The sequence below is a fragment of the Kitasatospora sp. NPDC036934 genome, assembly GCF_055608425.1.
Genome location: NZ_JBVJQR010000001.1, coordinates 224,670 through 281,475, shown reverse-complemented (window position 1 = coordinate 281,475; position 56,806 = coordinate 224,670). Strand labels below are relative to the sequence as shown.

Annotated in this window: 45 protein-coding genes and 2 pseudogenes (2 of these 47 only partly in view); 14 read left to right on the top strand and 33 right to left on the bottom strand. The window is 73.6% G+C overall.

Going from position 1 to position 56,806, the window contains the following annotated elements:
- From ACZ7BZ_RS01275 to ACZ7BZ_RS01260, 4 genes are all read left to right on the top strand, one after another.
- Positions 1-448, top strand: partial view of a Y4yA family PLP-dependent enzyme gene (locus tag ACZ7BZ_RS01275; RefSeq protein WP_470356532.1) — the final stretch only. It extends 1,049 nt beyond the left edge of the window; only the last 448 of its 1,497 coding nucleotides appear in the window; its start codon lies beyond the left edge, outside the window; its stop codon occupies positions 446-448.
- Positions 445-1,773, top strand: a complete 1,329-nt coding sequence (locus tag ACZ7BZ_RS01270) for a pyridoxal-phosphate dependent enzyme (protein WP_470356531.1) — start codon at positions 445-447, stop codon at positions 1,771-1,773. The genes ACZ7BZ_RS01275 and ACZ7BZ_RS01270 overlap by 4 nt, the downstream gene beginning before the upstream one ends.
- A gap of 14 nt (positions 1,774-1,787) precedes the next feature.
- Positions 1,788-2,975, top strand: coding sequence for an aminotransferase class V-fold PLP-dependent enzyme (locus ACZ7BZ_RS01265; RefSeq protein WP_470356530.1), 1,188 nt, complete (start codon positions 1,788-1,790; stop codon positions 2,973-2,975).
- A gap of 92 nt (positions 2,976-3,067) precedes the next feature.
- Positions 3,068-3,244 carry a hypothetical protein gene (locus tag ACZ7BZ_RS01260; RefSeq protein WP_470356529.1) on the top strand — a complete coding sequence of 59 codons (177 nt, stop codon included), beginning with the start codon at positions 3,068-3,070 and terminating at the stop codon, positions 3,242-3,244.
- Positions 3,245-3,301: 57 nt separating this feature from the next.
- Here the strand turns inward: ACZ7BZ_RS01260 and ACZ7BZ_RS01255 are convergent, their stop codons facing one another.
- The 4 genes from ACZ7BZ_RS01255 to ACZ7BZ_RS01240 form a co-directional block, all read right to left on the bottom strand.
- Positions 3,302-6,052: an alkaline phosphatase family protein gene (locus tag ACZ7BZ_RS01255; protein ID WP_470356528.1), complete on the bottom strand. Its 2,751-nt coding sequence runs from the start codon at positions 6,050-6,052 to the stop codon at positions 3,302-3,304.
- Between the two features lie 95 nt (positions 6,053-6,147).
- A complete protein-coding gene (locus ACZ7BZ_RS01250; protein WP_470356800.1) occupies positions 6,148-7,506 on the bottom strand; it encodes an ABC transporter permease in 1,359 nt (452 codons plus the stop codon).
- Between the two features lie 8 nt (positions 7,507-7,514).
- Positions 7,515-8,462, bottom strand: coding sequence for an ABC transporter ATP-binding protein (locus ACZ7BZ_RS01245; RefSeq protein ID WP_470356527.1), 948 nt, complete (start codon positions 8,460-8,462; stop codon positions 7,515-7,517).
- Between the two features lie 252 nt (positions 8,463-8,714).
- Positions 8,715-10,157 carry an aldehyde dehydrogenase gene (locus tag ACZ7BZ_RS01240; protein WP_470356526.1) on the bottom strand — a complete coding sequence of 481 codons (1,443 nt, stop codon included), beginning with the start codon at positions 10,155-10,157 and terminating at the stop codon, positions 8,715-8,717.
- Between the two features lie 250 nt (positions 10,158-10,407).
- Here ACZ7BZ_RS01240 and ACZ7BZ_RS01235 point away from each other — a divergent pair, with 250 nt between their 5' ends.
- Positions 10,408-10,839 (top strand): Ohr family peroxiredoxin, encoded by a 432-nt coding sequence (locus ACZ7BZ_RS01235; RefSeq protein WP_380455605.1) that lies wholly within the window; start codon positions 10,408-10,410, stop codon positions 10,837-10,839.
- Between the two features lie 115 nt (positions 10,840-10,954).
- Here ACZ7BZ_RS01235 and ACZ7BZ_RS01230 read toward each other — a convergent pair whose 3' ends face one another.
- Positions 10,955-11,506 (bottom strand): CGNR zinc finger domain-containing protein, encoded by a 552-nt coding sequence (locus ACZ7BZ_RS01230; protein WP_465743511.1) that lies wholly within the window; start codon positions 11,504-11,506, stop codon positions 10,955-10,957.
- A 162-nt stretch (positions 11,507-11,668) separates the two neighbouring features.
- On the opposite strand from ACZ7BZ_RS01230, the gene ACZ7BZ_RS01225 reads away from it, so the two are divergent.
- The gene (locus ACZ7BZ_RS01225) at positions 11,669-12,733 is read left to right on the top strand and encodes an alpha/beta fold hydrolase (protein WP_470356525.1); all 1,065 of its coding nucleotides are present in this window, start codon (positions 11,669-11,671) and stop codon (positions 12,731-12,733) included.
- A gap of 280 nt (positions 12,734-13,013) precedes the next feature.
- A complete protein-coding gene (locus tag ACZ7BZ_RS01220; protein ID WP_470356524.1) occupies positions 13,014-14,657 on the top strand; it encodes an ABC-F family ATP-binding cassette domain-containing protein in 1,644 nt (547 codons plus the stop codon).
- A 47-nt stretch (positions 14,658-14,704) separates the two neighbouring features.
- Here the strand turns inward: ACZ7BZ_RS01220 and ACZ7BZ_RS01215 are convergent, their stop codons facing one another.
- The 4 genes from ACZ7BZ_RS01215 to ACZ7BZ_RS01200 all read right to left on the bottom strand — a co-directional run bounded on the left by ACZ7BZ_RS01215 (position 14,705) and on the right by ACZ7BZ_RS01200 (position 19,370).
- On the bottom strand, positions 14,705-15,490 hold the full coding sequence (locus tag ACZ7BZ_RS01215; protein ID WP_470356523.1) for a MerR family transcriptional regulator: 786 nt from the start codon (positions 15,488-15,490) through the stop codon (positions 14,705-14,707).
- Between the two features lie 120 nt (positions 15,491-15,610).
- On the bottom strand, positions 15,611-16,711 hold the full coding sequence (locus ACZ7BZ_RS01210; RefSeq protein WP_470356522.1) for a serine hydrolase domain-containing protein: 1,101 nt from the start codon (positions 16,709-16,711) through the stop codon (positions 15,611-15,613).
- 154 nt (positions 16,712-16,865) lie between these two features.
- Positions 16,866-17,327: a hypothetical protein gene (locus ACZ7BZ_RS01205; protein WP_470356521.1), complete on the bottom strand. Its 462-nt coding sequence runs from the start codon at positions 17,325-17,327 to the stop codon at positions 16,866-16,868.
- Positions 17,328-17,465: 138 nt separating this feature from the next.
- A complete protein-coding gene (locus ACZ7BZ_RS01200) occupies positions 17,466-19,370 on the bottom strand; it encodes an Ig domain-containing protein (protein WP_470356520.1) in 1,905 nt (634 codons plus the stop codon).
- Positions 19,371-19,899: 529 nt separating this feature from the next.
- Between ACZ7BZ_RS01200 and ACZ7BZ_RS01195 the strand changes: the two genes are divergently transcribed.
- Entirely contained in the window at positions 19,900-20,712 is an 813-nt protein-coding gene (locus ACZ7BZ_RS01195; protein ID WP_470356519.1) for an SAM-dependent methyltransferase, read from the top strand.
- 151 nt (positions 20,713-20,863) lie between these two features.
- On the opposite strand, the gene ACZ7BZ_RS01190 is transcribed toward ACZ7BZ_RS01195, so the two are convergent.
- Both ACZ7BZ_RS01190 and ACZ7BZ_RS01185 read right to left on the bottom strand, forming a co-directional pair.
- On the bottom strand, positions 20,864-22,588 hold the full coding sequence (locus ACZ7BZ_RS01190) for a carbohydrate binding domain-containing protein (protein ID WP_470356518.1): 1,725 nt from the start codon (positions 22,586-22,588) through the stop codon (positions 20,864-20,866).
- Positions 22,589-22,793: 205 nt separating this feature from the next.
- Complete coding sequence (locus tag ACZ7BZ_RS01185) at positions 22,794-23,687, bottom strand: helix-turn-helix transcriptional regulator (RefSeq protein WP_470356517.1); 894 nt, start codon at positions 23,685-23,687, stop codon at positions 22,794-22,796.
- 193 nt (positions 23,688-23,880) lie between these two features.
- Here ACZ7BZ_RS01185 and ACZ7BZ_RS01180 point away from each other — a divergent pair, with 193 nt between their 5' ends.
- Positions 23,881-24,801 carry an alpha/beta hydrolase gene (locus tag ACZ7BZ_RS01180; RefSeq protein ID WP_470356516.1) on the top strand — a complete coding sequence of 307 codons (921 nt, stop codon included), beginning with the start codon at positions 23,881-23,883 and terminating at the stop codon, positions 24,799-24,801.
- Positions 24,802-24,829: 28 nt separating this feature from the next.
- Here the strand turns inward: ACZ7BZ_RS01180 and ACZ7BZ_RS01175 are convergent, their stop codons facing one another.
- A complete protein-coding gene (locus tag ACZ7BZ_RS01175) occupies positions 24,830-25,711 on the bottom strand; it encodes an SDR family oxidoreductase (RefSeq protein ID WP_470356515.1) in 882 nt (293 codons plus the stop codon).
- A gap of 83 nt (positions 25,712-25,794) precedes the next feature.
- On the opposite strand from ACZ7BZ_RS01175, the gene ACZ7BZ_RS01170 reads away from it, so the two are divergent.
- Both ACZ7BZ_RS01170 and ACZ7BZ_RS01165 read left to right on the top strand, forming a co-directional pair.
- The gene (locus tag ACZ7BZ_RS01170) at positions 25,795-26,376 is read left to right on the top strand and encodes a TetR/AcrR family transcriptional regulator (protein ID WP_470356514.1); all 582 of its coding nucleotides are present in this window, start codon (positions 25,795-25,797) and stop codon (positions 26,374-26,376) included.
- 21 nt (positions 26,377-26,397) lie between these two features.
- A pseudogene (locus tag ACZ7BZ_RS01165) lies at positions 26,398-26,688 on the top strand (hypothetical protein); the annotation flags it as partial.
- Between the two features lie 137 nt (positions 26,689-26,825).
- Here the strand turns inward: ACZ7BZ_RS01165 and ACZ7BZ_RS01160 are convergent.
- Positions 26,826-28,781, bottom strand: coding sequence for a LamG-like jellyroll fold domain-containing protein (locus ACZ7BZ_RS01160; RefSeq protein ID WP_470356513.1), 1,956 nt, complete (start codon positions 28,779-28,781; stop codon positions 26,826-26,828).
- A gap of 186 nt (positions 28,782-28,967) precedes the next feature.
- The gene (locus tag ACZ7BZ_RS01155; RefSeq protein WP_470356512.1) at positions 28,968-30,314 is read right to left on the bottom strand and encodes a family 43 glycosylhydrolase; all 1,347 of its coding nucleotides are present in this window, start codon (positions 30,312-30,314) and stop codon (positions 28,968-28,970) included.
- Positions 30,315-30,583: 269 nt separating this feature from the next.
- On the opposite strand from ACZ7BZ_RS01155, the pseudogene ACZ7BZ_RS01150 reads away from it, so the two are divergent.
- Positions 30,584-30,760: pseudogene (locus ACZ7BZ_RS01150) on the top strand (amidohydrolase family protein); the annotation flags it as partial.
- 199 nt (positions 30,761-30,959) lie between these two features.
- On the opposite strand, the gene ACZ7BZ_RS01145 reads toward ACZ7BZ_RS01150, so the two are convergent.
- Positions 30,960-31,169, bottom strand: a complete 210-nt coding sequence (locus ACZ7BZ_RS01145; RefSeq protein ID WP_470356511.1) for a hypothetical protein — start codon at positions 31,167-31,169, stop codon at positions 30,960-30,962.
- Positions 31,170-31,271: 102 nt separating this feature from the next.
- Here ACZ7BZ_RS01145 and ACZ7BZ_RS01140 point away from each other — a divergent pair, with 102 nt between their 5' ends.
- Positions 31,272-32,777, top strand: a complete 1,506-nt coding sequence (locus ACZ7BZ_RS01140; RefSeq protein ID WP_470356510.1) for a helix-turn-helix transcriptional regulator — start codon at positions 31,272-31,274, stop codon at positions 32,775-32,777.
- 321 nt (positions 32,778-33,098) lie between these two features.
- A complete protein-coding gene (locus ACZ7BZ_RS01135) occupies positions 33,099-33,812 on the top strand; it encodes a phosphatase PAP2 family protein (protein WP_470356509.1) in 714 nt (237 codons plus the stop codon).
- A gap of 16 nt (positions 33,813-33,828) precedes the next feature.
- Here ACZ7BZ_RS01135 and ACZ7BZ_RS01130 read toward each other — a convergent pair whose 3' ends face one another.
- The 18 genes in view from ACZ7BZ_RS01130 to ACZ7BZ_RS01045 are tightly spaced (at most 59 nt apart) and all read right to left on the bottom strand, a layout consistent with a single transcriptional unit that may run on beyond the window.
- Positions 33,829-35,163 (bottom strand): glutamate-1-semialdehyde 2,1-aminomutase, encoded by a 1,335-nt coding sequence (locus ACZ7BZ_RS01130; protein ID WP_470356508.1) that lies wholly within the window; start codon positions 35,161-35,163, stop codon positions 33,829-33,831.
- Between the two features lie 7 nt (positions 35,164-35,170).
- Complete coding sequence (locus ACZ7BZ_RS01125; RefSeq protein ID WP_470356507.1) at positions 35,171-35,722, bottom strand: dTDP-4-dehydrorhamnose 3,5-epimerase family protein; 552 nt, start codon at positions 35,720-35,722, stop codon at positions 35,171-35,173.
- Positions 35,719-36,957, bottom strand: coding sequence for a polysaccharide pyruvyl transferase family protein (locus ACZ7BZ_RS01120; RefSeq protein WP_470356506.1), 1,239 nt, complete (start codon positions 36,955-36,957; stop codon positions 35,719-35,721). The genes ACZ7BZ_RS01125 and ACZ7BZ_RS01120 overlap by 4 nt, the downstream gene beginning before the upstream one ends.
- The gene (locus ACZ7BZ_RS01115; protein ID WP_470356505.1) at positions 36,954-37,901 is read right to left on the bottom strand and encodes a glycosyltransferase family 2 protein; all 948 of its coding nucleotides are present in this window, start codon (positions 37,899-37,901) and stop codon (positions 36,954-36,956) included. Before ACZ7BZ_RS01115 ends, ACZ7BZ_RS01120 begins: the two co-directional genes overlap by 4 nt.
- Entirely contained in the window at positions 37,898-39,220 is a 1,323-nt protein-coding gene (locus ACZ7BZ_RS01110; protein ID WP_470356504.1) for a hypothetical protein, read from the bottom strand. Before ACZ7BZ_RS01110 ends, ACZ7BZ_RS01115 begins: the two co-directional genes overlap by 4 nt.
- A 5-nt stretch (positions 39,221-39,225) precedes the next feature.
- A complete protein-coding gene (locus ACZ7BZ_RS01105; protein WP_470356503.1) occupies positions 39,226-40,509 on the bottom strand; it encodes a DUF4910 domain-containing protein in 1,284 nt (427 codons plus the stop codon).
- Entirely contained in the window at positions 40,497-41,522 is a 1,026-nt protein-coding gene (locus ACZ7BZ_RS01100) for an NAD-dependent epimerase/dehydratase family protein (RefSeq protein WP_380455549.1), read from the bottom strand. The genes ACZ7BZ_RS01105 and ACZ7BZ_RS01100 overlap by 13 nt, the downstream gene beginning before the upstream one ends.
- Before the next feature lie 3 nt (positions 41,523-41,525).
- Positions 41,526-42,173, bottom strand: coding sequence for a PIG-L deacetylase family protein (locus ACZ7BZ_RS01095; RefSeq protein ID WP_470356502.1), 648 nt, complete (start codon positions 42,171-42,173; stop codon positions 41,526-41,528).
- Entirely contained in the window at positions 42,170-42,967 is a 798-nt protein-coding gene (locus ACZ7BZ_RS01090; protein WP_470356501.1) for a glycosyltransferase family protein, read from the bottom strand. The genes ACZ7BZ_RS01095 and ACZ7BZ_RS01090 overlap by 4 nt, the downstream gene beginning before the upstream one ends.
- Positions 42,964-44,199, bottom strand: coding sequence for a methyltransferase domain-containing protein (locus ACZ7BZ_RS01085; protein ID WP_470356500.1), 1,236 nt, complete (start codon positions 44,197-44,199; stop codon positions 42,964-42,966). Before ACZ7BZ_RS01085 ends, ACZ7BZ_RS01090 begins: the two co-directional genes overlap by 4 nt.
- Positions 44,196-45,470, bottom strand: a complete 1,275-nt coding sequence (locus ACZ7BZ_RS01080; protein WP_470356499.1) for a glycosyltransferase — start codon at positions 45,468-45,470, stop codon at positions 44,196-44,198. The genes ACZ7BZ_RS01085 and ACZ7BZ_RS01080 overlap by 4 nt, the downstream gene beginning before the upstream one ends.
- Position 45,471: 1 nt before the next feature.
- Complete coding sequence (locus ACZ7BZ_RS01075; protein WP_470356498.1) at positions 45,472-46,704, bottom strand: O-antigen ligase domain-containing protein; 1,233 nt, start codon at positions 46,702-46,704, stop codon at positions 45,472-45,474.
- Positions 46,697-48,217 (bottom strand): right-handed parallel beta-helix repeat-containing protein, encoded by a 1,521-nt coding sequence (locus ACZ7BZ_RS01070; protein ID WP_470356497.1) that lies wholly within the window; start codon positions 48,215-48,217, stop codon positions 46,697-46,699. Before ACZ7BZ_RS01070 ends, ACZ7BZ_RS01075 begins: the two co-directional genes overlap by 8 nt.
- A 9-nt stretch (positions 48,218-48,226) precedes the next feature.
- On the bottom strand, positions 48,227-50,194 hold the full coding sequence (locus tag ACZ7BZ_RS01065) for an alginate lyase family protein (protein WP_470356496.1): 1,968 nt from the start codon (positions 50,192-50,194) through the stop codon (positions 48,227-48,229).
- On the bottom strand, positions 50,191-52,386 hold the full coding sequence (locus tag ACZ7BZ_RS01060) for a bi-domain-containing oxidoreductase (RefSeq protein ID WP_470356495.1): 2,196 nt from the start codon (positions 52,384-52,386) through the stop codon (positions 50,191-50,193). Before ACZ7BZ_RS01060 ends, ACZ7BZ_RS01065 begins: the two co-directional genes overlap by 4 nt.
- 59 nt (positions 52,387-52,445) lie before the next feature.
- Positions 52,446-54,353 carry an asparagine synthase (glutamine-hydrolyzing) gene (asnB, locus tag ACZ7BZ_RS01055; protein WP_380455532.1) on the bottom strand — a complete coding sequence of 636 codons (1,908 nt, stop codon included), beginning with the start codon at positions 54,351-54,353 and terminating at the stop codon, positions 52,446-52,448.
- Between the two features lie 3 nt (positions 54,354-54,356).
- Entirely contained in the window at positions 54,357-55,877 is a 1,521-nt protein-coding gene (locus ACZ7BZ_RS01050) for a Wzz/FepE/Etk N-terminal domain-containing protein (protein WP_470356494.1), read from the bottom strand.
- On the bottom strand, positions 55,874-56,806 hold the 3' portion of the coding sequence (locus ACZ7BZ_RS01045; protein WP_470356493.1) for a Wzz/FepE/Etk N-terminal domain-containing protein. Its footprint extends 516 nt past the window's final position; only the last 933 of its 1,449 coding nucleotides appear in the window; its start codon lies beyond the right edge, outside the window; its stop codon occupies positions 55,874-55,876. The genes ACZ7BZ_RS01050 and ACZ7BZ_RS01045 overlap by 4 nt, the downstream gene beginning before the upstream one ends.

Below are 56,806 nucleotides of genomic sequence, written 5' to 3'. Positions count from 1 at the left end.
CGGCCGCGTCCTGGAGGTGCGGCACACCCCCGACGGCGACTGCCTGGTGCGGCTGGAGATGAACGCCCGGGACGCCAGCCTGGAGGACCACGGCGTGCTGATGGACCCGGTGCTGATCCCCCGCCCCGGCGCCCCCGCGGCCGTCACGGCCTCCGCGGCCGAGCCCGTCGCGGTCCACCTGATGGGCAACCTCTGCCTGGAGGCCGACCTGATCACCCGCCGGCTGGTCTTCCTGCCCCGCCTCCCGGCCCCCGGCGACCTCCTCGCCTTCGCGAACACCGCGGGCTACCTGATGGACATCAACGCCGGCGGACCGCTGCGGCAGCCCGTAGCGCGCAAGGTCGCCGCATACCGGCAGGACGGCGCCTGGCACTGGCGCCTCGACGAGCAGTACTGGCCCCTCGACACCACGGGGGCCGCGACGGACCAGGGGGACGGACGGGCATGAGGTACGACAGCATCACCGACGCGATCGGCGACACCCCGCTGCTGCGGATCGACCCGGCGGTGACCGGCCTGCGCAACATCGACCTGTACGCCAAGCTCGAACTGCTCAACCCCTTCGGCTCGGTCAAGGACCGCGCCGCCTGGAACATGACCCGCGAGGCCCTCCCGGCCGCCGTCGCCCGCGGCGACACGATCGTGGAACTGTCCAGCGGCAACACCGCCAAGGCGCTCGCGCTGATCGCCGGCATGCACGGGCTGCCGTTCAAGAGCGTCACCAACCGGATGAAGGTCCCCGAGATCAAGGACCTGCTCCTGCTGCTCGGCGCGGAGATCGAGGAACTGCCCGGCCGCGCCGAGTGCCTCGACCCGACCGACACCGACGACCCGCTCACCCGGATCCACCGGATGCTCTCCGAGGCCGAATCGGGCTACCTCCACACCGACCAGTACTACAGCCCGCTCAACCTCGACGCGCACCTCACCGGCACCGGACCGGAGATCGTCCGCGACCTCGACGGCCGCGCCCCGGACGTGTTCGTGGCCTGTGTGGGAACCGCCGGTTCGTCCACCGGCGTGGCCACGGTGCTGCGCGCCCACAACCCGGCGGTCGAGGTGGTCGGACTGGTCGCCCACAAGTCCGACTTCATCCCCGGCATCCGCACCATCGACGAGGTGCACGAAGTCGGGCTGTTCGACCCCGGCACCTACGACCGCATCGAGTCGGTGACCGCCGACCAGGCCATCGACGGCATGCTCACCCTGGTCCGACGCTGCGGCCTGCTGGCCGGACCCACCGGCGGCGGCGCGTACTTCGGCGCGCTGCGCCATCTACAAGCCCTGGACGCCGAGTTGACGGATGCCGACGAGCGCCGCACGGCCGTGTTCATCGTCTGCGACCGGGTCGAGAGCTACCTCGGATACCTGCGCGACCGCCGGCCGGAGCTGTTCAACCAGCCCGCGCGGCCCAACTCGCCGTCCACACTGACCGAGGCCGAGCTCGACGCCGCCCGGATCCTCGACGTGGACGCCGCCCGCAAGTGGATCGCCGAGGAGCACCCGCTGGTGATCGACCTGCGCGGGCCGTTCGCCTACGCGGCCCTGCACATCGAGGGCTCGGTCAACATCGTCGACGAGCTGTTCGAGCAACTCCTGCACGGCGGGCTGCCGTTCGGCGCCCGGCAACCCGTCCTGCTGGCCTGTCCGGTCGGCGAGAAGTCGGTGCGGTACGCCGCCCTGCTCACCCGGATGGGACACCGGGACGCCCGCAGCCTGGCGGGCGGCATCATCGGCTGGCGCGACGCGGGCGCACCACTGGTCCGGGACTGAACGGGGTGGACGAGATGCACACGCTCGAAGAACTCGACTCCTGGCACCGCGAGTTGCGGTCCCAGTTCCCGATCATCACGGCCGATCCGGAACAGGCCTACCTGGACAGCGCGGCGACCGCGCAGAAGCCCCGGGCGGTGCTCGACACTGTCCAGCGCTACCTCACCACCGCCAACGCCAACGCCGGGCGCGGCACCTACACCTGGGCCAACGCCACCACCGCGCTGGTCGAACGCACCCGCACCCGGGTCGCCGCTTTCCTGGGCGACCCGGACCCAGGACGCCCCTCCGGCGTCCACTTCACCAGCGGCACCACCGAGGGCCTGCGCACGGTGGCCCGGGACTGGCTGCCCCACCACCTGCGGGACGGCGACGAGATCATCGTGCCGTTCGCCGACCACCAGGCGAACGCCCTGCCCTGGCTGGAGGCGCAGCAGCTGCTGGCCGAGCGCGGCACCCGGATCCGGGTCCGCGAGCTCCCGTACGATCCGGCCTCGCACGACTACGACCACCGGGCACTGCCCGCACTCGTCACCGAGCGGACGGCGTTCGTCGCCGCCACCCACGTCCACCACGTGTACGGCGGCGACATGAACGTCCACCGGATCCGGGCCGCCGTCGGCCCGTCCGTCCCGATCTGCCTTGACGCGGCGCAGAGCGTCGGCCACCTGCCGGTGGACGTCACCGCCCTGGACGTCGACTTCGTGGTCTTCTCCGGCCACAAGGCGCTGGCCCTGCCCGGCACCGGCGCGGTCTGGGCCCGCAACACCCGCGGCCCGGAATTCCGCCCCGGCGGCTGGAGCGGCACCCCCAACACCTGCGGGATCGCCGGCCTGGAGGCCGCCCTGGACTGGCTGGACGCCGCCGGGACGGACCGCATCCGGCGCTGGACCACCGCCCTGGCCACCCGGCTCACCGACGGCCTGCGCGGCTGCGACGCCTACCGGGTCCTCGGCTGCCAGCAGAGCCTGGCCGCCGACTCCCCGGTCCAGCGCCGCGAGGGCATCGTCACCTTCCGGCACCGCGGGATCCCCTCCAACGACCTCGGCTTCGTCCTCGCCAGCCACGGCCTGATGGTCCGCGCCGACGGCCACTGCCAGGCCCGGGCCGGCGAGGCCGACAGCTCGGTGCGGGTCAGCCTGCACGCCTACAACTCCCCCGAGGAGATCGACCGCCTCCTGGCAGTCCTGCGGAAGCTGTAGCACCGGCCCGGGAGAGGACGACCGGCCGCCACCGGCACCGAGCAGCGCCCCGTCGACGGCCCGACCGCCCCGCGCCCGGGCATCTCCTGCGCATGCTGAACCATCCGGCGGGGCCGGGCGGCACTGCGCAGTCAGATGACTGGAGCCGCGAGGCCACCGGCTTCATCTCGGCGTACGGCCCGCGGCTCATCATGGACGCCTTCCATGCCTGCCTGGTCGTGACGAACCTGAACGGTTACGTCCGGTGGAAGCAGTCCCGCCAGTACTGAGCCCGATCGGCGGGCGGTGGCCGACGCCCGGGGCGTCGGCCACCGCCCGGCCGGGTGTCAGCCTTCGTTCTCGGCTGAGGGGATGTAGGCGCCGGGGACGTCGGCGGGGGCGTGGATGGCGTTCTCGCCCGGGTAGGGCTCGGTCCAGTTGTGGGTCTGGTACCAGGTCAGGTGGTTCATCTGGGCCGGGTTCGCGCGGTCGGGCGCGGCGTTCGGGCCGGTCAGGTGCTGCTGGGACCTCCAGGTGTCCCACTGGGCGGCGACGCCCTGCTCGGCGGCCGGCGGGTCGGTGGTGACGGGCGCGGCGGCCGCGGTGCGGTCCTGGGCGCCGGGGACGTCCACGCCGCAGGAGGGCGGGGTCTTCAGACCGTCGGTCAGCGAGGTGCGGTTGGGCACCGCGGTGAACGGGGTGTAGTCCGGCTCGTCGGTGAAGGCGGTGGTCATCGGGGTGGCCGCGCTGTCCTTCTGGTTCATCGGGTGGATCCCGAGGATCTGCTCGATGGTGCGGACCATGGTGATCTGCGAGTAGTAGCGGCTGTCGACCGCGCCGTGCTGGGCCCAGGGGCTGATGATCTGGATCGGGGCGCGGTGGCCGTCGACGTGGTCCAGGCCGGCCTGGGAGTCGTCCTCGACCACGAAGATCGCGGAGTCCTTCCAGTACTCGCTGTGCGAGATCTCCTGGACGATCCTGCCGACCGCCAGGTCGTTGTCCGCGACCTGCGCGGCCGGGGCGGCCGGGCCGCCGGTGTGGTCGCTGGACAGCCACAGCATGTTGAGGTTCGCCGGGCCGTTCTGCTCGAAGTCCTGCTTCCAGATCTGGTAGCGGTACTGGTCCGGGACGTCGAGGTCGAACTTGGGGAAGCCGGGCACCGACGCGTCGTTGAGCGAGGGGATCGGCGAGGAGGAGTTGAGCGGGTAGGCGGTGTCGTCGCCGGTCGCGTCCATGTTCTTGGCGTCGCAGTACAGGTTCTGCCAGTTCGCGCCGTCGGGCTTGGTCAGGAACTGGTGGAACTCGCCGAAGTCGCGCACGTCCTGGCCGACCGCCTGGGCGCCGGTCCACAGGAAGCCCGAGCGCTGGTGGCCCAGGGCGTCGTCCTCGGTGTCGTAGCTGCGCTCGTACTCGCCGGCCGAGGACTCGGTGTACTCCGGATTGTCGGCCTGCATCAGCCAGTTGTGGCCCTCGGCGGAGTTGGTGCCGATGTCGTAGGTGTTGTCGTAGAGCCCGAACTGCTTGGCCAGCGCCTGCTGGTTGGGCGTCACGTTGGCACCGAACTGGGCGAGCTTCGGGTCGCCGTTGCCCTTGCCGATGTCGCCGAAGACCTGGTCGTAGGTCCGGTTCTCCTTGACGATCATGAAGACGTGCTTGATCGTCGACGGGTCGCCGATCCGGGCCGGCACCGCGACCGGCTTCGCCCTGCGCCGGTCGGCGGTCTGGACGGCGCCCTTGGTCCAGCCGTTCTGCCGGAAGACCTTGTCGGTCTGGGAGCGGATCTCCTTGTCGCCCGGGAGGGCGAACCAGGTCAGGCTGGAGGTGGTGTCGTGGGTGTTGTGGGCGCCGGTGGAGTTGGGTCGGCGGGCGTCGATGCCGCGGGTGTTGGAGACGACCACCTTGTTGCCGACGGTGGTGACCTCCGCCGGGAAGTAGTCGGTGGGCAACAGGCCGACGTAGCTCACCGGCTCCTGGGCGCCGGCGAAGCGGTACACCGCGACGGCGTTGGCGCGGCCGAGGGTGACCAGCAGGCGCCCGTCGTCGGTGAGGGTCACGGCGGTGGGCTCGTAACCCACCGACGCTTCCGGCCAGGGCTTGGTGGAGATCCGCTGCACCACCTCGTCCCGGGCGGCGTCGATCACGGACACCTGGTCGGAGGAGGTGTCCGCGACGAAGACCGTCCCGTTCTTGGCGTACACGGCCGTCGGGTGCAGGCCGACGTCGATGCTCCCGACGGCGGCGGACCGGTCCGAGAGGTCGATCACGCTGACCGTGCCGGAGGTCGCCGCGCCGGTGTCCGGGTCGGCCGGCACCTGGGTGCCGTAGGAGTTGAGGGTGTCGTCGTCGGGGGTGGCGGCGCGTCCGCCCTCGTTGCTGACGTAGAGCTTGTGGCCGACCTGGGCGATGCCGCGCGGCGCGGTACCGGTCGTCCAGCTCTGCCCGAGCCTGCCGGTCGCCGCGTCGATCGCGACCACCCGGTTCTGGCCGTTGACCGCCGCGTAGACGGTCGAGCCGTCGGCGGAGAACACGGCGCCCGAGGCCAGCGCGTGCTTGTCCCCGTCGGCCGGGACGGCGATCTTCACCGGGTCGGCCAGCGAGCCGTCGGCGTTCACGGTGAACCTGGTGTAGCCGTCGAGCTGGCCCAGCCACAGCTGCTTGCCGTCCGGCGAGTAGACCGGGGCCTCCTGGCCGACCGAGCCGTCGGTCAGGTGGAGGTCGGCGGTCCTGGCCTTGCCGGCGCGCTGCTGCACCTTGTCGGTCCTGAGGTCCACCACGACCAGCGAGGCGTCGCCGTCGGCCAGCGAGGCGGCCAGGTGGGTGCCGTCCGGGCTGACCCGGGAGCCCATGATCTTGCCGTTGTCGATGACCAGCCGGTCACCGTACGGGGCGATGTACTGGTCGCTGGATATCACCCGGCCGTCGGCGGTGACCTGGCCGACCTGGTCGGTGCCGAACTGGTGGGTGGCCGCGAAGGCCGTGCCGGTGGCCACGGCCACCGCCGTGATGCACGCCGTGGCCAGGGTGGCCCGGCGGCCGGCCCGGCGGGCGAGGAGCGCCGGGTGCTCCTTCTGGTCACGTCGACGACGCGTTACCTGCATGGCGTCAGCCCTTCGTTGTGATCGGTGGCGCGGGGTGGGTGCGGTGCGGTGAGAGCTTGGTTTGGCGGGACCTCGGTGCGGGCCGGCCGGTGCGGTCAGTCCGTCGAGGAGTCGAGCAGGTCGATCCGGCCGTCGAACTGCCACAGCGGGTTCGGGGCGTCGCCGGTCGCGGTGTGCACCAGGAAGTAGCCGTTCACTTCCTTGGGCCCGTCTCCGTCCGCCGTCACCCGCCCGTCCGGGGCGATGTCCAGCTGGTAGATCGCGGTGCCGGCAGCGGTCGTTCCGGGCAGGTGCCAGGTGACCACGCAACGCCAGTCGTTGCCCGGCCCCTCCGGATCGACCTGGCCGTCACCCCGGTTGCAGTCCGCGTTGACCCGCAGGTCGGCCTCGGTGACGGCGGGGCGGCGCAACTGCTCGGTCTGCAGCCGGTAGAGGTGCGCGAACACGGTGGCCACCGACCGCTGCACCTTCGCCCGGGTGATCCCCGAACCGGTCGGGGGCGCGGCCACCGCGACCGCGCCGGTGCCCAGCGCGAGCAGCCCGGCCAGCGGCAGCACCCCGTAGGTGAGCGCGCGGCGCTTCTCGCCGTCCTCGCTGCCGGTGGTGAAGTCCCGCCGGACGAACAGCCGGTAGGCCGCCGCGGTCGCCACCGCGGCCCACACCAGGCTCACCGCGACGGCGATCAGCAGCTCCGCCGGCCGGTCCGGGGCGGTGAACAGCCCGTTCCAGGAGACGAAGGCGTAGCCGGGCAGCGCCAGCCGCAGCGCCACGGGCAGCGGCAGCGACTGGGCGAGCTGCATGGCGACGGCGGACAGTGCGGGGACCAGCAGGCCCATCGGGGAGCGGCCCAGGATCACGGAGCCGAGCAGTCCGAGCGCCGCCAGCGCCAGCGTGGGCGCCAGCGCGGCCGCCCAGGCCAGCAGGACGCTCGCGGCGGCGTCGGACGGTGCCAGCTGGTGCCCGTCGACGCCTACCAGCGGCTGGTCGCCGACCGCCGCCAGCCCGCCCGCCGTGCCGGAGGCCACCAGCCCGACGACCAGCAGCACGATCACGGTGGCGCTCGCCAGGGTCTTGGCGAGGAAGATCCGCCGCGGTGAGCGGACCGCCACCAGCAGGTGCCGCCAGGTGCCGAGCCGGTCCTCGGCGGCGAACACGTCGCCCGCGACCACGGAGGTCAGCAGCGGCAGCGCCCAGGAGCCCGCGAAGCCCAGCACCACCAGCGGGCCCGCCCAGCCGGTGGCGTGCATCCAGCGGCCGAACAGGGTGTCGGAGGGCAGCGTCCCCTGCTCGGCGACCGCGGCCACGAACAGCCCGGGCAGCGCCCAACAGGCCAGTACCAGCAGCCGGATCCGCCACTGCGAGACCAGCTTGACCAGCTCGAAGCGGTACACCCGGCCCACCGGGACCCGACCCGCCCCGGGCGCGGCGGCACCGGCCACCGCCTCCCCGGCCATGACCGTGCTCATCGCCCGCCCTCCTGCTGCTGCTCGGTGAGGGCGAGGTACGCGGCCTCCAGCGGCGACACCACGGGCGCCACCTCGCGCACCCGTACGCCCTCCTGCACCATCGCGGCCACCAACTGCTCGACGGCCGGCACGGAGGCGCGCACCACCAGCGCCTCCGTGCCGCGCCACGCTCCCGCGTCGTCCACCACCCGCACGCCCGTGGTGCCGTCGGCCACCCGCCGGGCGGTCCGCAGGTCGGAGGTGAGCAGCCGGTGGTCCAGCTCGCGGGTCTCGGGCGCCAGCTTGCCCAGCGGGCCGGAGAAGCGGACCCGGCCGGTCGCGAGGATGGTCACCTCGGAGCAGAGCGCCTCCAGGTCGTCCATCCGGTGGCTGGACAGCACGATGGTGACGCCGCTGTCGGCGAGTCGGCGCAGCGCGGCGTGGACGTGCTGCTTGCCCGCCGGGTCGAGGCCGTTGGAGGGCTCGTCGAGCACCAGCAGCCGGGGTCCGGTGAGCAGGGCGGCGGCCAGGCCGAGCCGCTGGCGCATGCCCAGCGAGAAGCCGCGCACCCGGTCGTCGGCGACGTCCGTCAGTCCCACCTCGGCGAGCACCTCGTCGATCCGGCCGGGCCCGGTCCGCAGGCCGCGCAGCGCCGCCAGTGCCGCCAGGTTCTTCCGTGCGGTCAGCGAGGGGTACAGGCCCGGCCCGTCGACGAACCCGGCCACGCCGTCCGGCGCCGCCAGCGCCCGACCGACCGGTCTGCCCAGCACCTCCAGCTCGCCGTCATCGGCGACGGCCAACCCGAGCAGCAGCCCGAGCAGGGTGGTCTTCCCGGCGCCGTTCGGCCCGGCCAGGCCGTGGATCCGGCCGGGCGACAGCTCCAGGCCGACGCCGTCCAGCGCCACGACGTCACCGAAGCACTTCGTCAATCCGCTTGCCCGTACGGCAGGTTGCGTGTCTTCCATGGCTCCTTCTCGCAGTCCCCCAGGGAAAGTAGGGGCTTGACGGGGCGGAGTCAGGAGCGGGCGGTTGAACGCCGGTGGAACAGCGGAGGGCCGGCCCGCCGGAGGTCGCCGGCGGCTTCCGACGGTCTCCGGCGGCCTCCCGACGGGCGGAGGCCGCGTGCGACGGCGGGTGCGGGAGGCGCCGAGGACCGTGCGGGTGCGGAGGGTTCGACCCGCTTGGACTGTTCAGGCGGCTCGGACGGCTCGGACGGCTCAGACCGTGATGGTCTGGTACTCGGTGTAGGTGCCGAGGCCGACCGCGCCGTACTCGCGGCCGATGCCGCTGGCCTTGAAGCCGCCGAACGGGCCGTCGAAGCCGATCGAGGCGCCGTTGACGGTGACGGTGCCGGTGCGCAGGCGGCGGGCGACCGACAGCGCGTGCTCCTCGTCGGCGGACCAGACCCCGCCGGAGAGGCCGTACTCGGAGTCGTTGGCGATCCGGACGGCGTCGTCCTCGTCCTCGTAGGGGATGACCACCAGCACCGGACCGAAGACCTCCTCCTGGGCGATCCGCATCGAGTTGTCGACATCGGCGAAGAGCGTCGGGGTGACGTAGTTGCCGCGTTCCAGGCCGGCCGGGACGTGCGGGCCGCCGGTGACCAGGCGGGCGCCCTCCTCCACGCCGAGGGCGATGTAGCGGAGGACCTGCTCCTGCTGGTCCCGGCGGATCATCGGACCGATGAAGGTCTCCGGGTCGGCCGGGTCGCCGACCTTCAGGGAGTCGATCAGATCCTTGAGTCGGGTCACCACCTCCTCGTAGCGGCTGCGAGGGGCCAGGATCCGGGTCTGGGCGATGCAGGACTCGCCGTTGTTGAGCAGCGAGGAGAACTTCAGCCCCGACACCGCCCGGTCCAGGTCGGCGTCGGGGAGGATCACCGCCGCGGACTTGCCGCCCAGCTCGAGGCTGACGCGCTTGAGCTGCTCCCCGGCGATTGCGGCGATGCGCCGACCGGCCCGGGTGGAGCCGGTGAAGGCGATCTTGTCCACCTGGGGGTGGGACACCAGGTACTCGCTGGTCTCCCGGTCGGCGGGCAGGACGCTGACCACGCCCTCGGGTAGGCCCACCTGCTCCAGCAGCTCGGCGAGGAAGCCCATGCTGAGCGAATTCTCCGGGGAGACCTTCAGCACCACCGAGTTGCCCGCGAGCAGGGCCGGCAGGATCTTCGAAGTCGCCGAGGAGAAGGGCGAGTTCCACGGGATCACCGCGGCCACCACGCCGATCGCCTCGCGGCGCACCACGCTGCGCACCGGCGAGGCCGGGTCGGAGGGGACGAGCGTCTGCTCCCAGCCGAACTCCTCGGCCGCCTTCAGGTAGGCGTTGGCCTGGCGGGTCAGGCCGGGCTGGCCGGCCCGGGTGAACCAGCCGGCCGAGCCGTTCTCGGTCGAGATCAGTTCGGCGATCCGCTCCGCGTTCTCCTCGCGCAGCGCGTTGAAGCGGCGCAGTACGGCCACCCGCTCCAGCGGCGGGGTCTCCCGCCAGGCGCCCCGGTCGAACGAGGCCCGGGCGGCGGCCACCGCGCGGTCCACGTCCGCCGGACGGGCCTGGGCGGCCCGGCCGAGCAGCGTCCCGTCGTGCGGGGAGCGGATGTCGAGCAGGTCGGCCCTGCTCGGAGTGGTCCAGGTGCCCGCGATGAACAGCCGGTCGTAGACGATCACGTGCTTCTCCTTCGGATCCTTCTTTCCCGAACGAGTGTGACGCTTACTCAGTAACCTGTCAAGATGGTTACTAATGAAGGCGTATTGGATGGCCTTCCGGGCGCGAACGCGCAACAACACCCCACAAATCCAGCACAGTTGCGCGCTCGCGCCTTGACAGCCTCGAAAGCCTCACTCGATACTCGTCACCAGTCAGACCAGTGACGTCGACGACGGCTCACCGGACGTTCACTCATGAGGGGACAGCACCATGGCAGTCAGCTACACCGGAACGGTCGTCGTGACGGGCGAGGGCCGCAACGGCGGGCGGGTCGCCTCCAGCGACGGCAACCTCACCACCTCGCTGGCCGTCCCGAAGGAGCTGGGCGGGGCCGGCGGCGCCACCAACCCGGAGCAGCTGTTCGCCGCCGGGTGGGGGGCCTGCTTCCTGGGAGCCGTCCGCCGCGCCGCCGCCGACCGCAAGGTGCGGCTCACCAGCACCTCCGTCGCGGTCGAGACGACCCTCACCCACGGCGACGACGGGGAGTTCGGCCTCAGCGCCGTCCTCAACCTCGAACTCGGCGGCGTGGACCAGGAGACGGCCGCCGAACTCGGCCGGGCCGCGCACCGGATCTGCCCGTACTCCAAGGCGACCCGGGGCAACATCCCGGTGACCGTCAACGCCACCGCGGTGACCGGCTGACGCCACCGCGGTGACCGGCTGACGCCAACGCCCGCCCCGACTGCCGCCGTTGCCGTGGCCGGAAACGCCGAAGCCCCCGCCCCGGGGCGGGGGTGCACGGCCGGCGCGCCGGTTCTCAGTCCTCGGCTGCACCGTGCTGGCGCGCCCGGTAACTGGCGGCCTTCACCCGGTTTCCGCAGGTCCGCATGGCGCACCACTCGCGCCGGTGGCCGCGCGAGCGGTCCAGGTAGACCTGGGTGCACTCCGGCCGGGCGCACTCGCGCAGCAGGTCGGCGTCGTCGCCGCCGAGGATCTCGACGGCCTCCCGGGCCAGGGCCGCGAGGCCCTGGGAGACGGAGCCGGTCCTGGTCGCACCGGTGGCCTGCAGGCGCAGCGTCACCGGAAGTCCGGCCGCGTGCCGGTTCAGCTCGGCGATCGCCCGGGCCGGCATCGGCTGCCCGTCCAGCCGGGCGGCGACCAGCGCGTAGATCGCCTCGCGCAGGTCCACCGCGATGTCGAGGTCGGTCTCATCGGCTTCGGGGCCGCCGTCGAGCATCCCGGACTCCACGAACCAGGCGTCCAGCTGCTCGGGGGAGGCCAGCTTCTCCATCGGCGCGGCGTTTCGACGGGCGCGCAGCGTGCCGACGAAGTCGAGGGGGAGGGTCCCGCAGGGGAAGGCGTGCATCACGTCACCATACTGACCAGTCACCCTGCCAAGTGCAACGCCCGGGTCCCCGGAGTCTCTTTCGCCGTCGGCTCACCGTGTCGCCGCCGCCATCACTGCCCAGACCAGTAACGTCCAGACCGGCTCGGCTCCCCGACCGGTCCCCGCACCTCCGGAAGGAAACTCATGATCGACAGGCGTAGCTTCCACAAGACCCTGGGGCTCGGCGCCGGGGCGGCCGCCCTCTCGCTGACCGGGCTGCCGGGCGTCGCCGGCGCCGCGCCCGTCCCGGCCCGCTCCGGCCCGGCGCCGGTCGTGCCCGCCGTCACCCCCGGCACCCACACCTCGTTCCCGGTGCTCAAGCAGGTCACCGCCGGACTGCTCGACGTCGGCTACGCGGAACTCGGCCCCGCCGACGGGCCGGTGGTGCTCTGCCTGCACGGCTGGCCGTACGACATCCACAGCTTCGTGGACGTCGCCCCGCTGCTCGCCGACCTCGGCTACCGGGCGATCGTCCCCTACCTGCGCGGCCACGGCAGCACCCGCTTCATGTCCTCGCGGACCGTCCGCAACGGGCAGCAGTCGGCCATCGCCCGGGACATCATCGCGCTGCTGGACGCCCTGCGGATCGAGCGCGCCGTGATCGCCGGCTTCGACTGGGGCGCGCGGACCGGTGACGTACTCGCCGCCCTGTGGCCCGAGCGGGTCAAGGCCCTGGTGTCGGCGACCGGCTACCTGATCACCAACCGCGACGCCCAGCGGAACCCGATCGCGCCGGCCACCGAGCACGCCTTCTGGTACCAGTTCTACTTCGCCACCGACCGCGGCGAACGGGCCATGCACGACCCGAAGCTGCGGCACGACCTCGCCCGGGTCGTCTGGCAGACCGCCTCCCCCACCTGGAACTTCGACGACGCCACCTTCGAACGCAGCGCGGCGGCCTTCGAGAACCCCGACTACGCCGCGATCGTGATCCACAACTACCGCTGGCGGCTGGGCCTCGCCGACGGCGAGCGCCGCTACGACCACGACGAACACCTGCTGGCCCGCAAGCCCACCATCGGCGTGCCGACCATCACCCTCGACCCGGCGCTGGACCCGTTCACCCCGGCGCCCGGCGACGGCTCCTCCTACCGGGCCATGTTCACCGGCCGGTACGAGCACCGGGCGCTGCCGGGCGTCGGCCACAACCTGCCGCAGGAGGCCCCAACGGCCTTCGCCCAGGCCGTCGTCGACGCCGACCGGCTCTGACCACGGCGGGCCGACGGCCCCCGACGGCGGCCCGTACGCCTCGCGCCGGAAAAGGACGGCGCGAGGCGAGACGGACTGCTACGCTGGCGAACGACCTACCCCCTTCCGAGGAGTGCAGCAGACATGGCGGGTGACGACGACATCTCCGGGTGAGTCCCGGGCTTGACGGCCGTTGCGGGCGCTGGGCGCCCAGTGCAGCGGTCGGATTCGTCGCACCCAGTCCCCCTGTCTCATCCGGGCCGGACTCGTCTCCGCCCATTCACTTCCAGGTAGTTCACCCATGTCTTCTGCGTCTTCCGTATCCATCGTCGCCTCCCAGCTGTCCTTCTCCTGGCCCGACGACACCCCCGTCTTCCAGGACCTCTCCTTCGCCGTCGGCACCGGCCGCACCGGTCTGGTCGCCCCCAACGGCTCCGGCAAGAGCACGCTGCTCAAGCTGATCGCCGGTCAACTGAGCCCGAACGCCGGATCGGTGACGGTCAGCGGCACCACCGCCTACCTCGCCCAGGACCTCCCGCTCACGGCGGGCCTCAGCGTCGCCGAGGTGCTCGGTGTGGCCGAGGTGATCCGCGCCATCGACGCCGTGGAGTCCGGGGACGTCGCCGAGGAGCACTTCACCACCATCGGCGACGACTGGGACATCGAGGAGCGCAGCCTCACCCAGCTCGACCGCCTCGGCCTCGGCGGGCTGGGGCTCGACCGCGGGCTGGGCACCCTCAGCGGCGGCCAGATCGTCCAACTCGGCCTCGCCGCCCAGCTGCTCAAGCGGCCCGACGTGCTGCTGCTCGACGAACCCACCAACAACCTCGACCTCGGCGCCCGCCACCGGCTCCACGACGCCCTGGCGGACTTCAACGGCTGCCTGCTGCTGGTCAGCCACGACCGCGCCCTGCTCGACCGGATGGACCGCATCGCCGAACTCGACCCGCACGAACTGCGTCTCTACGGCGGCGACTTCACCGCCTACGAGCAGGCCGTACAGGCCGAGCGGGAGGTCGCGGAGAAGAACGTCCGCAACGCCGAGCAGGACCTCAAGCGGGAGAAGCGGGAGATGCAGCAGGCCCGCGAGCGCGCCGAGCGCCGGGCCGGCAACGCCGCCCGCAACCTCAAGAGCGCCGGGCTGCCCCGGATCTTCGCCGGGAACATGAAGCGCGGCGCCCAGGAGTCCGCCGGCCGCTCCGGCCAGGTGCACGCCGCCCGGGTCGACGAGGCCAAGAGCCGGCTCGACGAGGCCGGGCGCGCGGTGCGCGACGAACAGCGCCTCACCCTGGACCTCTCCGAGACCAGGGTGCCCAGCGGGCGCGACCTCTTCATCGGCGAACAGCTCCAGGTGGTGCGCGACGGCCACCCGCTGTTCGCCGAGGGCGGCGTCGACCTCACCATCCGGGGCCCCGAACGCATCGCCCTGCACGGCGGCAACGGGGCCGGGAAGACCACCCTGCTGCGCCTGCTGGTCGGAGACCTCACCCCGGACGACGGACAGGTCAAGCGCGCCGACGGCAGGGTCGCCTACCTCTCCCAGCGGCTGGACCTGCTGGACCAGGACCGCACCGTGGCGGAGAACTTCGCGGCGGCCGCCCCGGAACGCCCGGAGGCCGAGCGGATGAACCTGCTCGCCCGCTTCCTGTTCCGCGGCGCCCGCGCCCACCTGCCCGTCCGGGCGCTCTCCGGCGGCGAACGGCTGCGCGCCACCCTGGCCTGCGTGCTGTGCGCCGAGCCCGCACCCCAACTGCTGCTCCTGGACGAGCCGACGAACAACCTCGACCTGGTCAGCGTCGGGCAGCTCGAAGGCGCCCTGAACTCCTACCAGGGCGCGTTCCTCGTGGTCAGCCACGACGAACGCTTCCTGTCCGGCATCGGCGTCGACCGCTGGCTGCACCTGGCCGATGGCAGGCTGCTGGAGACCGGGGCCCCGGCCTCCTGAGCCGAGCGGCGCTCACCCGCCCCCGGGACGGCGCCGGACCGCGCCGTTCAGCGGCGTGGCAGCCGGGGGGCGGGGGCGCCGGCGGAGCGGAGCCTGGCCTCGGTGAGGGCGGTCAACCGAGCCGCGGCCGGGGCCTGGTCCTCGCGGTGGTGGTCGATCAGCCGGTACTGGGTGGCGGCCCGGCTCCAGGCCCGCATACTGTCGGCGTCCCCCAGGAGCGCCGGATTGGCGAGCAGCCGGTCGGCCATCGCGGCGGCGAGTTCCTCGATCCTCGGATCGTCCGGCTCCCAGCTCCCGGCCTCCCAGGCGCGCATCGACAGCTCGACGAACTCCGGGTCGGCCAGCCGGTGTTCGAGCTGAGCCAGGAAGCCCTCGAAGCCGGCCGGCACCAGCACCCGGGCCAGGACCAGCGCCTCGCGCTGCGCGGCCACGTACGCGGGGGCGAAGCCCAGTTCGGCCATCCGCTCCAGGACGGCGCAGGCACGGTCGGGCAGCAGGGCCCGGTCGCCCTCGGCGAGCCGGCGCAGGGTGTCGAGGCGGCCCGACAGCTCGGCGATCCGCTCGGCCAGCCGCCGTTCGACGTCGGCCAGGGCGGCGGCGAACGGCTCGGCCTCGGCGTCCAGCAGCGGCCCGACCTCGGCCAGCGGGACACCGGCGGCCGCCAGGGTCCGGACCTGCACCAGCCGCAGCAGGTCGTCCGAGCCGTACCGCCGGTAGCCGGAGGCGTCGCGTCGTGGTTCGGCGAGCAGTCCGTGCTCGTGGTAGTGCCGCACCGTCTTCACCGAGACGCCGACGAAGGCCGCCGCCTGACCGATCGTGACTCCGTTCATCATCCGATCAGCTTCTCGTGTGCTCGGGTCCGACCGCTACCCGCCCCCTACCCACCCCGGCCGGGAGTCCGCCGGCCAGTTCGCCGGCCAGTTCGCCGGCCAGTTCGCCGGCCAGCTCGCCGGTCAGCCGGAGAACACCGCGGCGACCAGGCGCTGCTGGGCCTCCTGGAAGGCGGGTGCGAGGGACATCTCCGGGTCGTCCACGTGGTTCATGGCGGCCGTCAGGATCCGGCGGCCGTCGGCCGAGCCGTACATCAGCGCCGCCGAGCCGATGGTGGCGCCGTTGTGGTGGTAGACGGTGCCGCCGGCCGGGCCGAGGTCCTGGGCGAACAGCCCGAGGCCGTAGCCGACCCGCTCCTCCGGCCGACGCATCTCGGCCAGCAGCTCGGCGGGCAGCAGCCGGCCGCCCATCAGCGCGGAGAAGTAGCGGTGCAGGTCCCGGGTGGTCGAGATGAGGTCGCCGCCGGCCGCGACCCAGGACGGGTCGTGCCGGGTGACGTCGACGATCCGCTCCCGCTCGCCGTCCTGGTAGCGGTAGTAGCCGTGGTGGTGGGGTTCGGGGACCTCCGCGGAGAAGCCCGGCACCACCGTGCCGGTCATCCCCAGCGGTGCCAGGACCAGCCGCCGCAGCTCCTCGGCGAAGGAGCGGCCGGTGACCCGCTCGATCACCAACCGGGCCAGCACGTAGTTGGTGTTGGAGTAGCTCCAGCCCTCCCCCGGCGCGAACCGCGGCGGCTTGGACAGCGACAGGCGCACCAGTTCCTCGGGCGGGTAGCTGTGGAAGCGGTCGTCCACCCAGGCCTTGCCCTGCCACGGGATGCCGGGCACGACCGTCCCGTCGTCCAGGAGTTCGCCGGTGTGGCTGAAGATCCCGCTGGTGTGCTGCAGCAGCATCCGCACCGTGATCCGCCGGTCCAGGCCGAACTCGGGCAGGTGGTCGGCGACCGGGGCGTCCAGGGCGGTCCTGCCCTCGGCCACCAGCAGCAGCACCGTGCTCGCGATCAGGCTCTTGGTGCTGCTGCCGATCCGGAAGTGCCCGTCGGTCAGCGGCTCGGCGACGGAACCCAGTTCGCGGGCACCGGCGCTGCCGGCCCACTCGCCCCGTTCGTCGCTCACCCGCAGCTGCACCCCGAGGAAGCCGGCCTCGACGAGCTCCTCGATCGTCCGTCGCAGCTCCGGCCGGTCCTGCGCCTGGCCCGAACGCTCCGTGTGGGTGGTGGTCATGATGCTCCTCGGTGATCCGTCGTCTCCGGACCGCTGTCCGGCTGCTGGGACGAATCTCCACCCTGCCCCTGGGGCGGGCTCAAGCGTGATCCAGCTCACAGGTGGGCGCCGCCTCCGCGAACCGCGGCGACGGCGCCCGCCGGCACCGGACGGATCAGCCGGTGACCTCGATCGTCACGTCGTAACTGCGCTGGTCCGGCGAGCAGTTGAGGGCCTCGCCGCAGGCCGTCCGGGAGGCGGTCAGGTGCGCCGTGCCGGCCGTGCGGGCGGCGAAGGAGGTGGTGACGGTGCCGCAGCCGCCGCCCGGACGGCAGGAGGGGGACGGCGCGGTGGTCGGGGCGCCCGCCGGGGAGACCACGCCGGGGGCGGAGCTGGCGGCGGCGGACCAGTAGGTGCCCTGCAGGACGACCGAGACGGTCGCACCGACGGCGACCTTCACGGTGGTGTGGTTGGCGTGCTCGTCGGCGGTCACGGCGGCCGGCGTGGTGGTCAAGGCCGTGGTGGTGGGCGCCGGGCCGGAGGCGACCGTGGAGGCGCTGGTGGAGCCACAGCCGGCCAGGGCCAGCAGGGCGGCGGCGCAGGTCAGGGCGAGGGCGGCGGTTCTTCTCGGAGTCACGGTCGTTCCTTCGTGCCGGGATGGGAAAGCGGTACCGGTTCGACGCACCGGGCGCCGGATCGGATCCCCCCGAATCCGGAAAAAAACACACCGGGGCGGGCGCGAGGCCCACCCCGGTGCGTTTCGGCGAGGCGATCGTCAGGAAACGGTCACGTCGTCGTAGTAGGTGTAGGTCGGGTCACCCGCGTAGTTGTCGTCGTGGTTGCTCAGGGTGAGCGTGTACGAGTGGCCCGGGGTGACGGACGCGGTCTGGTTGGTCCAGTTCGCGGTGGCGGCGCAGGTCTTGGCGAGGACCGTGGTGGTCGTGCCGGTGGTGTTGTCCTTCAGCGTGGCGGTCGCCCAGTCGTAGGTGACGGTGTCCGGGCAGGTGTTGCTGTACCAGAAGGACAGCTTGCTGGAGCCGGACGGCGCGGTGAAGGTCTGGCCGATCGAGGAGTCGCCGGTCGGGTTGGTGGAACCGACCATGGCGCCGTAGCTGCCGCTGTGGGCGGCCGAGGAGGTGGCGGAGGTGGAGCCGGCCGTGGTCCAGCTGCTCAGGTTGCCGGCCTCGAAGCCGCCGTTGACGACGGCGTTGCCGCCGCCCGAACCACCGGACTCGGTCCAGCTGAAGGTGGTGCTGCCCGCGGCGCCCGTGGTGTCGGTCGCGGTGACCGTCACGTTGGCGGTGCCGGTGGCGGTCGGGGTGCCGGAGATCAGGCCGGTCGAGGAGTTGATCGACAGGCCGGCGGGCAGGCCGGTGGCCGAGTAGCTCAGGGTCTGGCCGGAGGCCGAGTCGCTCGCGCTGATCTGCAGGCTGGCCGCGGTGCCGACGGTGCCGGACTGGTTGCCCGGGTTGGTGACGGTGACCGTGTTGGTGTTGCCGTGGTTCAGGATGGCGTGCGAGATGGCGCAGGAGTTGGTGTCGTTCGACCAGCTGGCCTGCTCGGCGAAGGTGCCGTAGGAGCCGAAGGAGACGTTGGCGGCGCCGCCGGCCGAGCCGGGCCGGATCCAGGCGCACTCGTCGGAGTTCTCCTGGCCGTTGTACGAGCTGCCGGACACGTGGTTGGTCCAGCCGCCGGCCGGGTTCTGGTCGGACATCATCTCGTGCCACTCGTGGCCGAGGGTCATCGTGAAGCCGTCCAGCGTACCGGGCGAGTTGACGAAGCCCACGCCGCAGCTGCTGCCCTGGTCGATGTTGTACGGCTGGTTGGAGAAGGCGATGTCGCCGTAGGGCGAGTTGGCCGCGCCACCGTTGAGGGTGGTGTCACCGTTCCAGTCGTGCCAGGCGCAGTACCCGGTGGTGGGGTTCTGGTAGTCGTCCGGGTTGGTGCCGTGCGGCGACAGGACGATGTAGTACGCGTCGCGGTTGGCGGCGGCAGTGGTGTTGCCGAAGTGGCCGGCGGCCTTGACGGCCTCCTGGGCCAGCTGGTTGCCGGTGGCCTGGGCGGGCGAGGCGGCCGCGTTGTCGTACCAGACGCCGGAGAGGACGCCGCCGCTCTGGTACGGGATGAAGTTGGCGTTGGACGGGCAGCTGACCGCGCCGGAGGCGACGTTGGGGCCGTCGCACCACTGGGTCAGGTCGGCCGACCAGGTCTCACCGTTGGTGCCGATGCCCTTGAACATCTGCTGGGTGGCACCGGCCGCGCCGGCCGAGTCGCCGGAGAACTTGGCGTTGCCGTTGGCGTCGGTGCTCTGGGTGCCCCACTGGGTGCCGTAGAAGATCAGGTAGACCTTGGAGTGGCCGCTCTGCACGCCGATGCCGTCGACACCGCCGCCGTAGGACAGCGTCTCCTGGCCGGTGGCCGCCGCCTGGTTGTGCTGGGCGAGCCACTCCTTGTACTTCTTCTGCTGCTCCTTGCCCAGCACCGCACCGTGGCGGTACGGGTGGCCGTTCTGCGGGCTCCAGGGGTTGAACTCGTTGTTGACGCTGCCCGAGGAGCTGGAAATGTCCTGCGCGGAGGCCGGCGCGGCCGCACCGGCGAGGCCGGCCGCGGCGAGCGCGAGGGACGCCACGCCGGTGAGCGCCGCGTACTTCGCGCGCCGCATTCTGTGGGAGTGACCCATGGGGTGAGGGTGCCTCTCTCGATACCGATCGCCCGTACGGCTGGGGGGCCACGAACGATCCCTTTGTGGGGAAGGACCAGACAGCGCATTCCACCGAACGCCGATTCCGTTCTTTCTTCCGGACAACCGGAATTGACGGTCTCTCGGTGAGGTGCCTGCTTGGGGATGAAGGAAAGCAGGTTTGATGAACGCAGGTCAACGGCCTGGGGTAAGGAAAGATTAAGAACGGCGTTCGGGCAGCTGAAGGCCCTGATCGACGCCCTCCCCAAAACCCTCGGCATTCACTGAATGCGGCTCAGAAGACTGTTTCCGCATTCAGTGAAGCATCACCAATTCAACATTCCGTTACGGCCTTCCGGGAGACCCGGCACCGGGCCGTCGAGGCCGCGGGCGTCAGGGAGTAGGCCGGTGCCGGCCCGTACCACGTCACGGCGAATCCCGCGACATCACCCGTCGATCGGCCTCCCGGCCCCGGTGGTTCTCCTACGATCGGGGCCACAACGGACGCCAGAGACGGGGTTGGTTCGCCATGACCGATCAGAGCAGCGGGATCGACGAGTCGAAGCCGAGCATCGCCCGGGTCTACGACTACCTCCTCGGCGGCACGGACAACTTCGCCGTCGACCGGGCGATCGGCGACTACTTCCTCCGCGATCTCCCCGGCTCGGTGGAGATCGCCTTCGCCAACCGCCGGGCCCTGGTCCGCGCCGTCGGTGCGATGGCCGACGCCGGTGTCCGTCAATTCATCGACATGGGCAGCGGACTGCCGACCGTCGACAACGTGCACCAGGTCGCCCAGCGGCACGACCCCGCCGCCCGGGTCGCCTACGTCGACCAGGACCCGACCGTACTCGCCCACGGCCGGGCCCTGTTGGCCGCCGACGACCGCACCGCCCTGGTCCAGGCGGACCTGCGCGAACCGGAGTCGGTCCGCGACCACCCCGAGGTGCGGCGCCTGATCGACTTCGAGCAGCCGGTGGGCGTCGTCTTCAGCGCCGTCCTGCACCACCTCAACGACTGCGAGCGGCCCGCCGAGCTGGTGCGCTGGTGGGCGGAGCGGGTGCCCCCGGGCAGCCTGGTCTACGTCTCCCACTTCCGCTCCGGCGCGAACGAGGAGACCAGGCTCTCGGAACGGAAGCTCCAGGACAGCTTCGGCCGCGGCCGCTGGCGCACCGACGAGGAGATCCTCGGGCTGTTCGGCGATCTCGACCTGCTCCAACCGGGCCTGGTCCCCTGCCGTTTGTGGCGTCCGGAACCTGCCGATGGCGAAGTCCCGGCCGATGAGAGCGACTTGACGGCGTGGGAGCAGCTGATCTGCTGCGGACTGGCCCGTCGACCCTGACGCCGCTCCGGGCCCGCCGCCTCGACGGTCGGTCGATCCGTCCGGTGGGAGGCGGGCGCCGGACGGCCCGCGCCCCGGGCTCGTAGCGAGGCACCGGGGCGCGGGCGAGCGGCGGATGAGGCCGGGCGAGCGGCGGATGATCAGCGGGCGGTCAACGGCTCTGCAGGGACTTGACGTTGTCGCCGAAGGTCCAGCCCTTGGAGCCGTCCCAGTTGAGCGACCAGGTCATCAGGCCCTTCAGCCCGCCGCCGAAGGCGTTCCAGGCCTGGCCGACGGAGCCCGGGTCCAGGTAGCCGCCGCCCGCGCCGGGCTGGGCCGGCAGACCGGGCACCTGCTTGTCGTAGGGGACCTTGACGGTGGTGCCCTGGATGGTCAGGCCGTTGTTCAGGCAGGTGGTCTGGACGGTGAAGCCCTGCACGGTGCCGGCCTGGTAGGAGTCGCCGGAGCAGCCGTACATGCTGCCGTTGTAGTACTGCATGTTCAGCCACCACAGCTGCCCGTTGTCGGCGTACTTCTTGATGATCGGCAGGTAGGCGCCCCAGATGGAGCCGTAGGTGACGCTGCCGCCGGTGACGTATGCGGTCTCGGGGGCCATGGTCAGGCCGAAGCCCGCGGGCATCTGGGCGAGCACGCCGTCGATGATGCGCATCAGGTTGGCCTGGGAGGGGGACGGCGTCCTGATGTCGCCGCCGCCGGAGAGTCCGGTCTCGATGTCGATGTCGATCCCGTCGAAGTTGTACTTCTTGAGGATCGGGACGACGGTCGCCACGAAGCGGTCGGCGACGGTGCTGGAGCTGAGGTCGATGCCGGCCGCGGCGCCGCCGATCGACATCAGGATCGTCGCACCGGCGGCCTTGGCCTGGCACATCTCGGCGGGGGTGGCGACCTTGACGTTGGTGTCCATGCCGTCCTGCCACAGGACGGTGCCGTCGGAGAGGATCACCGGGAAGGCCGCGTTGATGACGTTGTAGCCGTGGGCGGGGATCCGGCTGTCCGTGATAGGCACCCAGCCCAGGCCGGGGTGCACGCCGTTCGAGGCGCCGTCCCAGTTCTCCCAGTAGCCCTGGAGGACCTTGCCGGACGGCCGGGGCTTGGTGGGGCAGGTGTCACCGGACGGCGGGGTGGTGGGCGGGGTCGTGGGAGGCGTGGTGGGCGGGGTCGTGGGCGGGGTCGTGGGAGGCGTGGTGGGCGGCGTGGTCGGTGGGGTGCTGGTCGGCGTGGGGCTGCTGCCGCCGGGGCCGGTGAGCGAGACATCGTCCGCGTAGTACGCGGGCTGCCCGTACCAGCCGTGCAGGTAGACCGTCACCGAGGTGGTGCCGGGCCCGGTGGTGAAGCCCAGGGTGAGCCGGCCGTACGAGGCGTTGCCGGGCGCCCAGGTGGACGGGTCGCTGCCGCCGCCGGTGCCGGTGGCGCCCAGGTAGACGTAGCTGCCCTGGACGTAGGCGCTCAGCGTGTACTGGGAGTTGGGCTGCACGCTGACCGTCTGGCTGCACTGGGCGGTGTCCTGGCCGGTCGGGGTGGCCTGGAGCGCGGCGGCGCCGGAGTGCACCGGGCTGCCGACGACGGCGGCGGTGCCGGAGCAGGTCCAGCCGGCCAGCCCGCTCTCGAAGCCGGGGTTGGCCAGCAGGTCGGGGGTGGCTGCGCCGGCTGTGACCGAGCCGGTCACGGCGAGGCCGGCGCCGATCAGGGCGACGGTGCTCAGCCCGGCGAGGGAGCGGACCAGGACGGTCGACCCGGGCCGGGCGCGATGGGCCGGCCGCGCCTGCGACGTGCGTTCCAGGCCCACCCGGCGCGGTTCGCCGCCGGAACGGCCGGGTTCCGGGTTCGGGTGGATGCCGCCCGGCGGGCGTGGGGTTCGCGACCTCCGACGGAACATGCTGTGCTCCCTTCCCGCCGGGCGCCAGGGATTTGACCGACGCGTGGGGGCGTGCCGCCCGGCCGTGGGTGAGGTGGGGACATGTGGGGCTGTGCCGGACGGGATCGTAGGGGGGCGGGCCGGGCCGGTCAATAGGTCTGGACCATTTAAGGTCTGGACCACTTGCGAAGAATGTCCCCGGGCGCCACCGACGCCGCGGTGCGGCTCACGCCCGGTGCGGCCCGGCCGGTGTTCCGGCCCCGGCCGCCGCCCACTGCAGCAGGAAGCGCAGGCCCTCGCCGGTGGGCGAGTCTGGATCGGCGGTGTAGGCGACGAGTTGCTGGTCGGGCTGGGTGTCGACGGTGAACTGCTGGACGTCGAGGGTGAGGGGGCCGGCCAGCGGGTGGCGGTAGGTCTTGGTGAGCCGGTGCGGCCCGCGGACCCGGTGGTCGGCCCACCAGGTGCGGAAGTCGGCGTCCCGCGCGGTCAGTTCGGCGATCATCGCGGCGAGTTCGCCGTCCTCGGGGTGGCGCCCGGCCTCCATCCGCAGCACCGCGACGCAGTCCTGGGCGGCGAGTCGCCAGTCGGCGTACAGCGCGCGGTAGGCCTCGTCGAGGAAGGTGAGGCGGATCAGGTTCCGCTCGTGGGCGGCGAGGGCGCCGAAGTCGGTGAGCAGGGCGGCGGCGCCGCGGTTCCACGCCAGCACGTCCATCCGCCGGTTGAGGACCATCGCGGGGACGTCGTGCATGGCCGCGAGCAGCCGCCGCAGCTGCGGGTCGGCCTCCGGCCGCCCGGGCCGGACGGCGGCCGGGTCCGGGGTGGTGTCGGCGAGGGCGAAGAGGTGGGCGCGCTCGTCCGGGGCCAGCCGCAGCGCGTCGGCGAGCGCGCCGAGGACGGGCCGGGAGACCCGGCGGGTGCGGCCCTGTTCGAGCCGGACCACGTAGTCGACGCTGACGTGGGCGAGTTGGGCCAGTTCCTCGCGGCGCAGCCCGGGCACCCGACGCAGCCGGCCGTCGTCCGGGAGACCCGCCCGGCCGGGGTCGAGGGCGGCGCGGCGGGCGCGCAGGAAGGCCCCCAGCTCGGTGCTGCCGTCGGTGGCCCGGGTGTTCTGGGATCGCATGCCCCCAGTCTCCCCCGGCGGGCGGGTGCCGTGCCTGGTACTGGCGTGCATAGGCAGAACCGTCCCTGGTCCGGCACCACCCGCCGGGGCGACGGTGGTGGGGCGGCCGAGCCCGGTGCCGCCGGTCCGCCACCGCCGCTGTCACCGTCACAGTCACCGTGCGGGCCGCCCCCTCGTCACCCCGGAGCGTGCGATGCGTACCGAAGTCACCTTCCCCAGCGCCGGCCTGACCCTCGCCGGTCACCTGTACACCCCGGCCGCCGGGCCCGCCGGCCCGCGCCCGGCGATCGTCGTCGGGCACCCCGGCACCGGCGTGAAGGAGCAGGCCGCCGGGCTGTACGCCCGCCGGCTGGCCGCGCGGGGCTTCACGGCCCTCGCCTTCGACGCCGCATTCCAGGGCGAGAGCGAGGGCCTGCCCCGGGGCCTGGAGGATCCGGCGCACCGGGTCGAGGACCTGAAGGCGGCGGTCTCCTTCCTCACCACCCGCCCCGAGGTCGACCCCGAGCGGATCGGCGCCCTCGGCATCTGCGCCTCCGGCGGCTACGCGCTGGCCGCCGCCCCGACCGACCGGCGGATCAAGGCGGTGGCCACCGTCAGCGCCGTGGACATCGCCCGTCAGTTCCGGCACGGCGCGGACGGCGGCCAACCGCCCGCCGTCCTGGAGGAGTTGCTGGCCGCGGCGGCCGCGGCCCGTACCGAGGAGGCCCGCAGCGGAGTCGCCGCGACCTTCCCGGTCTTCCCCGCGAGCGAGGAGGAGGCCCGGCTGGGCGGTCCGCACGTGCACGCGGGCTGGGAGTACTACCGCACCTCCCGCGGTGAACACCCGCGCTCCGCGAAGGAGTTCACCTGGTCCAGCGTCGACCGGATCGCCGGCTTCGACGCCTTCGCCGCGCTGCGGCTACTGGCACCGCGCCCGCTGCTGATGGTGGTCGGCCGCGAGGCGGTGACCGGGTGGATGAGCGTGGCGGCCCTCCGGGAGGCATCCGGCCCCGCGCGGCTGCACTGGATCGACGGCGCGACCCACACCGACCTCTACGACCGGGACGAGTACGTCACCCCGGCCGTGACAGCCGTCGCCGACTTCTTCGGCACCCAGCTGGCCGTGGCCGGCTGAGCGGCCGCCGGGCGGGGCGGGGACCGGCTCAGGCCTCGATGTTCTCCAGGTCGGCGAGCAGGCCCGGGTGTGTCGGTCGCCAGCCGAGCACGGCGCGGGTACGGGCGGCGGAGGCGGGCTGGTCGGCGGCGAAGATCGGTCCGAGAGGGCCGTACTCCTCCTGCGGCACCGACGTGACGGGCAGGCCGAGCCGCCGGCCGATCACCCCGGCGATGTCGCGCACCGCGTCGCCCTCGTCGGCGACGGCGTGCCAGGCGCTTCCGGCCGGCGCCTTCTCCAGGGCGAGCCGGAACAGCACGGCCGCGTCCCGCGCGTGGACGGCAGGCCAGCGCTGCGCGCCGTCCCCCGGGTAGCCGGCGACGCCGGTGCGGCGGGCGATGTCGGTGAGCAGTCCGGCGAACCCGCCCCGGCCCTCGTCGTGGACGGTGCGCGGCAGCCGGACCGCCGAGCTGCGGACGCCCCGGGGGGCGAGTTCCAGCACCCGGGTCACCGAGCGGCTGCGTCCGCCGACCGGCCCGTCCAGCGGCAGCGGGTCGTCCTCGGTGGCGGCGCGCCCCGCCACGTGGGGCGTGCCGGACGCGGTGACGAGCGGCTTGCCCGTGCCGGCCAGGGCGTCCCCCAGGGCGACGAGCGCGGCGCCCTCCTCCGCGATGCCGCGGGCGAGGGCCTCGGGCGAGCTGAAGTCGTTGCTGAAGGCGAGGTGGATGACCCCGTCCGCCTGCTCCGCTCCGGTGCGCAGCACCGCGAGGTCGGTGAGTCCGCCGCGCAGCACGGCGGCGCCGGCGGCCTCGGCCTGCGCCGCCGAGGCCTCGGAGCGGACGAGGGCGGTGGCCGAGTGGCCGGCGGAGAGCAGTTCTGCGACGACGGCCGAGCCGATCAGGCCGGTACCGCCGGTGATGAAGACGCGCATGACGACCTCCAGGGAGTGATGCGACAACCGTCCCATCACTGTACCCATGATGCGACCCTTGTCGCATCACCTAGGATGGTCACATGCCTAGATGGAAGCCGGACGCACGACAGCGCCTGGTCGCGGCCGCGCTCGGCCTCTTCACCGAGCAGGGCTACGACGAGACGACGGTCGCCCAGATCGCCGAGCGCGCGGGGCTCACCCGGAGCACCTTCTTCCGCCACTTCGGGGACAAGCGCGAGGTCCTGACCGCCGGCCAGGAGACGCTGAGCCGACTGCTCGCCGAGGGCATCGACACCGCGCCCCCGGACGCGACGCCGCTGACCGCCGTCGCGGCCGGCCTGGAGCGTGCGACGGGCGGGATGACCGCGTTCAACCGCTCGCTCGGCCCGCTGCTGTCCGCGGCGGTCGAGGCCAACGAGGAGCTGCGCAGCCGCGAGGCCCTGAAGCACGTCGGCATGGCCGCCGCGATGGCCGAAGCGCTCCGGCGCCGGGGCGTCCCGGACACCTCGGCCCAGCTGGCGGCCGAACTCGGCCTGCTCGCCTTCAAGCACGGCTACACCCGCTGGGCGGACCCGGCCCGCGACGAGGCCCCCGGCGAACTCGCCGACCTCACCCGGGCCGCGTTCGACGAACTCCGCGCGGCCGCCGCGGAGCTGCGCTAGCGGACTGGCGGGCTAGCGGACTGGCCGACTGGGTCCGGGTCGGTCGCCGAGGTCGTCGGCGCGGTGGCCCCGCAGGGGGAACGAAGGCCGGGCGGCGACACCGTCACCGTCACCACCCTCGACTCCAAGCTCTTCGGCCCCGGCGGCGGTTGGGTCTTCCGGATGACCCCCGAGGGGAAGGGCACCCGGGTCGACGTCCAGCTCACCCGGGAGCCCCGGCACCTCAAGGGCCGGATGCTCGCCGCCCTGCTCCCGGTCGCCGGGCCCGGCGCCCTGCGCAAGTCCTTCGCCGGGCCACTGAAGACCGGGTGATCCGCCGCCCGGCCCGGGTGCCGGCCCGGGTGCCGGCCCGGGCCGTGCTCGCGGACGCGTTCAGGCTGCAACGCGCCCAGGGCCAGGTGCAGCCCTGACGACGGATCCGAATCGGCCCGGCCGCCGGGCCCTCGGCGTCACGAGATCATGAACTCCTCCTTCGGCAGCGCCCGCCTCACGATCCGCACGTCGCCGATCCAGCCGTGGAAGATCTTGTCGAGCACGCCCGCGTACTCGTACCCGCCGAGCATCCACGGCTGCCCGAGGGTCGTCAGGCCGACCGCCGGGGTCGACGGGTTGCGGGCCACCTCGCAGCCGTCCACGTACATCCGGTTGAGCCGGCCGTCGTTGACGACGGCGACGTGCCACCAGTGGTCCAGCGGCAGGCGGTGGCCCCAACAGGTCGAGGCGCCGGTCTGGTTGAGCGGGTAGACGCACCACTGTAGGGCGGGCGCCTCGGACACGCTGAGCGTGACGACCGGCTCCTGCGGGTCGGTCGAGTCGCCGCTCCTGCCCGCCTCGCCGCTCATGCCCCAGCGGCTCAGGAGCGCCGTCCACGCGTTCTTCCCCGGGTCCCAGTCCGCGGGCAGCTTGAAGAAGGCCTCGATGGTGTAACCGTGCTCGAACGTCTCGCGGTTGACGGGCGCGCCGGGCAGCGTCTGGAGGAACGCGCCGACCGTCGGCTTGTTGCGGCTGTCGAACAGCAGGCTGCCGTGGCCGGGCTGGTCCGGGTGGTGGTCGGACGACCAGGCGAGCGCGGCGGTGGGCGCGCCCGGGGTGGCCAGGCGGATCAGGTCGTTGCCCTGGCCGCTGAGGTCCCGGACGGCCTGCTGGTCCGGGAGCGGCGTTCCGGCCTTGCCGCCGCCGTCGAAGCGCCAGTAGGCGAGGGTGTCGCGGACGAGCAGGTCGCTCGCGGGGCGTGCCGGGCGCGGCGGGACGGGGGCGAAGCCCGCGAAGCGGCGCCCGAAGTCGATCGGGATCGAGAACCGGTCGACGTCGGAGGTCAGTTCGGCCTCCCCTGCGGCCAGGGCGTTGCGGTCCTCCGCGGCCGTCTCCAGGATCCAGGGCGAGAACGTCGATATGTCGATGGTGTTCCGGTCGAGGTCGAACCGGTACGTGCGGATCATCGCCGCGCCGCCGTAGTAGCGGTCCTGGTAGTTGGTGATGTGGACGTGGACGTCGTGGCCGGCCCGGTTCTTGAGGACGGTGCGGCCGGGCGGCCAGTAGTGCCCGTTGACGGTGAGGAACACCTGGTCGTTGCCGCTGACGAGCTCGTCCCAGAGGCGGTTTCCGTAGTCGGAGAGAGTCGCCCTGCCGCTGTCGTCGGCGTGGGCCATCTCATGGGTCGTGAGGATGACCGGCAGCTCGGGGTGGGCGGCGATCATCCCGTTGGCCCAGGCGAAGCCCGCGTCCGACAGGCGCCAGTCCAGGGAGAGGACCACCCACTCGCGGCCGGCCGCCTTGAAGACGTGGCAGGTGTTGTACCCGTCGGGGCTGGAGGCCCGGTATCCGGGCGTGCGGGCGGCCCTCGCCGGGGTGAACGTGTCCAGGTAGGGGGTCCTGCCGCGCTGGTCGTCGGTCGAGGAGCGGACGTCGTGGTTGCCCGCGAGCACGCCGTAGGCGACGCCGGCGTCGTCGAGCAGCGCGAAGGACTTCGTCACGGCGGCGTACTCGGCGGGCAGCCCGTGCTCGGTTACGTCGCCGAGGTGGGCGAGGAAGACGATGTTGTCGTCCCCGCCGCCCTCGCGGTTGACACCGCCGTCGAGGACATAGCGGAAGGACGCCTCCAGCGGGGCGGAGTGGATCCGGTCCTCGTCGAACAGGTACTGCGTGTCCGGCATGACGACGAAGGTGAACTGCCGGCTGTCCGGGTCGGGCTCCCAGCGGTCGCGCCGGGTGGTGCGGGGCTCGGGTGCGTCCGCCGCCGCGGGCGCGGCACCGCTGAACACCCCGAGCCCCGCCGCGCCGACCCCGGCCCCCAGCAGACCGGCCCCGCGCAGGAACCGCCGACGGCTCGCCGCCGCCGCCCCTCCCCCGTCGAGTTCCGCGGTCCGGGGGCAGGCGCACGCGTCGGACGGATGGGAATCGTGCATGATCGCTCCAAGCGAGTGGTATGGCCCCGGACGGCTCCCCAGACGCTAGGAACCGAACGTTGTCGCAGGTCATCCACGTGGTCACGCCGTGCTGAACAGCGGCCGAATGCCGCGGTCGCAGTGTCGTCCTGGTACGTGAAGCCGGACGGGCCCGGTTTGCCGGCCGGGCCCGCTGCCGTCAGCCGGTCAGGAGAGGGCCCAGGTCTCGCTGGCGGCGCTCGAACTGCCGCCCGTCTCCTGGTCAACCGCTCCGCCCTTCGTGGCCGAGCCGCCGGTGCCGATCGTCAGGCCGCTGCCGACGCCGACCAGCACGTACTTGCCGCCGGTGAAGTCCAGCGCCCACTGCTGGTTGGCGCCGCCGTTGCAGGTCCACTGCTGCAACTGTGCGCCGGTGGCGCTCGAGTAGCCGGGGACGTCCAGGCACAGGCCGCTGTTGACGCTGGTCAGGGTGTACGTGCTGGCGGAGGGGAGCCCACCGCCGGCCGACCAGGTGCCCGCGGAGGTGTCGAGGGACCAGGTGGGGTACTGGCCGAGGTTGAGCGTCGTCCCCCGGATGGTCAGCGGGAGCCAGATCAGCTTGGAGCCGCCCAGGTCGTTGACGTCCCAGCGGTCCCCCGCGTAGACGTACGTGGTACCCGAAGTGCCTTGGACGGTGATGATGTTGGCCGTCTGGCTCCCGTACGTGTTGGTGCCGGGCGCGGCCATGTCCTTCCAGGCCGACCACGGTCCACTGAGCGACGTCGCGGTGGCGTAGACGTTGTCGTTGAGGTGCCAGCCCGACAGGTGCGACCCCGTGATGTAGTAGGTGCCGCCCACCTTCACCATGGCCGGGGCCTCGATGCTGCCGCCGCCCAGGAGCACGACCGCGCTGTCCGCCGAGAGGTAGTCGGCGGAGAGCCTGTCGATCCGCAGGCCGCCGCTGTTGCGGTCCTCGGTCATCAGGTAGGCGGTGCCGTCGGATTCCTGGAACAGGCCCAGGTCGCGGCTGACATTGCCCAGCGGCCGGAAGCTGCCCCGGTAGACGTACGGTCCGCACGGGGTGCTGCTGGTGGCCACGCCGGCCTTCGCCTCGGAGTAGTCGGGGCTGTCGATGTGGACGTACATCACGTACAGGCCGGTCGACGCGTTGTAGATGACCTTCGGCCGCTCGACGACCCGGTTCGGTCCGAGATCGCCGCTGCTCCGCTTGGCCAGTGCCACACCCCGGTAGGTCCAGCTGCCGAGGTCGTCGGAGGTGTAGCAGGGGACGTCCTGGAACGAGGTGTTCGCCGACGTCTCGCCGGTCTTGTCCTCGCCGAAGCCGTACCAGGTGCTCCCTGCCTTGACGATGCCGAGTCCGTGCAGCTGGAGCGCGTTGCCGTTCTGGTCGGTGCGGGTGGCGCCCAGGGTGAACGTCACCGGGCCCGCGGCCGCCCGGGCCTGGGCGGTGGGCAGCAGCACCGCCACGAAGGAACCGAACAGGGCGAGAACGCCGACGAGTGCGGTGCGCCACCGGCCGACCGGTCGCCCGTCGGCTGCAGGACTGCGGAACAAGGGTGTCACCTCTCCACGAGGACGGGTCACAGCGTCGGAAGCGTCCATGACATCGGATGGATTAAGGCGCAAAGGTCGGGTGCCTGTCCAGAGTTTTGCCGGATTCCGCCCACTCATCGCCCCGATCGGCATCATTCATCGGATCTCATGGCAACAAACAGGGGACGCATGGCCGCCCTCGGCGTGATCCGGCCCGACTCCACCCGCGTCGCGCGCCCGAAGGGCCGGCCACCCGCCGTGACCGTGAAACTTTCACCACCTGGGGCCGGCTCTTCGGCTCCGACTACCCGCCGATCAGTCCGGACCGCTGGCTCGCCGACTTCGCCGCGCTCCCGATCAAGGACGAGGTCCGCCCGAAGATCCTCAAGGAGAACGCCGCCGGGCTGCTCGGCCCCGACGAGCAGCCCGACCAGCACCTCGGCAATCACCTCGACCAGCAGCAGTGACGCCAGCCCAGGAAGTCCCGCGTTGCAGAACCAAGGCATCGGGTCCTGGCCCGCCCGCCCGGCCCGCAAGACCCGGCACCGCCGTCTACTGCTGCGGTCCGGGGATCCCCAGCTGATGCGTCGTTACGGACGGTCGGGGCGCGACGGCGCATGGCCGACCCCGTCGTGCTCGGGATCGGCCATGTGTGGGCGGAGCGGGTCAGCGGAGCGCGGCGGTGCAGGTGGTGCCGTTGAGGGTGAAGCCTCCGGGTGCGGGGTCGGTGCCGGAGTAGGCGCCGTTGAAGCCGATCACCGCCTTCAGCACCTCTACGGCACCCGGCTGGCCGGCCTGGACGACACCGTCCGGTCCGAGCTGCTGAAGGGCGCCCTCGACGGCGTCGCCCCGGCCGGCCGGCCGGGGCGACGGCACCAGCCCCTGCTCCCGGTACCGGATGCGCGACGCCGAGGCGGCCGTCGCCCGCAGCCTCGTCCTGGCCGACCCCGCCCCCGACGCCCACCACTCCCCGCCTCCGTGCTGGCCTCCGGCTACCAGGCGCTCTACCACGACGGCGATGTGCGCTCCACCCACCGGCTGCTCGCCGCCGCGATCCAGCGGGCGGGCGCCGCCGGAACCGGGGCTGGGGCCGGAACCGACCGCGCGGTGCTCGACCGGCTGGTCTCCCTGCTGCTCGCCACCAGCCAGTACGCCGCCGACCGCACCCTGTGGGAACGCACCCACGCGCTGCTCGCCTCGCTCGGCGAGCGGGTCGGCGAACGCGCCAGCCTCTACAGCTCCACCTGGAGCGACGTCGTCCGGCACGGCGCCGGCTGGGCCGGGCCGGTGGAACTCGCCGCGGCCGACCTGCCGGGCCAGGAGCCGTGGGACGTCGCCCGCCTGGCCGTCTCCGCCTACCACCTCGACGTCCTCAGCCCGCTCCGCCCCCACCTGCAGCGCACCGTCCACCGCGAGCTGGACACCGGCGCCGTGTCCACCGGCATGGTGATGCTGCACCTGATCATGCTCGACCAGACGGCCGTCGGGGACTGGGAGGCCGCCGAGCGGACCGGAGAGCAGGCGCTGCGCCAGTCCGAGGACCACGGACACGAGCTGTTCGCCCAGCAGACCCGCGGCTACCTCGCCCAACTCGCCGCGCTGCGCGGACGGACGGACACCGCGCGCGAACTCCAGGCGGTGGTCGACTCATGGGCCCGCCCGCGCGGCATCGGCTTCCTCCCCCAGCTCGCCGACGCGGCCGGCACCACCGCCGCGCTCAGCGACGGCGACTACGAGAGCGCCTACCTCCAGGCCATCGGCATCACCGCGCCCGGCACCTTCCAGCCCTACGCCCACCAGGCCTCCCGCACCCTGCTCGACCTCGTCGAGGCCGCCGTGCACACCGGCCGCACCGAACAGGCCCGCGCGCACGCACTCGCCGCCCGGGACGCCGCACTGCCCGCCGTCTCGCCCCGGCTCGCCCTGCTCACCGACGGGGCCCTGGCCATCACCGCCGAGGACGACACCGAGGCCACCGAGGCGTACCGGCGCGCCGAGTCCCACCCGGCCGCGACCCGGTTCCCCTTCGAGCTGGCCCGGATCCGACTGGCCCGCGGCAGCCGGCTCCGCCGCGCCACGGCGGCCCGGCCGTTCCTCGCCACCGCCGCCGACGCCTTCGAACGGCTCGGTGCGGTCGCCTGGGCCGCGCGGGCCCGGGACGAACTGCGGGTCAGCGGGGTCCCGTCCCGGGCGCCGACGCGCACCGCACCCCCGCTCACCTGGCAGGAGCGCCGCATCGCCGACCTGGCCGCGGGCGGCCTGACGAACAAGGAGATCGGCGAGCAGACCCGCTTGTCGCCCCGTACGGTCAGCGCCCACCTGTACCGGATCTTCCCCAAGCTCGGCGTCACCACCAGGGCCGCCCTGCGCGACGCCCTGATCAGGCTGGACTCGGCCTCCCCCGGCGGCCCCGGCATCCCGGCGCAACCGTCCCGGCGGGACCGGGCGGCGGCGGGCCGACTGGACCCGGTCCGGGGCGGGTAGATCACCGGCCGTCCACCAGGGAGGGAGTCCGGATGTCGCCGTCGCTGCCGTCGACGGGTACCGCGGTGATCGCGCCGGAACAGGCGGTGGCCGCGCCGCCGGCCTCCGGACACCTGGCCGACCTGGTGGCCGGCGACGGACGTCTTCCTGCTCCACCCCCAGCTCGCCACCCGCGACCGCGGGCGCCCGGTGACCACCTCCCTCGCGGGGCCCTGGCGTCCGCCCGGCGGGTCTGCGGGCCATGTGGCCCACAGAAAAGGCCAATTGACTGCTGGTCAACTATCCTGCGTGACCGGATACCTGGATGTGACGGGGGCTCTCATGGGATCGTCCGGGCAGGGTGGAACGGGAAGCGACCCCGGTCCGAGCCGGGTGCAGGGCGACCGGAGACGCGCCGGGCCACTCGTGGTGCTGCGCGGGTGGCTCGGGCTGGTCTCGGCTCTCGCGGCGCTGGTGGTGATCGTGCTCGGGGTCCGGTACTCCGGGGAAGGCGCCCCCGGCCGGGTGGACGCCCGGGTCCAGGACGGGCTGTACGGGGTGGAGCCGCCGTGGCGGTACCTCGCCCGGACGCTGGACGCACTGGGGGAACCGGCGGGCGCCGGGTCGCTGGGGTTCGCCGCCGTGTCCTGCTGCCTACTGTTCCGGCGGCCACGTGACGCGGTGTTCGCCGCGGTCGGCATGGGCCTGCCGGTGGTGGCGGCGACACTGCTCAAGCACGTGGTGGGGCGCACCATCCACGGCGCCGAGAACCTGTCCTACCCGAGCGGGCACACCGCCTTCCTCACCGCCGTCGCCCTCGTGGTGGCGCTGCTCGTGCGCGGCCCCCGCGCCCTGCCGGTGCTGGTCGCGGCGGTGGCGGCCGGGGCCGCCATGGGCTGGGCCCAGGTCGCCCTGGGGGCGCACTACCCGACCGACACCCTCGCCGGCTGGTGCACCGCGCTGGCGCTGGTGCCGCCGGCCGGGTGGCTGGTGGACCGGGCGGCCGGCCGACCGGCGGGCCGGTCGGCCGATGACGTTCGACCCGAACGGATTTGACGCAACCGACGCAGCGTCAGGCGTACTGCCGGAACACCGGCTTCACCGGCCGCCCGCCCAGCCAGGGGGTGGGGTCGCCGGCGTCCAGGGCCTTCCGGTAGACGGCGCAGGCCCGGCCCACCACGTCGACGGTGCGGTCGATGTCCTCCTCGTCGAGCGCGCTGCTCACCACGAAGGACGGTGCCAGCACCCCGCCCGCGAGCAACTGGCGCAGGAACAGGGTGCGGTACCGCTGGGACGGCCGGCCCAGCTCGTCCAGGGTGGCGAAGACCAGGTTGCTGGCCCGGCCCCGGACCACGACGTGGTCGCCGACGCCCATGCCGGCGGCGGCCTCGCGGACGCCGGCGGCCAGGCGCTCGCCGAGGGCGTGCAGGCGGTCGGTGACGCCCTCCTCGACGTAGGTGGTCTGCACGGCCATCGCGGCGGCCAGCGCGTGGGTCTCCGCGCCGTGGGTGGTGGAGAGCAGGAACACCCGGTCGCCTGGGTGGCGCAGCCCGCCGTGCTCCATCAGGTCGCGGCGCCCGGCGAGCGCGGAGACGGCGAAGCCGTTGCCGAGCGCCTTGCCGAAGGTGGAGAGGTCGGGGACGACGCCGTAGAAGCCCTGGGCGCCGGCCGGGGACCAGCGCAGGCCGGTGATCATCTCGTCGAAGACCAGCAGGCAGCCGTGCCGGTCGGCCAGCTCGCGCAGGCCCGCGAGGTAGCCGGGCGGCGGCTCGCGGTGGCCGGCGGGTTCGAGGACCAGGCAGGCGATCTCGCCCCGGTGGTGGGTGAGCAGTTCCTCGGTGCCGGCGAGGTCCCCGTAGCGGAAGGCCGTGGTGAGTTCGGTGGTGGCGGCCGGGATGCCGGCGGACATCGGAGTGGTGCCGATGAACCAGTCGTCGACGGAGAAGAACGGCTGGTCGCCGCAGACGGCCACCCGGGGGCGCCCGGTGACGGCGCGGGCGAGCCGCACCGCGGCGGTGGTGACGTCGGAGCCGTTCTTGGCGAACTTCACCATCTCGGCGGTGGGCACCGTCTCCAGGAAGCGTTCCGCGGCCTCGACCTCCACGATGGACGGCCGGACGAAGTTGCCGCCGCGGTCGATCTCCCGCCGCACCGCCTCCAGCACCCGCGGGTGGGCGTGGCCGAGGCTGACCGACCGCAGGCCGGAGCCGTACTCGATGTAGCGGTTGCCGTCGACGTCCCAGACGTGGGCGCCGCGGCCGTGGCTGATCACCGGGGCCAGGTGCTCGGGGTACTGGTCGTCGCCCTTGGCGTAGGTGTGGGCGCCGCCGGGGATCAGGGCGTGCAGCCGCTCGTTGGCCGCCCGGGAGCGGGGCAGCCGGAGCTCGTCGGTGTCTTCGGGGTTCATGTCGGCCTCACCGCTCCTGGTGGCGCAGGGCCTCCGCGAGGCTCGGCGCCTCGCGGTCCCGCTTGGACATCGAGGTGGCCGGCAGCGGCCAGGGGACGGCGAGTTCCGGGTCGTCGAAGGCGATCGTGACGTCCTCGGCCGGGTCGTGCGGGCGGTCGATCCGGTACGAGACGTCGGCGGTGTCGGTCAGCGCCTGGAAGCCGTGCGCGCAGCCGGCCGGGACGTACACGCTGGCCTGGGTGTCGCCGGAGAGCTCGAAGTGGGCCTGACCGCGGTGGGTGGGCGAGTCCGGCCGCAGGTCCACGACGACGTCGAAGACCCGCCCGTACGAGCAGCGCACCAGCTTGGCCTCCCCGGCGCCGGAGCGCAGGTGCAGTCCGCGCAGCACGCCCCGGACGGAGCGGGAGAGGCTGTGCTGGACGAAGGCGTCCGGGTCCAGGCCGACCGAGCGGAGCACCTCGGCGTCGAAGGTGCGGCAGAAGAAGCCGCGCTCGTCGGCGTACGGGGTCGGCTCGAAGAGGTACGCGCCGGCGATCGCCGGGACTTCGGTGACCTTCATGAAGTCTCCTGGGGGGCGGGGTCGGAGGTCGGGAAGACGGCCGCGGTCAGGGCGGCGAACTGCCGGTCCAGGAGTCGGGTGGCGGCCCGGTTCCGTTCGGCGAGGGTGTGCCGGGCCTCGGCCGAGCGCCGCTCCAGTGCCCGGAACTGCTCGATCAGCCGGTCGGCGTCGACCTCGCGGGCCGGGTGGCAGTGCTCCCCCAGGCCCATCCGGTCCATCAGGGCGTCGCTCTTGGCCGCGTAGCTCAGGGCGAGCGTGGGGGTGCCGGTCTTCAGCGCGCAGACCAGGTTGTGGTAGCGGGTCGCCACCACGGTGTCGGCGGCGGCGGTCTCCCGCATCAGGTCGGCCAGGGAGGCCGGTTCGGCGGCGGTGACCAGTGGTGAGCCGACCGCCTCGCGGATCGCGGCGACCACCGGCAGGTCGACGTCGTCGCCGATGAGCAGCCGGACCGGCCGGCCGTCCTCGACCAGCGCCCGGACGAAGCGGGTGGTGCCGTCGAGGTAGCGCCGGTGGATCCGCTCGGCGCGGGCCCGGTCGTCGTTGCCTCCGTGGAAGGCCATCACGCCGACGCAGACCGTACCGGGGGCGGCCGGGGAGGCGCTCGCGGACGGGGTGGGCAGGGCGAAGGCGAGGTCCGGGTAGACCTCGTCCCGTGCGGTGTCCACGCCCATCTCCCGCATCGCCTCGCGGGACAGCGCGTCCCGGTACGAGCGGTACCCGGCCAGCCGCGCCGACCAGCGCACCAGGGCCCGGACGGCCCGGTCGCGGATCGGGGCGGCGCCGACGCCGACCAGCGCCACCCGGGTGCCGAACAGCCGGCCGGACGCGCAGAGCAGGAACAGCGCGTACGGGAAGCCCCAGGGCCGCAGCGGCAGGGTGGCCTCCAGGACGCCCATGCCGGGCACGATCACCACGTCGTGCCGGCGCACCCAGGCGGCGGTGCGGAGGGGGTCGACGAGTTTGCCGAAGCCCTTACCCGCGATCGCGCCCGCCCGCGAGGCGGTGCGGTACTCCCCCCGGTACCAGTGCAGCCGGGTCGCGGGGATCCGGTAGCGGGCGGTGACGGCCGCCGGTCCGCCGCAGAACGCGTCCACCCGGGCCTCGGGGTGCTCGCTGCGCAGGTAGCCGAGGACGGCCTCCAGCGAGCCGTCGTTGCCCAGGTTGCCGGCCCCGAGCAGTCCGAACACCCCGACCCGCAGCGGGACTCGCGCCGGGGCCCGGTCCGGGAACGTCATCCCCGCCTCCGCTCGCGCCCGGCCACCAGGGCGTCGACGGAGACGGTGGGCCGACCGGGCCCGACCGGGGCGCGGTCCTCGACCCGCTCGCCGGCGCCCGGCCGCGCCCGGCTGGTCATCCAGGCGGCCAGGTGGCCGTAGCAGGCGCGCCGGTCCGCCGGGGAGAGCGGCGCCCGGCGGATCGCCGAGGCGAAGCCCCAGACGTACTCGGCGAGCAGCCGGGGCGTCGGGTGCAGCGGACCGGCCCGGCGCGGGTCCAGGTTGACGCAGCGGGAGCGCTTGGAGGGGTTGGCCCGCTCGGCGCGGGTGGGGTGGTCGCGGCGGAAGTAGAGCAGCTCCGGCACCTGGTGGAAGGGCCCGTGCAGGGTGATCTCGGCGACGAAGGTGCGGTCCGCGTGGTGGTAGCTGTCGTGCGGCTTGACCCGGCGCAGCACGTCGGCGCGCATCACCCCGTAGAAGTCGTCCCCGCCGGGCTCGAACAGCAGGCTGCGGAAGCGCTCGGGGGCGGACGGCGAGTCGGTGGTGAGCCCGTACTCGTAGGGGACCTTCAGCTGTCCGTGCTCGTCGATGACGGCCTGGCCGGAGTGGGCGAGGACGATGTCCGGCCGTTCGTCCAGCGCCGCCACGCAGCGCTGCAGGAGGTCCCGGGCGTAGAGGTCGTCGTGCGAGGCCCACTTGAAGAGTTCGCCGCGGCACTGGGTGAAGACGTAGTTGTGGTTGGGCGCGGCGCCGATGTTCCGGGGCAGCCGGAGGTAGCGGATCCGGGAGTCCCGGGCGGCGTACGCCCGGCAGATGGACTCGGTCGTGTCGGTCGAGGCGTTGTCGGTGATGACCAGCTCGAAGTCCTCGTAGGTCTGGCCGAGCAGGGCGTCGAGCGACTCGGCGAGGTACTCCTCGCCGTTGTGGACCGGCAGACCGATGCTCAGCCGGGGAACGGTGGTCACGGTGTCCTCACTTCGGGGATGGGGGCGCTCGTTTCGGGGCCGCGGTGGCGTTCGCGCAGGGCGGCGCGCAGTTGGAGCCACCAGACGGCCGAGCCGCAGCCGGTGGCGGCGGCGACGCCCCAGGCCGAGCCGACCGTGCCGGCCGCGGCGGCCCCGCCGAGCCCGCCGGCCAGGTAGCAGGTGGAGGCGAACAGCTGGCAGCGCACGCTGCGCCGGGCGGCGGCGAGCGCGCGCAGCCCGGCCGCGGCGCCGCTGCCGAGGCCGGCGCCGGCGACGCCGAGGGTGGCCGGCACGATGAGCGGGGCGGCGGAGTGCCAGACCTCGCCGAGGACGAGCCGGCCGGCCTGGTCCGGCAACAGCAGCAGGGCGGCGCCCCAGAGCAGGGCGGCGCCGGCCTGCCCGCCGCCCAGCAGGAAGCAGAACCGGCCGAGCCGCTGCGGTGCCTGCCGCAGCACCCGGGCCGCCTCGGCCACGGTGACCAGCGACAGCCCCATCAGCAGGGCCAGGAACGGGCCTTGCAGCAGTTCGGCGCCCCGCACCGCGCCGACCGCGCCGACCCCGGCGATCGCGCCGAGCCCGTACGCCCGCAGCTGGCCGGCTCCGCTGAGGCTGACGTTCTCGACCAGGTAGCGGCTGCCGAGGTCGCGCTGCTCGCGCAGCCAGCCGGGGGCCTGGGTCACCCGGGGCCGGATGCCGGACTGGAGGAAGCCGTACCCGGCGGCGGCCGCGGCGGCCGCGCCCCAGGCCAGCAGGAAGGCGGCCACGGTGCCCACCCGGGCCGCCACGACCATGGCCGGGACGAGTGCGACGCCCTGCACCAGATCGTTGGCGAAGGCCTTCTGTCCGGCGCCGACCGCGAAGAAGGCGAACCGCCGGGAGTCCTGGAGCAGGAGGGCGGGCAGGGCGAGGCCGAGGCAGGCGAAGGCGGGGCCGACGTCGCCGCCGAGGGCGAGGCCGACCAGCAGGCACACCGCCCCGAGGGTGCTGCCGACGGCGAGCGCGGCGCCCGAGGAGCGGGCCGCGGCCGCCCGCCAGACGCCCTCCGGCACACCGCTGAACCGCACCACCAGCGGGTCGGTGGCCAGGCCGCGGGAGACGTTGAGCACCACGCCGTAGGTCAGCCAGGCGAGGCTGAACACGCCGAAGGCGTGGACGCCCAGCGAGCGGGCGACGTAGATGCCCACCGCGAAGTTGATCATGCTGGAGACCGCCTGGTCGGCCAGCCCCCAGGACAGCCGGCCGAGGACACCCCGCTGGGCGGGCCGGGCCCGCTCCGCCGCGTCGGTCGACTCCTCCCTCCGCACCCCCTCGGTGGTCATCGGCGTCACGCCTTGATCAGCCCGGCGCCCCGGAGGGCGTCGGCCGCGACGGCGACGGTGTCGAAGGGCAGTCCGGAGCGCTCGGCGACGTCCAGCAGACCGTGCTCGCCGTCGGAGAGGCTGAGCACCCAGAGCATCGCCAGCTGCGCCTGCTTGGCGTCGCTGCGCCCGCCGAGCGAGTCGTACAGCCCGCGCCGGCCCAACTGCGGTTCGCCGTACGGACTGAGGTTGAGGTAGCGCCGGTTGCGGTCGAGCACCGCGAAGGCCTCCCGGCAGACGGCGAGGGTGTCCGCCATCGCCTCCGGCGTGACGAAGTCCGGGTTGTCCGCCGAGGTGTGGTACTCGGGGTACCCGGCGTACGGGGTGCGGCTGAGCGAGCCGACGCCGAGGTCGAAGCCGGGCGAGCAGAACTGCCGCTCGTCGTAGCCGTACGGGGTGAACTCGGTGATGCGGTGAGGGCGTTCGGAGGTGGACAGGACGTGCCGCAGCACCCGGTCGATCTCCGCGTCGCCGCGCCGGCTCCGCTTGTACGTCAGGTCGCCCCGGTCCCCGGCGCAGGCCAGCACCAGGCCGTGCTTGACCCGGTCCACCCGGTCGGCGTTGCGGGCCAGCCAGGTGATCGCCCCGATGGTGCCGGGGGCGAACAGGAACCGGTAGGTGTAGTACGGCGAGCGCTGCGCCAACTCCCGAGCCAGGAAGACCGCCACCGCGATGCCGGCCAGGTTGTCGTTGGCCAGCGAGGGGTGGCAGACGTGGCAGGAGACGATCACCTCGTCGGCGACCTGCCCGGGGACGACGTGCTCCGCGTAGGTCAGGTGGCCGTCGGCGAGGGTGGAGTCGATCCGCACCTCGTAGTCGCCGTCCGGCATGGCGTCCAGGGTCTCCTGGGCGAGGCAGAACCCCCACGTGGGCGTGTAGTAGCTGGTGCGGTAGGGCACCCAGCCCGGGTGCTCCGGCAGGGTGTGGAGGTGCTCGCGCAGTTCGGCCAGCGGCAGGGTCGCCGCCACCGGCACGCTGTAGCCGAGCACGTGCAGGCTGGACGCGGCGAAGTCGACCACCCGCCGGCCGGTGCCGTCGGCGATGTAGGCGTCCCGGATGTTCCACTCCTGGGGCACCGTCCAGTCCAGCACCTGCGTCCCGGTCGGCACCTCGTGCACCTGGAGCGGCAGGTACTCGCCGACGATCTCCAGGGTGGCCCGCACCCCGTCGCCGGTGATGCTCCGGCAGAGCGGGTACAGCCGCTCCACCAGGGCGTGCATCTCCTCGCCGGCCGCGGTCACCGGCGCCACCGCAGGGTCTCGTCCACGGCGCCCGCCCCGGTGGCCTCGCGCAGCACCGCCAGCCGGGTGAAGCGCCGCTCGAAGCCGTCCCGGGTGAGCCCGAACGCCCGGTAGGCGTCGGCGAGTTCGACGGCGCCCTGCTTCACCGTCCACGCGCAGTCGAAGCCGGGCAGCGCGGCGCGGACGCGGGAGAAGTCCACCCGGTAGGAGCGCGGGTCGGCGCCGTGCTCCCCGGTGATCACCACCTTGGCGCCGTCCACCGCCTCGGCGACCTGCTCGGCGATCTCGGCGACCGTGACGTTGTTGACCTCGCTGCCGATGTTGAACGCCCGGTCGTGCACCGCCTCCCGGGGCGCCTCCAGCGCGGCCGTGAAGGCCCGGGCGATGTCGGCGGCGTGCACCAGCGGGCGCCAAGGGGTGCCGTCGGAGAGCACCAGCACCTCGCCGGAGAGCAGCGCGTGGCCCACCAGGTTGTTGAGCACGATGTCGGCGCGCAGCCGGGGCGAGTAGCCGAAGGCGGTGGCGTTGCGCAGGTAGGTGGGGCTGAAGTCTCCGTCGGCCAGGGCGTGCAGGTCGTCCTCCACCCGCACCTTGGACTCCGCGTACGGCGTCACCGGGCGCAGCGGGGCGTCCTCGGTGACCAGTTCGTCGCCGCCGGCCGCGCCGTACACGGAGCAGGTCGACGCGTACAGGAAGCGCCGCACCCCGGCGTCGCGGGCCAGCTCGGCCAGCCGTACCGAGGCGTGGTGGTTGATGTCGTAGGTGAGGTCCGGCGCCAGAGAGCCGAGCGGGTCGTTGGAGAGGGCGGCCAGGTGGATCACGGCGTCCACGCCGGCCACGTGCTCGGCGGTGACGTCGCGCAGGTCCACCCGGCGGCCCGGCGGGTCGGCGGGCGCCGGGCCGAGGACGCAGTCGGCGAACAGGCCGGCGTCCAGGCCGACGACCTCGTGTCCGGCGGCCGCGAGGACCGGGGCCATCACGGTGCCCAGGTAGCCCTGGTGTCCGGTCAGCAGTACGCGCATGGTTCAACCCCCCAGGTTGAGAGTGATCTTGGTGACGTCGAAGGCCTCGGCGTAGCGCGCGTGGCACTCGATGCCGCGGATCCGGGCCAGCCCGAGGAAGGCCTCCCGGTCGTACCAGGGCCGGTGCCGCTGCGAGGGGTAGTGCTCCTGCAGCAGGAGCACCTTCTGCTCGGCGGTCTCCGGGGAGAGCGGCTGGTATGCCGTCGGGCGGCCGAGGTCGGCGTCCCACTTGACGATCTCGTAGCCGAGCACCAGGTGGTCGCGGAAGGCGGTGGTCACCAGCCGGGCCAGGCCCTGGTGGTCCTGGTGGGCGTCCGCGGTGCGCGGCGCGAGCAGCAGGTCCGGCTCGGTCCGGGCGCGCAGCTCCTCGACGGCGGCCTTGGCCTCGTCCCAGTGCGCGGGCAGCCGGCCGTCGGGCAGCTTGAGGACGGTCAGCCTCAGGTCTGCGCCCGGACAGAAGGCGGCGAGGGCGGCCCGCTCCTCCTGCTCGCGCTCGCTGCCGCCGCCGGAGAGCACCAGGGCGTCGACCCGCAGGCCGGGCCGGGCGAGGCACAGCGTCAGCAGGGTGCCGCCGGCGCCGATGGCGATGTCGTCGCAGTGCGCCCCCAGCGCGGCGATCCGGTCCGGGCGCCCGGCGCCGAGCCCGATCACGAGGTCCCCACCCCGGCCCCGTCCCGTTCCCAGACGGCCCACGGGCGGTCTCCCTGGGCGTAGGCGGCGTCCAGCGCGGCCCGCTCCTTGACGGTGTCGGTGGGCTTCCAGAAGCCGCGGTGCCGGTGGGCCACCAGTCGGCCGCGCTTGGCCAGTTCGGTGCAGCCGTCGGCGACCAGGTCCCCGTTCTCCGGGATGTGGTCGAAGACCTCCTGGCGGAGCACGAAGTAGCCGCCGTTCTCCCACAGCGGCAGTTCGCTGACCGCGGTGATCCCGCCGACCAGGCCGTCCTCACCGAGGTCCACGCAGTGGAAGGAGGACTGCGGCGGCACCACCATCATCGAGGCTCCGGCGTCCCGCTCGGCGAAGCGGTCGATCATCTCCGGCAGCGGGGCGTCGGTGAGCACGTCGGCGTAGTTGGCGAGGAACATCTCGTCGCCGTCCAGGTGGTGGCGCACCCGGCGCAGCCGCTCGCCGATCGGCGACTCGATGCCGGTCTGGGCGAAGGTGATCGTCCAGGAGGAGATGTCGGTGGACAGCAGCTCGGTCCGGCCGCCGCGCAACACGAAGTCGTTGGAGGTGGTCTCCTCGTAGTTGAGGAAGAAGTCCTTGATGTGGTGGGCGCCGTAGCCGAGGCAGAGGATGAACTCGGTGTGCCCGAAGTAGGCGTAGTAGCGCATGACGTGCCAGATCAGCGGGCGCGGGCCGACCATCGCCATCGGCTTGGGCACGTCGTCGGCGGCTCCGCTGCGCATCCGCAGCCCGTAACCGCCGCAGAACAGGACGACCTTCACGGCTTCACCTCGACGATGCTGAGTTCCGGGACGGGGAAGACCAGGCGGCCACCCCACTCGTGCACGAAGGACAGCTGCTCGGTCAGTTCGGCCCGCAGGTTCCACGGCAGGACCAGGACGTAGTCCGGCCGGTCGGCGGCGATCTGCTCGGGCGGCAGGATCGGGATGCGGGTGCCCGGGGTGAACCGGCCGTGCTTGTAGGGGTTGCGGTCGACGGTGTACGGGAGCAGGTCGGGCCGGATGCCGCAGTGGTTGAGCAGGGTGTTGCCCTTGCCGGGGGCTCCGTAGCCGACCACGGACTCGCCGCGCTCGACGGCCTCGATGAGGAAGCGCAGGAGGTCCCGGCGGACCTTGGCCACCCGGCCGGAGAACTCGGTGTACCCGGACAGCTCCTGGAGCCCGGCGGCCTTCTCCCGGTCCAGCACCTCGGCGACCCGCCGGCCCGGCTCGCCGGCCGCCTCGGCCGGGCGGGCCCACAGCCTGATGGAGCCGCCGTGGGTGGGCAGCAGCTCGACGTCCACCAGGGTGAGTCCGCCGCTGGCCAGGGCCCGGGCCGCGGAGGCGACCGTGTAGTACTGGAAGTGCTCGTGGTAGATGGTGTCGTACTGGTTCTCCTCGATCAGGGTCAGCAGGTGCTGCACCTCGACGGAGACCCAGCCGTCGTCGGCGACCAGGGCGCGCAGGCCCCGGGTGAAGCCGACGACGTCGGGGATGTGGGCGTACACGTTGTTGGCCACCACCAGGTCCGCCGGGCCGTGTTCGGCGCGGACGTCCGCGCCGGTGGCCGGGTCCAGGAAGGCGGTGCGGGTGGGCACGCCCGCCTCGCGCGCGGCGGCGCCGACGTTCACCGAGGGTTCGATGCCGAGGCAGCGGATCCCCCGGTCCACCACGTGCCGCAGCAGGTACCCGTCGTTGCTGGCGACCTCGACCACGAAGGCGTCCGGGCCCAGGCCCAGCCGCTGGACGGCCCCGGTGACGAAGGTGCGGGCGTGCTCCACCCAGGAGGTCGAGTAGGAGGAGAAGTAGGCGTACTGGGTGAAGGTCTCCTCCGGTGTGATGAGCGGCGGGATCTGCGCCAGCCAGCAGTCGGTGCAGACCCGCAGGTGCAGCGGGTACGCCGGCTCCGGCCGGTCCAGTTCGTCCGCGGCGAGGAAGCTCTCGCACGGCGGGGTCGCCCCCAGGTCGACGACGCTCCCCAGCGCCGTCGAGCCGCAGAGTCGGCATCGTGTCATCGACTGCTCCCGTTCCCGCCCGCGCGGGTGCCCCGCCGCGGGTCAGCGTGTCCGTTCCCTGCCGGCGGCGCGCCGTTCGCGCCGCCGGACCGCCGCGCGATCGCGCCGCGGTACCCCTCCACCAGGCGCTCCAGCCCGACGGCCGGACTGAAGCCCTGCTCGTACCGGCGCCGGGCGGCCCGGCCCAACTCCCGGTTGTGCTCCGGCTCCGCCGTGATCCGGCGCAGGCAGGACGCCAGCGAGGCCGCCTCGCCCGGCCGGTGCAGCAGCCCGGTCACCCCGTCCTCGACGAGCTCGACGAAGGCGCCGTGCCCGGCGGCCACGGCCGGGACCCCGGCCGCCATCGCCTCCACCACCACCAGGCCGAAGGCCTCCAGCCAGGTCGAGGGGGCCACCACGGCGACCGCCCGGGCCACGGCCCGCCGGCACTGCTCCTGGTCGTACAGGCCGACCTGGCGCACGTCCTCGCGGCCGGCCGCCCAGGCCCGCACCTCGGGCTCCAGCGGCCCGGCGCCGGCGATCACCAGCGGCACGCCCACCCCGCCGTCGGCGGCCAGCTCGTCCCAGGCCGCCATCAGCAACCGCACGCCCTTGGCCTCGGCGAGCCGACCGAGGTACAGCAGGTGCTCACCCGCGCCCGTGCGGCCGATGCCCGGCTCGGGCACGAAGTTGTGCTTCACCGTCAGCCGCCCGGCCGGCAACCCGGCGCCCACCAGGACGTCGCGCTGCGCGGCGGAGATGCAGAAGAAACGCTCCACCCCGGACCGCCAGCGCCGCCGGTTGAGCGCCAGGCTCAGCGCTGGCGGCACCGTCGCCAGCCGGGAGCCGCGGTAGCAGCCGTGCCGGACGGCGGGCAGCGGCGAGCCCCCGACGCACTCGGTGCACGGCCGGCCGTCCCGCTGCAGGGTGCCCGGCGGGCAGACCTGGCCGTAGTTGTGCAGCGTGGCGACGACGGGCACGCCGGCGTCGGCGCAGGCGGCCAGCACGGCGGGCGACAGCAGTGGGAAGACGTTGTGGACGTGCACGACGTCCGGCCGTTCGGCGCGCAGCCGGGCGGCCAGCTCCGCGCGGACCGCCGGGTTCCACGGCACCAGCAGCGGCACCGCGACCTTGCCCGGCAGGGCCTTGGCGGCGATGTCGTCGCTGCGCCGCTCGAACAGCCCGACCCGGTGGCCGGCCTCGCGCAGCAGCGCCACCTCCTGGTCGACCACCTGGTTCTCCCCGCTCGGCTGCGCCGAGGCGTAGCGGTTGTGCACCACCAGGACGTGCATGTCAGGTCACCTCCGTTCTGGGGTCCGGAACCCGGTCCGGGACGCGGGCCGGGAGGGGCAGGGCCGCGCTGGGGGCCGTCAGCAGGGCGGCGGCCACGGTCAGGTGCAGCAGGTACGGCGAGGCGTCGCCCAGCCCGGCCTCGGTGTAGGAGGCGATCGCGCAGTAGCTGATCAGGAAGATCGCGCAGGCCCGCGCGAGCGACGGCGGGCGCAGCAGGGCGACGCCGCCCAGCACCAGGATCATCGCGGCCACCAGGGCCACGCCCGCCAGGCCCTGTTCGTTGTAGACGGCCAGCCAGCTGTTGTCGATCGGCAGCCCGCCGAAGGACTTGTCGCCCAGGCCCTTGCCGAACAGCTGCTCCAGGGTCGTCCGGGGCGCGGCCAGCAGGGCGTCCCAGACCTTGGCGCGGCCGGTGAGGTTGGAGAAGTTCTCCTGGCTCTGTCCGCGCAGGAACCAGGCCTGGAGCAGCGAACCGAGGCCCACCGCGGCCGCGGTGGCGCACAGCACCGCCCAGCCGAAGAACCGGCGGGCGGCGGCGCTGGTCAGCAGCAGCGAGCCGATCGCCAGCGCCAGCCCGAGGATCAGGCCGAGGGTGGCGGTGCGGGTGTGGGTCAGCGCCAGCAGGACGAGCGAGGGCACGATGACCGCGGCGGCGCTCCTGCCGGTGGTGCGGCGGCCCAGCAGGAGCAGCACCGTCAGCCCGGTGATCACCGCGGCGTACTGGCCGATCTGCGGCGGGGTGAGCGGCCACAGCGCGCCGACCAGCCGCCCGCCGTAGACGTCCGGGAAGGCGGCGCCCGGTGAGATGACCAGCCCGGCCGCCACCGTGGCCAGCACCGCGAAGTACATCCGGATGTGGTGCCGGACGAACTCCTCGCCGTCGTCCCACCAGCGGCTGAGCAGCCACAGCGTGCCGACGAACAGGGCCAGTCGGAAGCAGCGGAACAGCGCGCCGGCCCCGGACTCCAGGGAGGCGCTGGAGATCACGCTCAGCACCAGCAGCAGGGTGAGCAGCAGCAGGTGGGCGCTGGGTCGGATGCGCAGCCGGAGGTTGCCGAGGAGGGCCAGCGCGAAGGCGGTGACCAGCGCGCCCATGGTGAGCATCTGGATCAGCGAGCGGGGCAGCGGGACGACGGTCTGCGCCCCGGCCGAGCCGAGGGTGTTGAGGATCAGCAGCCCCCAGCAGGCGCCGACGGCCCTGGGGCGCGTCTCGTCCCGGTCCACCTCAACCACCCGTCCCCGGCCGCAGGGTGCTGCCCGTGTCCTGCCGGTACGGCGTGGCCTGCCACTGCCCGAAGTCCACGGTGCGGCTGGGGTCGTGGACGACGAAGCTCCACGGCCCGGTGTAGCTGTTGTCGTGCCAGCGGTTCTGCTGCTTGCCGGTGATCGCGTCGGCCACCGGCTGGCCCTTGTACGGCGACCAGTCCGGGAAGGTCCCGTAGTTGGAGAGCACGGCCATCCGGCCGCAGTTCACCGTGCAGCCGACGACGGAGGGGTCCGTGGTGAAGCGGTTGTCGTGGATGTCCACCCGCTGGGTCTTCCATCGGCAGTCGGCGTAGAGCGGCGCGGTGGCGATCGCCGGCTGGGTGCAGCGGGCCGTGTCCTTCACCAGCAGGGTGCAGTCGCCGGAGGAGGTGTTGGCCGGGCTGTTGCAGAACCGGTCGGCGTTCTCCCACAGGGTGATCCCGGACCAGTTGTCCTCCAACAGGTTCCGGTCGATCTCGATCTTGTCGGTGCGGGCCGGGATCCGCGGCTCACCGCCGGACTCGGACAGGTAGACGGCCGGATAGGGGAAGTTGTCGCCGCGATCGGCGGCCCGGCGGCCCTCCACCCAGTCGTTGCGCCGGATCGTGTTGCCCGCGATGACGGCGTTGTAGCTGGTCTCGTAGATCAGCGCGGCGCCGTCGTTGGCCTCCAGGACGTTGTCCTCGATCCGGAAGTCGTTGTTGTTCGTGTCCGCCCACAGCCCGGTGCCCCGGTTGTCGTGCACCCAGTTGCCGCGCACGTCAGCGCCGTTGACGGCCCAGAACTTGACGCCGCCGGTGCAGCCGCAGCCCGGCTGCTTCTGCTCCCACTGGTCGGTGTCGTTGCCGGTGATCTCGTTGCCGTCGAGCAGCAGGTCGCTGATCGGGGCACCGGTCTTGTAGGCGTTGATGCCGTACTGCCCGTTGCCGCGCAGGCAGCTGGCGCGGACCCGCTGGTGGGCCCCGGCCATCAGTCCGGCCCCGGAGTTGTCCTGGATCGTGGTGTGCTCGATCACCCAGCCGTCGGCCGAGTCGTGGTTGACCACGCCCTCGTTCTGCGGCGCGACGAAGCCCTGCACGGTCAGGTAGCGGATGGTGACCTTCGCGGCGCTGCCGCCGAAGGCGTACTGGTTGGTCCGGCCGCCGTCCAGCACCGCGCCGGGTGCGCCGAGGTAACTGTCGCCCTCCTTGGGCAGGACCTGGGCGTAGCGGTCCGCTTCGAGCCGGTGCGTTCCCGGCTGGAGCCAGAACGTGCTGTTCGGGGGGCTGTTCCTGGTCTTCGCGGCCAGGTCGCCGACCACCGCCGGGTCGACCGTCACCGCGCCCGCCGGCGCGCTCGCCGGCCCGGTCCCGGGGGCGGCGCACACCCGGGCCACGGTGACGGGCCCGGGCGGCGCGCTGGTCAGCTTCGCCGGGGCGTCCGAGCCGCTGGTGCAGCCGGTCGCCGGCAACAGGGTGAGCGCTGCCACCACCGCCCCCAGGTGCCGCCTTCTGATCCCCACCTCCGCCCCCTAGCCCCGGAACCCGAGCACGGTGGTGAACCCCTGCGCGCCGTCGGCGAAGCCGGTGCCGATCAGGGTGGTGGCGGGTTCCTTGCGGCCGAAGCCGGCCGAGTACCAGCCCAGCGGCGGTTCGCTCTCGCCGCGGTGGGCCCGCCAGGTCAGCTCGCCGGGCAGCTCCAGCACCGCGGAGCGGTCCTCGCCGTCGCCGGTCCAGGTCAGCACGGCCCGGTGGCCGGTCAGCTCGGCGGTGACCGCCGGGCCGAGGTGGAAGGCCAGCCGCACGGCTGCCCGGCCCGGGCCGCGGACCTCGTCGACCACCCGCACCTCCCGCTGCTCAGCGTCCAGTTCGACCCGGCGGCGGTGCACGGCGGGCCGGTAGCCGTCGTGCTCGGCGCACCAGCGGGCCACCCGCCGGTCGGTGGTGTCGGCGACCAGCACCCGGCTGCGGGCGTGGCCGGTCCACAGGAACGGGCCGCCGGAGACGGACTGGTCGGCGCCGTCCAGCTCCAGGGTGTTGTGGCCCAGGGTCGAGCGGAAGTAGCGCCGCCACTCGGGCTGCCCGTGGTAGCAGTACGTCCCCGGGTCGGCGAGCACGTCGACGCCGTCGTGCCGGACCTCCAGGGACAGCGCGTCCGCGTGGGCGTGCGCGGCGATGGACAGGAAGCCGTGCGGGCCGCCGTCGCAGCGGCACCAGATCTCCCCCCGCCCCCCTTCCGCCGGGCTGCGCAGCACGGTCAGGCCCGCGTCGGCGAAGTGGGCCGGCCGGTGGGCCGGGCGGGTCACCCTGCCGTCCTTCCCGTACGGCCGGAGCAGCGCGGCCAGCAGCGGGGTGCGCACATCGGCGACGGTCACCGCGGGCCACCAGTCGAGCCGGCCGAACACGGCGGCGCCGGTGGCAAGCAGCGAGGCCCAGCGGTCGGTGCCCGCGCCGTCCAGGACCAGGCCGTGGCCGTCGTCGGCGTCCCCCTGGCGCGGCGGCCGCAGCCGGGCGTCGACCACGGCCGCGAGGGCGTCGGTCATCCGCAGCAGCACCAGCCGGACGGTGGTGGGGACGGGCACGGCGGCGGCGTCCGCCTCGGCCAGCGCGGCCAGGCCGAGTTCCAGTACGAGTCCGTGGTAGTCGCTCGCCAGTTCGCGGTTGAGGCCGGAGGGGAAGGTGTTGCCGCGCAGGTGGCGCTCCAGCGAGCGCAGCGCGTCGGAGCGCCAGCGTGCCGAGGCGGGGAACCAGTCGAAGGCGCAGGCCGCGGCGAACTGCCCGGCGGCCTCGGCGATCACGTGGTTGTTGGCGGAGGAGCCCCGGCTGGGGAAGGCGGCCAGCCAGCGCTGGTGCTGCCGGATCTGCTCCAGCGCCACCGGGTTGGACTCGAACAGCGCGGCCGCGCCCGGCCAGCCGTCGAGCAGCCGGCGGATCCACACCCAGGACAGCAGCCGGATGCCCAACTCGATGCCGCTGATCCAGTGCACCCCGCGCAGCGGCGGGTTGGCCGCCCACCAGGAGCGCAGGTGCTCGGCGACGCGCTCGGCGTAGCGCTCGTTCCCGGTGACGGCGTAGGCGGCGGCGAGCACGGTCAGGTACTGGTGCCGGGAGGGCTCCCAGATCTGCTTGATGTCGCCGACCGCCGCCTCGTCCCGGTACGGCAGGTCGAAGGCGCAGCCGTCGGGGGCCCGGCGCCCGGTCTTCGGGTCGTACCACCAGTCCGGGGCGGCCAGGTCGTCGCGGCGCACGCCGAAGAACTCGCCGTGGCCGTCCATCAGCCGGTCCGCCTCCGCGGTGAGGCGCTTGACGGCCGCCGGGGGCATCGCGGCGAGCGCTCCGGCGGGCAGCACCGCGGTGAACCGGGCGCCGGTCACCGCCGGGCCGGGCGGCGGCGCCGGGCGCCAGCGCCGCCGGCGCACCGCGTCGCCCACCCGGCCGCCGATCTCCCGCGGCCCCATCCGGGACAGCCGGCGCAGGTACCAGCCCGGGCTCGTGCTCATCGCGGCCTCGCCAGCGTCACCGGGGCGCCGCCGGCCAGGCCGGACCGGACGGCGAGGGTGGCCGAGGTGGTCGCGACCAGCGACTCCAGCGGCACCGGCATCGGCCCGCCGGTCCGCACCGCCCGGACGAACGCGGCCAGTTCGGCGGACTGGCCCTTGTCCCGGGCCCGGGGCAGCCGGGAGCTGACCCACCGCTTTCGGCCGGCCGTGCCGTCGAAGTACACCGAGGCGCGGACGAAGTCGTCCAGCTTGAGCACCTTGCCGTCGGCGACGAGGTCCAGGGTCTCCTTGGGGAAGCCGGGCGCGCCGGTGGTGACGTAGCTCAGGGTGGCGGTGGAGCCGTCCGGGTAGCGCAGCAAGATCTGCGGGTCCTCGTTGCCGGACCGGGCGACGGCGTAGACCGAGACCGGGTCGGCGTCCAGCAGCCAGCTCGCGGTGTCGATGAAGTGCCCGCCCTCGCCGGCGAACCGGGAGCCCTCGGTGTCCTGTCGCAGGTACCAGCTGCCGTGCTGCAGCCGGCCGGCGTTGACCAGGTAGCGCAGGGCGGCCGGGCCGGTCCGGGGGCCGAAGTGGTTCTTGGCCTCGCGCAGCAGCGGCGCGAAGCGGCGGTTGAAGCCCACCTGGAGGCGGTCGTTGCCGGACTCCGCCACGGCGGCGAGCACGCCCGCCAGTTCCTCCTCGGTGAGGGCCAGCGGCTTCTCCACGAACACCGCCTTGCCGGCCAGCAGCGCCCGCCTGGTCAGTTCGGCGTGCGAGCTGTGCCGGGTGACCACGAACACCGCGTCGACGGCGTCGTCCCCGAGGACGGCGTCGAGGTCGGTGGTGGCGTGGGCGAAGCCGAACTTGCGCTGGGCGTTGGCGCCGGACAGCGCCGTCGTGGTGACGACGGTGGAAAGTGCCACGCCCTCGCGTCCGGCGAGGTGCGGCAGCAGCATCGAGGTGGCGTAGTTCCCGGCGCCGACGAAGGCCAGCCGGACCGGCGAGCCGGCGGGCCGGGTCGCGCGCCCGGCGCCGCGGGGCACCGCGGGCACCGCCACCTCCGGGGTCCTGACCGGCTCCTCGCCGGTGGCCCCGGGGTACCGGAACAGCACCGCCACGGCCTTCAACTCGCCGTCCTTGAGCCGCCGGTAGGTCTCCACCGCGTCGTCGAAGTCGGCGATGTGGGAGATCAGCGGCTCCACGTCGACCCGGCCGCGAGCGGCGAGGTCGAGGAAGCAGGCCAGGTTGCGGCGTTCCGTCCAGCGCACGTAGCCGATGGGGTAGTCCCGGCCCTCCAGCTCGTACTCCGGGTCGTAGCGCCCGGGGCCGTAGGAGCGGGAGAACCGGACGTCCAGCTCCTTCTCGTAGTACGCGTTCCACGGCAGGTCCAGCCGGCACTTGCCGATGTCGATCACCCGGCCCCGGTCCCGGGCCAACTTGGCGGCCAGCTCGACGGGTTGGTTGCTGCCGCCGCCGGCGGCCAGGTACACCTGGTCCACGCCGTGGCCGTCGGTCAGCTCGGCGGCGGCGTGCTCCACGGCCGCCGAGCCCGGGTCGCCGCAGGCCACCGCGCCCAACCGCTCGGCGAGTTCGCAGCGCACCGGGTCGGGGTCGGCCCCGACCACCCGTACACCGGCGGCGGTGAGCAGCTGCACGACCAGCTGGCCGATCAGCCCGAGGCCGATCACCAGCGCCACCTCGCCGAGCTGCGGCTCGCCCTGCCGGACGCCCTGCAGGGCGATCGACCCGACGGTGCCGAAGGCGGCGTGGCGCGGGGCCAGGCCGTCCGGCACCGGGGTGTAGAGGTTCCTGGGCACCCAGTTCAGTTCGGCGTGCAGCGCGTGCTCGTTGCCCGCGCAGGCCACCAGGTCGCCGGCCTTGACGTCGTCGATCCCGGCACCGACCTGCTCGACCACCCCGCACAGCGAGTAGCCCAGCGGCGTGTAGGAGTCCAGCTTGCCCATCACCTTGCGGTAGGTGGCGGGCAGCCCGTTGACGGCCACGCTCTGCATCGCCTTGGCGACCTGGTCCGGCCGGGAACGGGCCTTGCCCAGCATCGACATGCCGGCCTCGGAGACCTTCATCAGCTCCGTCCCGGTGGAGATCAGCGAGAACGCGGTGCGGACCAGCACCCCGCCCGGCTTGCACCCCGGCACCGGCACGTCGAGCACCGACAGTTCGCCGCTCTTGTAGTTCTGCACAACCTGTTTCACCGGAAGTCCCCTTGTTCCTCAGCCTGTTCGTGGTGGAGCGGGCGGCGCGGCCTCGGGCCCTATCCGGAGGTCGCGCCGCGGTACCAGTACTCGAGGGTCAGCACGTGCCACAGGTGCTTGGAGAAGTCCCGCTGCCCGGCGGCGTCCTCGGCGACCATCCGGGCCAGCGCCTCACGTCGCAGCAGGCCGGAGTTGACCAGCAGCCCGTCGTTCACCACCTCGCGCACCAGCGGCGCGAGGTCCCGGCTCATCCAGGCCCGCAGCGGGGCGCTGAACAGGCCCTTGGGCCGGTACACGATCTCCCTTGGCAGCACGGAGGTGGCCGCCTCCTTGAGGACGGCCTTGCCCTGCCGTCCGACGATCTTGCGGTCGCCGGGCACCGCGAAGGCCGCCTTCACCACCTCGACGTCCACGTACGGCACCCGTACCTCGGTGGACGCGGCCATGCTGGAGCGGTCGGTGTACGCGAGGTTGAGGCCCGGAAGGAACATCCGGGCGTCGGCCAGGCACATCCGGTTGACGAAGTCGTCGAGGTCGTTGTCCCGGTAGACGTCCGCGTGCTCGTCCAGCACGTCCTGGACCGTCCCGGCGAGGTCCGGGTCGACCAGGGCGAGCAGCTCCGCCCGGTCGTACATGGTGTAACTGCGCCGGAACGCCGTCTCCTCCGGCAGGTCGGCGAAGGAGAGGAAGCGCTTGGCGAAGCGCACCGAGCGGTACCCCCGGCGGGCGGTGGCGACCGGCAGCCGGTCCACGGCCGCGCCCAGCCCGCGCCGCAGCGGCCGTGGGACGCGCTGGTAGCGCAGCGCCAGCCGGTTGGCCAGGTGCTTGCGGTAGCCGGCGAACAGTTCGTCGGCGCCCATCCCGGAGAGCAGCACCTTGACCCCGGCCTCCCGGGCGGCCGAGCAGATCAGGAAGGTGTTGATCGCGGCCGGGTCGCCGATCGGCTCGTCCAGGTGGTGCGTGATCCTCGGCAGCAGGTCGAGCACGTCCGGGGCGATCTCGATCTCGTGCAGGTCGACGCCGAACCGCTCGGCCACCCGCCGGGCGTAGCGCAGGTCGTCCGGCATCGCCTCGAACCTGGCGTCCTCGGCGCGGAAGCCGATGGTGTAGGCGGAGATCCCGGGCTTGTCGCGGGCCGCCAGGGCGGTCAGGTAGCTGGAGTCCAGGCCGCCCGAGAGGAAGGTCGCCACCGGGACGTCGGAGAGCAGGTGACGCCGGGTCGACTCCTCGACGACGGCGGCGAGGTCCGGCCGCTCGCCGGCCCGGGCGCGGTCCCGGCCCTCGGCGGCGACCTCCCGAAGGTGCCAGAACCGGCCGTGCTCCACCCGGCCGTCGGGTCGGCACCGCAGCCAGCTGCCCGGCGGCAGCTTCTCCGCCCCGCGGAACGCGCAGCGGGAGTCCGGCACCCAGTAGTAGAGCAGCGAGGCGACCAGCGCGGCGTGGTCCACCTCCAGCGAGCCGCCGGTGGCGGCGGCCAGTGCCTTGAGCTCGGAGGCGAACACCAGGCCCCCGCCGCGCCGGACCAGGAACAGCGGCTTGATGCCGAGCTGGTCGCGGGCGAGCACCAGTTCACCGGTGCGCTCGTCGAAGATCCCGAACGCGAACATCCCGCGCAGCCGGGGCAGGCAGTCGGTGCCCCAGCGCCGCCAGGCCTCCAGCAGCACCTCGGTGTCGGAGGTGCCGCGGAAGCGCACCCCGGCGGCGGTCAGTTCGGCGCGCAGCTCGGGCGCGTTGTACAGCTCGCCGTTGTACGTCAGGACGAGGCCGCTCCTGGCCATCGGCTGGGCGCCGGTCCCGGAGAGGTCGACGATGGCCAGCCGGCGGTGCCCCAGCTGCACCTCGCCGTCGCCGACGGGGTGGCCGTAGCGGCCCGCGCCGTCCGGGCCGCGGTGGGCGAGGGTGTCGGTGAGCAGGTCGGTCACGGCCTTGCCGTCCGGCCAGCGGTACGTGCCCGCGATGCCGCACATGTGCTACCTCGCCTCCTGGTCGCTGTCGGGGACCCTTGAGGTCCACATCGGTAGTCGTTCCGTCCGCCGCCGGCCCGGCAGGCTCCGGGTCGGCCGGTCGCCCCGGCCGCGCGGCGCGGTGTGCGGCCCGTCCCACAGGGTGCCGTCGGTCCGGTCATGCGGATCGGGGTCGATCAGCACCACGCCGAGGACCGGGATGCGCTGCTCCGCGAGCCGGCGCGCCACGGTGTGCAGCCAGGCGGCGCTGCCGTGCCCGGCCCGGACCACCAGCACCGTGCGGGTGCCGAGGTAGCGCAGGTCGGTCCAGGCCGTGCCGGGGGCCACCGAGCCGACCCCGAGCCGGCGTTCCGACAGGGCAACGGCCGAGGCCCGCTCACCGCCGATCACGGTCGGGCCGCCCGGTTCCGGGCGGCGGTCGGCGAGCTGGAGGCCCGGCAGGCCGTCCACGACGGCCACCGGCCCCTCCGCCGACAGTTCCCCGGCGAGGTCCAGCGCGATCGCCACCGTGCTGTGCGCGCAGCCCAGTTCCAGCAGCGACACCGTCTCCGCCGAGCCGCGTACGGTACGGGCCAGGGTCGCGGTGAGCCTGGCCCGGGCCACCCTGGCCCGGCGCGACGGCCGGCGTCCGGCCGGGCGCCGGGGCGCCCGGTTCAGCTCGGCGATGACCGAGGCGCCGAGGTTCGCGGCGACGTCCCGGCGCAGCACCGGGCGGTCCGCGACCACCGCGCCGACGGCGGCCGCCGCGATGCCGAGGACCAGCCCGAGGACGGCGCCGATCCCGCCGTCGGTGGCGGCGGCGGGCAGGGACTGCGGCACCGCGCGCGCGGCGTCCACGATCCGGGTACCGGCCACCAGCCGGGGCGTGCCGACCTGCGCCTCGGCCGCACGCTGGCCGAAGTCGGTGATCCGGGAGGTGAGTTCGGCCCGGCTGGCGTAGAGCGACTCCAGGTTCGCCGAGGCGTTCGGTCCGCTCTGCTGCGCGCCGTCCCCGATCTCCTTGTTGACCTGGGCGAGTTGGTCCCGCATCCGGTCCCGCTCGTCGAGCAGGGCCTTGGCCTGGGCGTCGGCGGCGTCCCGGAGCCGCTTCACGTGGTCGGCGACGAACGCCTCGGCCAGCGCCTCGGCCCGGGCCCGCGCCTCGGTGTCGCTGCGGCCGGTCGCGGTGATCTGGAGCAGGTTGTTGGTCAGGCCGAGGCCCGTGTAGTCCCGCATGAAGTCCTCCGGCTTCTGCGCGGAGCCGAGGGCCTGGAGGGCCTTGCCGGCGATGCCGGTGGTCTGCAGCAGGGCGACATCGGTGCGGATCAGGGTGCCGGGGTCGTTGGGCTGGTCCGCCTCGTGGGCGACCAGCACCTCGGTCACCGCGGTCGGCGGCGGCGGCTTCAGGACGGCCACGGCCGCGCCGAGCAGCAGCCCGACCAGCGCCAGGGCGCACCAGAGGCGGCGCCGGCGGCGCACCGCGACCACCAGGGCTTGGAGGTCCAGCAGCGGGGCCGGCGGCGGCTCCGCGGTCGTGCTCGTCGTCACCCCGACCCTCTCCCCGTGTCCTCGCCGACCGCGAGGGCCGCCGTGGCGGCCTCCGGGTCGTGCTCCTTCCCGACGGACGGCGTGACGGCCTCCTGGTCGCGGTCCTCCGCGACGGACGGCGTGACCCCGTCCCCGGCTGTCCGGGCCCGCCCGGGGCGCCCCGGGCGGGCCCGGACGGTGCCGGCCAGCACGATCCCGAGCAGCTCGTGCCCGGCGTCCAGGCACGCCCCGCCGATGCCGGCCAGCTCCCCCACCGTCCGGCCGCCCGGACTGAGCACCACCACTGCGCCGGACTCGTCCGCGCGGTCCGGCAGCAGCGGCCGGTGCGCCGCCACCCCCACCACCCGCAGCAGCGGCTCGTCCCCCGCCTCGGCGAGGAGCTGCTCAGCGGCCCGGCGGGCCGGCTCGTCGCCGTCCGGGACGACGACCAGCAGCCGCCGGGGGCCGGGCAGCTGGTCCCGCAGCCGGTCGCACACCCGCCGGTAGCGGAGCCTTCGGTCGGCCTCGTCGCCGGCGCCGTGCGGGACGGGCAGGTCCCAGCGGGTGTCGATGCCCAGCAGCCGGCGGGCCAGGGCCCTGGGGCCACCGCCCCGCAGCCGCCGGGCGGCCCGCTCGGCGGGGACGTCGACGGCGCCGAGGACGGTCGCGCCCAGCGCCGCGGCGATCTCCGCCCCGGTGCGCGGCCGACGGCTGGTCCGGGCCGCGGCGAGGTGGCCGATGACGGCCAGCAGGACGGCCAGCAGCGCGCCGACGGCGATGAGTTCCGTCCGGGTCGGCGGTGCCTGGGCGGACGGCCGGGCGGCCGCGCCCATGACGACCAGGTTGGCCTTGTTGGCGCCCGGGTCGACCTGGTCCAGCTTCTTGATGGCGTCCTGCAGGGAGGTGCGCAGCTTCTCCAGCTCGGTGCGGGTCTGCACGCTCTCCACCGT

Bases quoted from the DNA above. Each gene is read 5' to 3' on its own strand.
- ACZ7BZ_RS01250 (WP_470356800.1), bottom strand. From the start codon at position 7,506: ATGGCCGGGGAGGCGGTGGCCGGTGCCGCCGCGCCCGGGGCGGGTCGG.
- ACZ7BZ_RS01180 (WP_470356516.1), top strand. From the start codon at position 23,881: ATGCGTACCGAAGTCACCTTCCCCAGCGCCGGCCTGACCCTCGCCGGT.
- ACZ7BZ_RS01255 (WP_470356528.1), bottom strand. From the start codon at position 6,052: ATGCAGGTAACGCGTCGTCGACGTGACCAGAAGGAGCACCCGGCGCTC.
- ACZ7BZ_RS01260 (WP_470356529.1), top strand. From the start codon at position 3,068: ATGCTGAACCATCCGGCGGGGCCGGGCGGCACTGCGCAGTCAGATGAC.
- ACZ7BZ_RS01110 (WP_470356504.1), bottom strand. From the start codon at position 39,220: ATGACCACCGAGGGGGTGCGGAGGGAGGAGTCGACCGACGCGGCGGAG.
- ACZ7BZ_RS01080 (WP_470356499.1), bottom strand. From the start codon at position 45,470: ATGCACGTCCTGGTGGTGCACAACCGCTACGCCTCGGCGCAGCCGAGC.
- ACZ7BZ_RS01270 (WP_470356531.1), top strand. From the start codon at position 445: ATGAGGTACGACAGCATCACCGACGCGATCGGCGACACCCCGCTGCTG.
- ACZ7BZ_RS01190 (WP_470356518.1), bottom strand. From the start codon at position 22,588: ATGTTCCGTCGGAGGTCGCGAACCCCACGCCCGCCGGGCGGCATCCAC.
- ACZ7BZ_RS01235 (WP_380455605.1), top strand. From the start codon at position 10,408: ATGGCAGTCAGCTACACCGGAACGGTCGTCGTGACGGGCGAGGGCCGC.
- ACZ7BZ_RS01210 (WP_470356522.1), bottom strand. From the start codon at position 16,711: ATGACCACCACCCACACGGAGCGTTCGGGCCAGGCGCAGGACCGGCCG.
- asnB (WP_380455532.1), bottom strand. From the start codon at position 54,353: ATGTGCGGCATCGCGGGCACGTACCGCTGGCCGGACGGCAAGGCCGTG.
- ACZ7BZ_RS01085 (WP_470356500.1), bottom strand. From the start codon at position 44,199: ATGACACGATGCCGACTCTGCGGCTCGACGGCGCTGGGGAGCGTCGTC.
- ACZ7BZ_RS01265 (WP_470356530.1), top strand. From the start codon at position 1,788: ATGCACACGCTCGAAGAACTCGACTCCTGGCACCGCGAGTTGCGGTCC.
- ACZ7BZ_RS01195 (WP_470356519.1), top strand. From the start codon at position 19,900: ATGACCGATCAGAGCAGCGGGATCGACGAGTCGAAGCCGAGCATCGCC.
- ACZ7BZ_RS01200 (WP_470356520.1), bottom strand. From the start codon at position 19,370: ATGGGTCACTCCCACAGAATGCGGCGCGCGAAGTACGCGGCGCTCACC.
- ACZ7BZ_RS01135 (WP_470356509.1), top strand. From the start codon at position 33,099: ATGGGATCGTCCGGGCAGGGTGGAACGGGAAGCGACCCCGGTCCGAGC.
- ACZ7BZ_RS01220 (WP_470356524.1), top strand. From the start codon at position 13,014: ATGTCTTCTGCGTCTTCCGTATCCATCGTCGCCTCCCAGCTGTCCTTC.
- ACZ7BZ_RS01185 (WP_470356517.1), bottom strand. From the start codon at position 23,687: ATGCGATCCCAGAACACCCGGGCCACCGACGGCAGCACCGAGCTGGGG.
- ACZ7BZ_RS01170 (WP_470356514.1), top strand. From the start codon at position 25,795: ATGCCTAGATGGAAGCCGGACGCACGACAGCGCCTGGTCGCGGCCGCG.
- ACZ7BZ_RS01225 (WP_470356525.1), top strand. From the start codon at position 11,669: ATGATCGACAGGCGTAGCTTCCACAAGACCCTGGGGCTCGGCGCCGGG.
- ACZ7BZ_RS01215 (WP_470356523.1), bottom strand. From the start codon at position 15,490: ATGATGAACGGAGTCACGATCGGTCAGGCGGCGGCCTTCGTCGGCGTC.
- ACZ7BZ_RS01120 (WP_470356506.1), bottom strand. From the start codon at position 36,957: ATGACGTTCCCGGACCGGGCCCCGGCGCGAGTCCCGCTGCGGGTCGGG.
- ACZ7BZ_RS01125 (WP_470356507.1), bottom strand. From the start codon at position 35,722: ATGAAGGTCACCGAAGTCCCGGCGATCGCCGGCGCGTACCTCTTCGAG.
- ACZ7BZ_RS01175 (WP_470356515.1), bottom strand. From the start codon at position 25,711: ATGCGCGTCTTCATCACCGGCGGTACCGGCCTGATCGGCTCGGCCGTC.
- ACZ7BZ_RS01160 (WP_470356513.1), bottom strand. From the start codon at position 28,781: ATGCACGATTCCCATCCGTCCGACGCGTGCGCCTGCCCCCGGACCGCG.
- ACZ7BZ_RS01100 (WP_380455549.1), bottom strand. From the start codon at position 41,522: ATGCGCGTACTGCTGACCGGACACCAGGGCTACCTGGGCACCGTGATG.
- ACZ7BZ_RS01130 (WP_470356508.1), bottom strand. From the start codon at position 35,163: ATGAACCCCGAAGACACCGACGAGCTCCGGCTGCCCCGCTCCCGGGCG.
- ACZ7BZ_RS01065 (WP_470356496.1), bottom strand. From the start codon at position 50,194: ATGAGCACGAGCCCGGGCTGGTACCTGCGCCGGCTGTCCCGGATGGGG.
- ACZ7BZ_RS01245 (WP_470356527.1), bottom strand. From the start codon at position 8,462: ATGGAAGACACGCAACCTGCCGTACGGGCAAGCGGATTGACGAAGTGC.